Here is a 49,867-nt window from a genome sequence, read left to right on the forward strand (position 1 = left end):
CGGGCGTCGGAGAGCAGCGCGGCGTCGCCGAGGATCTCCGCGGCCGGGCCGCGCCGTACCCGCCCGCGCGCGACGACGGCGACGTCGTCGGCCCAGCGGTGGGCGAGGTCGACGTCGTGTGTGGACAGCACGACCGCGGTCCCGGCGCGCTGCAGGTCCGCCAGCACGACGACGAGCTCCTCCACCCCGGCCGGGTCCAGACCCGCGGTCGGCTCGTCGAGCACCAGCACCCGGGGCCGGACGGCGAGCGCCCCGGCGATCGCGACCCGCTTGCGCTGCCCGAACGACAGCCGGTGCGTCGGCCGGTCGGCGAGGTCGGCGATGCCGACGGCGGACAGCGCGTCGTGCACCCGGGCGTCGACCTCGGTCTCGTCGAGACCGAGGTTCAGCGGGCCGAACGACACGTCCTGCGCGACGTCGGCGGAGAACAGCTGGTCGTCGGGGTCCTGCAGGACGAGCTGGGCGGACTCGCGCAGCCGCAGCAGCCCGCGGCGGGTGCGGCGGACCGGCTCGCCGTCGAGCAGGACCTGCCCGGCCGACGGTGCGAGCAGCCCGAGCAGCAGCCGGAACAGGGTGGTCTTTCCGCCACCGTTGGGGCCGAGCACCGCGAGCCTGCGCCCCGGGTCGACGACGAGGTCCGCCCCGTCGAGCACGACCGGCCCGTCCGGGTAGGCGAAGACCAGCCCGCGGGCCTCCAGGACCGCGGTCACGGGACGACCACCAGGGCCAGTACGGGCACGGCGACGAGCAGCACCGTGCTCGCCGCGACGAAGGCGGGCGAGACGGTGCGGGCGGGTACCCGGACGCGCAGCGAGCCGTCGTAGCCGCGGGAGGCGAGGCCGGCCTCGAGGCGGCGGGCACGGTCGAAGGCGCGGACGAACACGGCCCCGCCCTGCCCGGCCAGCGACCGGAAGGTGGTCCGCCGCGTCCGGAATCCCATCCGGAGGGACTGGGCCTCCCGGACCGCGGTCAGCGAGTCCAGCAACAGGAACAGCATGCGGTAGACGAGCAGGGTGATCTCCAGGACGGCCGGCGGCACCCACCGCAGCCGGGGCAGGGTGTCGGCGAGCGGCGTCGTCGCGGCGAAGAGGATCAGGCAGGTCACCGCCGCCAGCGAGCGTCCGACGAGCGCGGCCGCCCGGGCCGGCCCGCCCGGCGCGAACGCGAGCCACGGGTCCCCGCCGACGGTCACCAGCAGGGGCAGCGCCCCCACGATCACGAACCCGAGGGGCAGCGCGAGCAGCCGCAGCGCGGTCCGCCACGGCACCCGGGCACCGCCCAGCAGCAGCGCCAGCGCCGCGGTACCGGTCAGCACGGCCCCCGGCCACGGTGGGAGCGCGACGGCGAGCAGCAGCAGCCCCAGGGCGAGGAACGCCTTCTCCCCGGGGTGCCGGGACCGCCAGCGGTTGGCGTAGGCCGTCTCGTCGATCAGCAGCATCAGCTCTGCCGCGCGGCCTTCTCCCGGCTACGGGTGCGGGCGACGCCGAGGCAGTAACCGAGCACGCCCGCGCCGGCCGCGGCCTGCATCGCGAAGATACCGGACTCGATCTCGCCCGACGGCGGCTCCCACACCGGGCTGAACCACGGCCGGTAGCCGGTGGCCTCGATGGCCTCGCCCGCCTGGCCGTCGGACCCGGCGTACTCGCCGGGCACGAACAGCACCGGCACCGCGAACAACGCGACGACGGCGACGACCAGCAGGATGTTCACGACGGTCGAGCGGCTCACGCCGACGCCTCCTTCTCCGGGCCCTGTGCGGTCGCGGCCGGGGCGGGGCCGCCGGTGTCGGTTCCCGCGGCCGGGCGCAGCACGCCGAGGCGGCGCAGCTCGTCCGGGGTGATGCGCACGAGCAGCCGCACGACGAGCACGGTCAGCAGCCCCTCGGCCACGGCCAGCGGGATCTGCGTGATCGAGAAGATCGATGCGAAGGTGACGAACGCTCCGCCGAACCCGGAGGTGGGGTCGGGGAACGCGAGCGCGAGCTGCGCGCTGGTGATCGTGTAGGTACCGAGGTCACCGAGGAAGGCCGCGGCGAACACCGCGGGCCCCAGCGAGCCCCCGATCCTGCGGACCACGACGTAGGCGCCGTAGGCGATCCACGGCCCGGCGATCGCCATCGAGAAGGCGTTGGCGCCGAGCGTGGTGAGCCCGCCATGGGCGAGCAGGACGGCCTGGAAGAACAGCACCACCGTCCCGAGCAGGGCCATCACCGGTGGTCGGAACAGCACCGCGCCCAGCCCGGTTCCGGTCGGGTGCGACGACGACCCGGTCACCGACGGGATCTTGAGCGCCGAGAGGACGAAGGTGAACGCGCCCGCCGCGGCGAGCAGCAGCGTGGTGTCCGGGTCCTCCCGCACGCGGCGCACCACGGCGCGGGCGCCGTGCACGACGAACGGCGCGGCGACGACGGTCCAGGCCGCCGCGTGCAGCGGCGGCAGATAGCCCTCGGCGATGTGCACGGGCGAACGCTACGGCCACATCGTTCGCTCGTGCAAGCCTGAACATCCGGTCAGGTGTGCAGGCCCTGACGCACGGGACGCCCGGACCCGGCCGGGTCCGGGCGTCGCCGGTGGCTGCGGCGTGCCGTCAGAGTCGCAGGCCGTTGGTGTGATGCACCTCGGCGGGGCGCTCGGCGGTCGCCTTGTGCTCGGCCGCGGCGGCCAGCCGGCCCGCCTCCTGCTCGGCCTCGCGACGTCGGTTCTCCCGCTCGGCGGGCGTGGTCTCGGGCGTACCGACCCCGCTGCCCGGCCGGCCGGCGACGACCTGCTCCTCCGCCAGCCTGCGGGCCTTCTTGTCCGCCTTCGCGGCGGCGTCGCGCTTGGCGACCTTCTCCAGCCGCGCGGCCTTGGCCGTCCTGGCGGCCTTCTTCTCCTCGGCCGCGGCCTTCTCCTGCTCGGCACGCTCGGCCTTCGCCTGCTTACGGGCCTTCTTCTCGGCCTTCTCGGCGGCGCGGACGGCCTTCTCGGCGTCCTTCTCCTCCTTGCGGCGAGCCTTCTTCGTGTCGGCCTTCGCCGCCTCGACGGCCTTCCGGCCGCCCTTCTTGTCCTTCTTGCCCTTCTTCGCGTCGGCCTTCTTCCCGGCCTTCGCATCCTTCGCCGACGGGCCCGACATCCCGGCCTCCTGGGCCGGGCCGGCGGCACCGGCCGCGATCAGCGCGGCCTGCTGCGCCTTCGCGGCGGCCCGCTCCGCCCTGGCGGCCGCCACCTCGGCGCGCCCGGCGGCCGCGGCCGACGAGCGCTCCGCCTGCTTTCGGTCACGCTCGGTGGCGAACGTCTTCTCCTGCACGGCCATACCCGGTTCCTCTCCTGTCGTCGCGACCGGCGGCACGGCACGGAACCGGTCGGTGGGGCACCGACCGGCCGCGGACGTGCGGGTGACGGGTCGCGGGACGACGGTCTCGCTGATGTCTCGGTATGCGCGGCACCGTGGCCCGGTGGGCGGACGACGGCGTGCGCGGAACACGACAGGGTGCCCCGGGAGGCCGGTGGGGAAACGCACAGGTGACGGCGAGGTGATCAGGACCGGTCCGGTTGCCCCGGTCGGACCACCACGGCTACCCGGTCGTCGTAGCCGGCAGGCGTCAGCCGGCCTCGGGGACCCCGTCGTGGTGGGTCTGCTCGTCGGCGAGGTGTCCGCGCAGGGTCACCAGGGTCCGGGCGAGCAGCCGCGACACGTGCATCTGCGACAACCCGACCTGGGCGGCGATCTGGGTCTGGGTCTGGTTGCCGAAGAACCGCAGCATGAGGATGGTCCGCTCCCGCTCGGGGAGCTTGCGCAGGGCGGGACGCAGCGACTCGCGGGCCTCGACCGCGTCCATCCCGGCGTCGATGCCCCCGACGATCTCGCCGAGCGGGTTGTCGGTGTCACCGACGAGCTGGTCGAGCGAGTCCGACCGGTAGGAGTCCTGGGCCTGCAGCCCCTCGATGACCTCCTCGCGGCTGATGCCGAGGTGCTCGGCGAGCTCGGAGACCCTGGGGGCACGGCCGTGCCGCGAGGCCAGTTCCTCCTGGGCGCGGGTCATGCGGCTCTGGATGTCCTTGAGCCGCCGCGGCACGCGCATCGACCAGGTGCGGTCGCGGAAGTACCGGCGGATCTCCCCGGTGATCGTGGGGACGGCGTAGGCCAGGAACGGGGTGCCCTGGCCCGGGTCGAACCGGTCCAGCGCGTTGATCAGCCCGATCGTGCCGACCTGCTCCAGGTCCTCGACGGGCTCGCCGCGGTGCCGGTAGCGCCCGGCGATGTGCCGGACCACCGGGTGGAAGCCCCTCGCCAGCTCCGAGCGCAGCCGCTCCCGCTCCGGGTCGTCGGGTCCGGCGGCGGCGAAGGCGTGCAGGGGCGCGAGGAGGTGGGCGTACTCGTCGGGACGGGCGTCCACGGTCTCGTGGGCGTTCCCGGCGGCCTCGTCCACGGGGTGCCCGGGACCGGTGTGCACGGTCCCGACGTGCCCGCTCGTGCCGTCCACCGGGTCCCCCACCGTGTCGTCGGCCCGCGACGCCTCGGCTCCCTCGGCGTCCGTGCTCGGCTCAGCCATGCCGTCTCCGCGGCCGGCGATGATCGACTGTCATCACCGACCGACGGTAGGCCGGGTGGCGCGGGCCCGCATGTCGAACGTCGCGTGACCTGGTCGACTGTCGATCGACGGTCACTCCGATGAGTTGCACGGCGACCTGGTGGGTACTGCTCTCCCATGTCCCCGACTCTGCGTGTCGAGCTGCCCGTCGAACCCGGGTCGGCAGGCCGCTCCCGCCGGGAGACCGGGAGGTGGCTCGCGTCGCTGTGCGGGACCGACGAACAGTGCCCGACCGTGCAGGATCTCGTCCTCGCGGTGAACGAGGCCGTCTCCAACAGCATCGAGCACGCCTACGGGGCCACGGGCTCGGGCGGGGCCGCGACGGTTCTGCTGCGCGGGGACGCCGAGGGGTACCTGGTGCGGATGGAGGTCAGCGACCGCGGGCGCTGGCGCGACCCGCCCACCGACCCAGGCCACCGCGGACGGGGTATCGGGATGATCGAGGCGGTCGCGGAGGACGTACGGGTGGAGCCGGGTCCCGACGGGACCACCGTCTCGTTCCAGGGCCGGATCGGCCGCTGTCCGGGGCTCTGCATCCCGGCGTCCTGACCCGTCCCCACGCTCGGGGACCCCTGCAACGACAGGGTCGCCGCACCCCACGCCCGAGGGCGGGTGACGGCGACCGGTTCTCATCGGGCCCGATCCGGCTGCGGACCGGGCGTGGTGGTGCGGTGGTCAGTCCCGCATGGAGGTGGACGGGTCGTCGGACCGGTGTCCGCGGTGCCCGGCACGGGCGACCGGGGTGTAGCGCCCGTCGTGGCGGGCCTGCTCGCTCTCGGGGTGGGGCCAGGTCGTGTTCGCGTGCTGCGTGCTGCTCTCACTCATGGACACAGAGTGCCCACCGGACGTTCCGGGCAAGCGGAGCGCAGGAGTCGGCTCGGTAACACCTGCGCCCCGCCCGGGTGAAGTCGCCCGCCGGTCAGCCCGTCTTCGTGAGGCTCTTGATCGAGGACAGGATGTCCTGCACGCGCTCCTTGGCGTCGCCGAACAGCATCTGGGTGTTGTCCCGGAAGAACAGCGGGTTCTGCACGCCCGCGTAGCCGGTGGCCATCGACCGCTTGAACACGATCACGTCCTTGGCGTCCCACACCCGCAGCACCGGCATCCCGGCGATCGGCGAGCCCGGGTCCTCCGACGCGGCCGGGTTGACCGTGTCGTTGGCGCCGATGACCAGCACGACGTCGGTCTCGGCGAGATCGTCGTTGATCTCGTCCATCTCCAGGACGATGTCGTAGGGCACCTGGGCCTCGGCGAGGAGCACGTTCATGTGCCCGGGGAGCCGCCCCGCGACCGGGTGGACGCCGAAGCGCACGTTCACGCCGGCGTCGCGCAGTGAGCGGGTCAGCTCCGCGACCGGGTACTGCGCCTGGGCGACGGCCATGCCGTAGCCGGGGGTGATGACGACGCTGTCGGCGTTCGCGAGCAGCTCGGCGACCCCCTCGGCGTCGACCTCGCGGTGCTCGCCCTCGACGGCGGCGGCCGCCGAGGAGGTGGCACCGAACCCGCCCGCGATGACCGAGACGAACGAGCGGTTCATCGCCTTGCACATGATGTAGGACAGGTAGGCACCGGAGGAGCCGACCAGCGCACCGGTGATGATCAGCAGGTCGTTGCCGAGCAGGAAGCCTGCCGCCGCGGCGGCCCAGCCGGAGTACGAGTTCAGCATCGACACCACGACCGGCATGTCACCGCCGCCGATCGAGGCGACCAGGTGCAGGCCGAGCAGCAGCGCCAGCACCGTGAGCACGGCCAGGATCCACATCTGCGGCGAGATGACGAAGACGACCGTCAGCACCGCGAACGCCACGAGCGCGCCGAGGTTGAGGAGGTTCTTGCCGGGCAGCATCAGCGGCGCCGACTTGATCTTCGCCGACAGCTTCAGGTAGGCGACCACCGAACCGGTGAAGGTCACCGCGCCGATGAAGACGCCGACGGCGACCTCGGCGTGGTGGATGCCCAGCAGCGAGCCCTCGAGCTGCAGGTGACCGGACTCGACCTCCAGGAAGCCGTTCCAGCCGACCAGCACCGCGGCGAGGCCGACGAAGCTGTGCATGAGCGCGATGAGCTCGGGCATCCCCGTCATCTCGACGACGCGGGCCCGCCAGAGCCCGATCGCCCCGCCGACGACGACGGCGACCAGCAGCAGGGCGACGCCCAGCCCGGACGCCTGGCCGAGCGCGACGACGGCCGTGGCGACCAGCGCGATCGTCATGCCGGCGATGCCGAACAGCACACCGGAGCGCGATGTCTCGTGCCTCGACAGCCCCGCGAGGCTGATCACGAACAGGATCGCGGCGATCAGGTACGCCGCAGTGGTCCACGTCTGCACGGCTCAGCTCCTCGTGAACATCTGCAGCATGCGGCGGGTCACCGCGAAGCCACCGACGATGTTGATGGCGGCGAGCAGCACCGCGACCGCGGCGAGCCCGATGACCAGGGCGTCGCCGCCGGTGCCGATCTGCAGGATCGCGCCGACGACGATGATGCCGGAGATCGCGTTCGTGACCGACATCAGCGGCGTGTGCAGCGCGTGGTGCACGTTGCCGATGACGTAGAAGCCGATGACGATCGCCAGCACGAACACAGTGAGGTGCCCGGCGAGCTCGGCCGGGGCCAGAGCCGTGACCGCGAACAGCGCCAGCGCGCCGACGATCCCGGCGGCGAGACCCGCGTACGGGGAACGCGGCTTCTCCGGCTCCTTCTCCTTCGGCTCCTCGGCCGGCTGGGCGGCGGGCGCCGCGCTCACCGTGACCTCGGGCGGCGGCCAGAGCGTCTCCCCCGCGTGCGCGGTGGTGATGCCGCGGACCACGGTGTCGTCGAGGTCGAGCGCGAGCCGCCCGTCCTTCTCCGGGGTCATGAGCTTGAGCAGGTTGAGCACGTTCGTGCCGTAGAGCTGCGATGCCTGCGCGGGCAGCCGGGCGGCCAGGTCGGTGTAGCCGACGACCGTCACGCCGTGGTCGGTCACGACGACCTCGCCGGCCACCGAGCCCTCGACGTTGCCGCCCTGCGAGGCCGCCATGTCGACGACCACGCTGCCCGGGCGCATGGACGCCACGTCCGCGGCGGTGATCAGCTTCGGCGCGGGGCGCCCCGGGATCAGCGCGGTGGTGATGATGATGTCGCAGTCCGCGGCCTGCTCGGAGTAGATCTCGGCCGCGCGCTTGTCGTAGTCCGCCGAGGTGGCCTTGGCGTAGCCGTCGGTGGAGGCCTCCTGCTCGACCTCGACCGCCAGGTACTCGCCGCCGAGCGACCGCACCTGGTCGGCGACCTCGGAGCGCGGGTCGGTGGCCCGCACGACCGCGCCGAGGCTGTTGGCCGCGGCGATGGCGGCGAGCCCGGCGACGCCCGCCCCGGCCACGAGCACCTTCGCCGGCGGGACCTTGCCCGCCGCGGTGACCTGACCGGTGAAGAACCGGCCGAACACGTGGGCCGCCTCGATCACCGCCCGGTAGCCCGCGATGTTGGCCATCGACGACAGCACGTCCATCGACTGGGCCCGCGAGATCCGCGGCACCGCGTCCATCGACAGGGCGGTGACGCCCTGGGCGGTGAGCGCCTCGGTCCGCTCGGCCTCGAAGCGCGGCGCGAGCATGGCGATCAGCACGGCCCCCTCGCGCAGCTTGCCGATCTCGTCGGGCTCCGGGGCGTTGATCCGCACCACGATGTCGGTGTCCCAGACGGGACCGTCGACGACGTCGGCACCGGCCTCGGTGTACGCCTCGTCGGTGAACCCGGCACGGGCACCCGCCCCGGACTCGACCGTGACGGCGTAGCCGAGGCCGACGACCTTCGCGACGGTCTCGGGGCTCATCGCCACGCGGGTCTCGGGGTCCGCCTCCGCGGCCACGCCGATCCGCATCGCCGGTCCCGACGGGTCAGGGCTGTCGCTCATGCACTCTCCTCGATCTCGCGCGCGCTTCGTCGCTCACGCTGGTCGCGGGCCTTTCGGAAGGTAATGCCGGAACCGGGCGTGTGCAGTCACGACTGCGTCACAGGCCGGGATCCGACCCCTTCGTACGGGCAGGCGCGGCGGTATGAGCCCGACGCGGCGGCACCGTCGGCGGTTCCGCCCACGAGGAGGTGGGCCGGTTCGCCGACGGGCGCAGCGCCGGTGCGACCGACAGCAGGAGTGATCTATATCATATCGATGGCGGTCAGGGCCGGTCCGGGTCCTGCCGGACGTTCCCGGAGACCGGCTCGGAGTAGAACTGCCGGGCCCACCGCCGGTAGCGGCCGACGGGCCCATCACCCGGCGCCAGCTTCGGATGCTCGACGTAGATCTGGTGGTTCCACACCGGGAAGTCCGGAGCGGCGTCCCGGAGGGTGATGTGGTGCGCCAGGCGGCTGAACAGCTGCGAGAGCGGGTCGGTGATCAGCCGGCCCAGGACGTCGGGCACGAACGGGACCTTCTCCAGCGCCACGGTGGCGCCCAGGCGCAGGTGGAGCCTGCCCGGCGCCGTGGGGGTCGCGTGCAGCAGGACGTACATGTCACCGAGCGGGCCGAGCCGCGCCACGGCCGCCAACGTCGAGAGCCCGACGACGGTCAGCTCGTAGGACGCGCTGGGGACCAACGCCCGCCCTCCCGCGGTCACCGGGATCGTGCAGGTGGGCTCCCCGATCACCGGATCGGCGTCGATGGTGAGCCCGCTCAGGCCGTGCAGCTGGGTGAGGTGCCCGAAGTCGAACGCGTTCTCGACGATCATCTGCGGATGGCCCGCGAGGTCGACCGTGGTGTGCCGGAAGACGCCGGGCCGCGGGCCGTGCAGGGCGGGCACCTCCCAGGTCGGCGGCTCTCCCAGCGCATGCCGCCACACGTAGACGGAGCTGTTCACCTCGCACACGTCGTACCGGGTCAGCGCGGCCTTCGGCGGCTGCAGCCCGTAGCCGGTCGCCACGCAGGTCCCGCTCGGGTCGAAGGCGAACCGGTGGAACGGACAGACGATGTTCTCGCCCTCGACCGCGCCGCCCGCCCCCAGATGTGCTCCCAGGTGCGGGCAGTAGGGCCGCACGGCCCGCAGCACTCCCCCGCGGGTGCGGTAGAGCACCACCTCCTCCCCCATCAGCGTGCGGGTGAGGACGCCACCGGGCGGGAGCTCGTCGGAGAAGGCGAGGCAGAACCAGCCGTCGGGATAGGGCAGCGCGGTCGCGGTCAGCGCATCCGCGCGGGCGGGACCGGAGTCGTCGTGGACGTAGCGGGTGACACCGGACATCGCAGGTCCTCCGTGGTGGTGGGGGTGCTCACGGGCGGGGCCGCCGGCCCCAGGCGGAGATCAGCAGGAACGGCAGGTCGGCATGCCCGGGGTCGTCGAGCAGGGCGAGGCAGTCGGAGATGTCGTCGTCGGAGACGAGATCGTGCTCGCGCAGCAGCGGGCCGAACTGCTCCAGCGAGACACGGACGAGGCCGGTGGCATTGCCGGTCGACCCCACGACGCCCGGGGTGCAGAGCACGCCGACCTCCACCAGCCCGGCTTCGGCGAGCATCAGCGGCAGGCCGGTGGCCCACCCGATGTCGGCGCCCATCCGGCCGGACGCGAGCCGGGAGAGCCCCTCCAGGCAGCGGTGGAAGGCGGTACGGCTGCCGCCGGGCGGGGTGATGCGGAGCGTGGCGTCGACGCAGACCCACCCGCCCGGCGCGGTCCACCCCACCATCCTGGCCAGCGCGGCGGCCCGGTCGGGCAGGTGCTCCAGCAGGGCGCGGGCGTGCACGAGGTCGAACGAGGCGGCCGGGAAGTCGTCGTACAGGACGTCGTGCCGCAACGGCGTCAGGTTCGCGACGTCGGTCGGGAGCAGGGTGGTGTCGAGATCGGTGACCACCACCTCACCCGGCGCACAGCGCTGGGCCAGCCAGCGCCCGACCGACCCGGTTCCCCCGCCGAGCTCCAGGCACCGCCAGCCGGGCACCGGGTCCAGTCCGTCGAGGGCCCGTCGGGAACCTGCGTCGGCGAACTCCTCGTGGGCCCGGAGTCTGCGCAGCTCCAGCGGCTCGTCGTGGTCGAGGTGACCCGCTCCGTAGCCCGCCTTCATGCCGGGCACCCGGCCCCTGCCGAGGGCTCGCCGACCGCCGGTGCGGCGTCCCGTGCCACGACCCGCAGGGTCAGGCCGCGTGCGGTGATGGTGGCCTCCACCGCGGGCCGGAACGGCTCCGGTGAGAGCGGCTCGACGCGCCAGCGCCGGAGGACCGCGTGCAGCGCGGTGACCATCTCGGTCAGTGCGAAGCGGTCGCCGATGCACTTGCGGGCGCCGGCGCCGAAGGGGAGGTAGGCGCTGCGGTCGGGAGCCCGGTCGACCCACCGGCCGGGATCGAACCGATCGGGGTCGCGGTAGAGGTCGCCGCGGTGCTGGATCAGGTACGGGCTGACGGCCACCACGGTCCCGCGCGGCAGCTCGACCCCGCCGAGCTCGGTGTCCGCGGTCAGGGTGCGGGTGAACAGCCACGCGGGCGGGAACAGCCGCAGGGTCTCGGTGAGGACCCGGCCGGTGACGCCGTCGAGCGGCGGCGATCCCGCCCCTCCTGCCGCGCACGCCTCCGCCGCGACCTGGTCCTGCACCTCGGGGTGGGTGGCCAGCAGGTAGAGCGCCCAGGCGAGGGTGTTGGCGGCGGTCTCGGTACCGCCGATGAAGAACGTGAGCACCTGATCCGCCAGCTCGGCGTCGGTGAGGGTCGCGCCGTCGTCCACCGCCCCCAGCAGCGACGACATGAGGTCGCCGTGATCGGTGGGGTCGGCGCGGCGGTTCGCCACGATCGTCGCGACGACGTCGAGGAGCCGCGCGCGGGCCTCGTCGAACCGGCGGTTGAACGGGATGGGCAGCCGGCTCAGCAGCGGCGGCGTGAGCATCCGCCGGAACACACCCCGCACGAGCGTCGTCGTGTCGTCGATGCTCCGGTCGACCACATCCGCGGGCAGCTCACCGCTGAAGATCGTCTCCATGGTCGCGCGGGCGGTGAGTGTCATCATCTCGCGAGTGACGTCGAGGTGCTGCCCGGTGTGCCACGCGATGCTGCTCGCCTCGGCCGTCGCGGCGAACACCTCGGCGTAGGCGGGGAACCGGTCGCCCTGGAACGAGGGCTGGCACAACCGCCGCTGCCGGCGGTGGCTGCTGTGCGGGCAGGTCGACAGGCCGTTGCCGGCGACCTCGCGGATCCGCTCGATCACCGGGCCCTCCTTGTCGTAGGTGCGGTCGTCGAGCAGGACCTGACGGGTCACGTCCGGGTCGCAGGCCATGACGACCGAGAAGGGGCCCAGCCGGATCCGCGCCAGCGGCCCGAGCGCGGGCAGCGACGAGGTGAACGCGAGCGCGTCCCGCAGCAGCGGTACCGCGTGGCCCAGCACCGGCAGCGCGCCGGGTGCGAGCGGGATCGACGGGGGGCGGGGCATGGTCACCTCGTTGTCTCGGAGGGTCCGGTCACCACGTGACGGGCAGGTCGTGGACGCCGTAGATCAGGCCGTCGTGCTTGAACCGCACCTCGGACGACTCGACGGCGAGGCGCAGGGTGGGGATGCGGCGGTAGAGCGTGCCGTAGACGACCTGCAGCTCGACCCGCACGAGCGGCTGCCCCAGGCACTGGTGCGGGCCGAAACCGAACGCCACGTGGTGCCGGGCGTCGCGGCGGATGTCGAGCCGCTCGGCGTCGGGGAAGGCCTCGGGGTCGCGGTTGCCGACGTCGTTGGGCAGCACGATGCCGTCGCCGGCGCGGATCGTGGTCCCGTCGGGGAGCGCGATGTCGGCCAGTGCCACCCGGCGCCGCGCGGAGTGCACGATGGGCAGGTACCGCAGGAGCTCCTCGGTCGCGCCCACCACCAGCGCCGGGTCCCCGGTCGTGCGCAACGCCGCGAGCTGCTCGGGGTGGCCGAGCAGCGCGAGCGTGCCCAGCGCGATCATGTTGGCCGTGGTCTCGTGACCGGCGACGAGGATCAGCAGGAGCATCGACGCCAGCTCGGACGAGGTCAGCTCCCCGGTGGCGACGTGCCGGGCCGCCATCCGCGACAGGATGTCCTCGGCCGGGTCGGTGAGCCGCCGCGCGATCAGGTCCTCCAGGTACCCGACCAGCCCGCGCTGCGCGGCGAGCACCTGCTCCACCGTCGAGTACCGGTGGATGAGCACGTGGCTCGACCGCTGGAAGAACTCGTGGTCGGCGTAGGGCACCCCGAGCAGCTCGCAGATCACCATCGTCGGCACGGGCAGTGCGAAGGCCGCGACGAGGTCGACGGGACGCGGTCCGTCGAGGATCGCGTCGATCCGCTCGTCGACGATCCGCCGGATCGTGGGCCGGAGGGCCTCGACCCGCCGTACGGCGAACGGACTGGTCAGCATCCGGCGCAGCCGCCGGTGCTCCGGATCGTCCATGGTGATGAAGGAGCGCGCGTCGGCGTGGCGTGCCTTGATCCCGGCCGTGACGTGCGGATAGCCGTCGTTGGTGGGGTCGGCGCTGACCCGCGGGTCGCTGAGCAGCTCACGCTGCAGCGCATGTCCGGTCACGAACCACGGTGTGCTGCCGTCCCAGATGCGGACCCGGCCGACCGGCCCGCGCACGTGCAGTCCGAGCAGTTCCGGCGGCGGGTCGAACGGGCAGCCGGCCGCACGCGGCAGGGGGAACTCGGGGATCGGGGCGGTCATGCCGGGGTCCGTCCGGGGACGGGCGTGGTGATCTCCAGGACCGCGGCGGTCCAGCGGAAGCCGAGACCGAAGCTCACCACGAGCACACGGTCGCCGGGCACGACCGTCCCGCCGCGGAGCAGCCGGTCGACGGCCAGGAGCAGGTCGCACGGTCCGGCGTGGGCGACGTGGCGTCCGAACGTCCAGCTCGTGTCGGCCGCACGGGCGTGCAGCGGTGGCCCCGACAGCAGGACGTCGAGCACCGCCGACCCGATCGCGACGACGGCGGTGTGCGCGACGTCCGCCGGTCCGAGACCGGCCTCCTCCAGTACCTGCTCGACGCAGGAGCGCGTGGCCTCCTGCAGGGAGGTGACGTGCGGGGCGAGGCCCGTCTGCTCGACCGCCATGCGCCGGCCCGTCGCCCCGCCCGCGACGCCGGCCGCGGCCCTGCTCATCTCCTCCAGACGGGGCACCGCGGCGTGTGCGGTCGCCACCAGCCGGGCCCGGCCCGGCGCACGGGTGAGCACCGCGGCCCCGCCCGCGTCACCGGCGAGGTAGCCGATCTCGTGGACGAAGTCCCAGCGTTCGGCGGGGAAGCGGGACCCCGCGGTGACCATCGCCGCCCGTGCGTCCGGACGTGCGGTGAGGTGCTCGGCCGCCGTGACCAGCGCGGCCGCACCGCCGTCACTAGCGGCGCCGATCTCCATCCCCGTCGCCACCGTGGTGCCCAGGGCGCGCAGCAGGTAGGGCGAGGGGGTGTAGTGGTCGACGTCCTGGAAGCTCGCGTGCACGAGCAGGCTCAGGTCGGAGCCGGCGGCACCGGCGTGCCGCAGGGCCTTCAGCGCCGCGCGTGCCGCCATCCCGACGGCCGTGTCGCCCGTGGCCACGGCGGCGGAGCCGAACCCGTTGGCGTCGGCCGCCGAGGGGGTGTCCGGCCGGGCACCTGCCCGCGGCCGGATGGGCGGGATCCACGACCCGCTGCCCGCGATGTTCACGTCGGACCAGAGCACCAGTGCCTCCTCAGGCGGGGACGGGCCGGTGGTCGTCGGCCCCCGGACGGACCAGACGCCCCGGTTCGCTGCTCGAGAAGGCGGTGACGCCGCGGACCCGGACCAGCACCCGGCCGTCGGCGGCCGCGGTGAGCACTCCGGACGCGGTGTCGTGGCCGAGCCGGACGACCGGGTGGCGAGCGGCGAGGTCGCAGTCGTTGCCGGCGCACCCCAGATCGACCTCGGCGATACCGGCGAGGGGGCCCGGCACCGGTGGTCCGCCCTCGGCCCCGTCCCGCGGCACGAGCAGCAGGTGGGCGAGCGCGTCGATCAGGATCGAGGGCACCGTCGTCCCGCCGAGCTCGGCCGAGAACCCCGCGTGGTCGAACGAGAACAGTGCACTCGTCCCGTCCGGCCCGTGGGCGTGGGCCGAGGTCCCGGCGAACGGCCCGCTCAGCGCCAGTACGGGATGTCGGTCGTAGATCGGCATCCGGAACCCCGGGACGGGGGTGTGCGCCCGCAGGTCCGGCGCCGGGCCGAGGTGGGGGCGGACCGGGGCGAGCAGGACGTCCGCCTCGTAGCAGAGGTCGCCGAACCGGAGCACCTTCCCGGTCGCGCTGACCCGGTTCGTCGTGACCCGGACCGAGACCCGGGCCCCGGCGGGATCCTCGGTGGTCACCCGTGCGGAGACCGTGACGGTGCGGGGAGGACCGTCGGGCCGCACCGTCACCGAGGCGTGGCAGGCGAGGTCACGGAAACCGGTGACGGCCATCTCCGGCCGCAGCCGGGTCGCGGCGGCCGCGGCGGCCTCGAGCGCGAACGTGCCGGGGAGCACGACGGCGCCGTTGACCCGGTGGTGGCGCATCCACCGCCCGTCCCGCTCGTCGAGCGTGCGGGGGTCCCACGTCTTCGTCGCGACCACCCAGGACCGGCCCTCCATCGTGATGCCGTCGAGGAGCGGCGAGGCCGGTTCCGGACCCGGGACGGCGGGGTCCGGGACGTCGGGGGGCGGCATCGGCGGGGCGTCCGGTCCGATGCCCCGGCGGGCGAGCATGGCCCGTTCCGGCCCGCGCAGGAAGAACGTCAGCCCGTTCGCCGGCGGGTGGGCCAGCGACGAGAGGAACTGCGCGCACCCCTGGGCCGGCGTGATGTAGGCGTCCATGTTGTTGCGCCGCAGCGTCTCCTCCATGGCGACGCTGCTGGCCACGCCGACGTCCTTCCAGCCGCTCCAGAGGATCGCGATCTCCCGGTGCCCGGTGGGCAGGTCCCGGTCGGCGGCGGCCGTGGCGTACTCGAGGTAGGAGTTCACTGCGCAGTAGTCGACGTCGCCGGGCGCCGGCGCGACCGTGGCGAGGGTGCTGAAGGTGGCGAGGATCGTCGGTGGTCGTCCGGCGAGGGCGTGCTTCAGGTTGCGGTAGCCGGTGGCCTTCGTGGCCCGCACGGCCCGGAAGTCGGCGAGTGCCTTGGCGTGCAGCGCGCGGGGGCGCAGGTCGAGCACGGCGTTCACCACGAGGTCGACGCGGCCGTGCCGGTCGTGGATCTCGTCGAGGACGGCGGTGGTGGCCTCGCCGTCGAGCACGTCGCAGACGCGGTGGTGCACGCGGTCGGGACCGCAGACCTCGGCGAGCCGCCGCAGCGTCGCCCGAACCTCCCGGGCGGCGTCGAGACGGTCGTACCGCGCCTTGAGCTCGCGCAGGCTCAGCTCGGGATGCAGGCGTCGCTGCTCGGCGATGAACTCCGCCTGGGGTACCGGCTCGGTGGGCGGGCCGGCCGGGACCGGGGTGCGGCCGATCAGGTAGACGTGCGGTCGCTCGACGCGGACGGCGAGCGCGTGCAGCAGCTCCGGCGTGATCCCGCGTGCGCCGCCGAACGCGACGACGACCGAGCCCGGCCCCAGCGGGATCCCGCCCGGGCCGGCGGGCACGCCGTCCGGGCAGACGTCCATCCGGGCCCAGCTCCCGTCCCGGCGGGCCGCGACCGTGTGCAGCGGACCGGCGTCGCCGCTCGCGCGGGCCAGCTGGTGCAGTGCGGTCAGCGCGTCGGGCGCCGCGGTGAGCAGCGCGGCTCCCCCGCACTGGGTGATCTCGGCGCGGACCGAGCGGACGAACCCGGTGAACAGGCCGGCGAGCGGGTGCGGACGGTCACCGGGCAGGGCGTCGAGCAGCGCGGCGCCGACGGTTCCGCCGTTGCGCAGCGCCGGGAGCAGTGCCTGGGTCGTGGTCAGGAGCAGGTCCTGCAGAATCTCGGCACGCTCGACGTCGGCGGGGGCGTCACCACGGTCGGTGAACCGCGTCAGCACCCGCACGTGGGCCGGGACGAACGGGAGGTCCGCGAGAGCGCCGGCCGCGTCCTGCGCGGCGACGCCGTCGGTCGTCCACACGGCGACGTCGACGCAGCCCTCCAGCGCGGCCGCGAGGTCGGCGGAGTCGGCGGAGTCGGCGGAGTCGGTGACGACGACGGTGCCCGGCGGCACCGGGTGCGGCAGGGTCCTCCCGGGCGGAGCGGGCATGTCGACGAGGTCCACCGTGCCCCGGGTACCGATGTCCGGTTCCGGTGCGTCGGCGGGCCGCACCCCGGTGAAGCGCAGGCCCGGTGTGGCCGGGTCGCTCGCACCGACGAGCGTCTCGCGGCCGGTGACGACACCGTGCAGCAGCGCGAACAGCGCATCGACGGCGAGGTAGGTGCGATCGGGCGCGGGCGGCGCGGGCGGCGCCGCCCCCGGACCGGCCGACGCGACCGTTCCCAGGATCGGCAGACCGTGGCGCTCGGCGGTCGAGCGCCGGGCCAGTGCCACGACGGCGGCGCCCTCCGCGATCGTCGCCCCGTCCGGTACGAGCGGACCGAGATGTCCGTCCCAGCCCCGGACCGGTGCCACACTCACGGCCCCCACCAGCGCCAGCGCGCAGGCCCCGTGGCGGAGCTGACGCATCGCGAGGTCGAGTGCGGCGGTGCCCGAGTCCCGGTGGTCGTAGACGGCCACGCCGAACCCCTGCAGGTCGTCGTAGTTGGTCACCCGGCCGGCTGCGATGCAGGAGACGGCACCGGTGAAGTCGTCCTCGCTGATGTCGGGAGCGAACGCGTCGACGGCGGCGGTGAGCCGCTCACGCAGCGTCGCGACCATGCCGGGGTCGGGCAGCAACCCGAGCGCGTCGGCGCACTCGGCGGCGTGCACCCGGACGGCCATCCGGGTGGCGTGCCTGCTGGGCAGCGCCGACCCGATCAGCAGCGCGGTGTCGGGACGCAGGTCCCCGGCCGCGGCGCCCAGCTGCGCCAGCAGCGGGTCCACCGCCTGCAGCATCATCAGGTGGCTCGGGTCCATGTGCGCGGTGGTGCGTGGCGGGATCCGCACCTCGCGCGGCGACGGGACGGGGTACGGGTCGCCGAATCCTGCCGAGGGACCGGGCCCGGTACCCGCCAGCCAGGCAGCGGTCGCGTCGCGGTCGGAGCCGGGCAGGTGCGTGTTCCAGCCGACGACGACGAGGTCCTCGGGGGGCACCCTGGCGGGCCGCCGGTTCGGGACGCGGTCGGCCAGCACGGCGTGTGCGTCGGCTCCGCCGAGCCCGAACGACGAGACGCCGACGATGCGTGGGCGGTCCGAGGGCCGCCAGCCGACGTCGGCGACGGGCACCCTGAGCCGTTCCTCCCCCTCCAGCAGCGCGTGCGGGGCGATCCGGTCCGTATGGGCCGGGATCGCCCCGTGCTCGATCGCGGTGAGCGCGTGCGCGACCGAGACGAGCCCGGCGAGCACACCGGTGTGTCCGAAGACCTGCTTGTTGGAGGTGAGCAGGCAGGTGCGCCGCCTCTCGCCGAGCCGCGCCAGCAAGGCCCGGGCCTCGACCTCGTCCCCGGTCGGCGTTCCGGTGCCGTGGGCCACGATCCAGTCGAGGTCGTCGGGTCCGACACCGGCGTCGGCCCAGGCGCGGGAGATCGCCAACTCCTGACCGCGTTCGGCCGGGGCGTGGATGCCCTTGCCCCGGCCGTCGGCGGACAGGCCGGTGCCGAGCACCAGCCCCAGGATCTCGTCACCGTCCGCGACGGCCTTGGCGTGGGTCTTGAGGACGAGCGCCACGGCACCCTCGGCGAGCAACGTGCCGTCAGCGTCCCGGTCGAACGGACGTACCCGGCCGCTGGGGGTGATGCCCTGGGCCTTGCAGAACAGGGTCAGCAGGGTCGGCTCGGCCACCGAGGTGCCGCCGGCGAGCGCGACGTCGCACGTGCCCTCCCGGAGGGCCTTCACGGCGGCGTCGAGCACGTAGAGGCCGCTGGCGCAGGCGGCGTCGAGCGTGAGGTGCCGGGCGTCGTCGGGCACGAGCCCGCCGAGTGCCACCCGTGAGACGGACGCGGGCTGGTGCATGAGCGGGTCGGCACCGCTGCCGGAGTAGTGGGCGAGCACGGCGTGCTCGGCCATCTCACCGAGCCAGTCCCCGCCCGAGTCGGCTGCGGTGGTCCCGCGGAGCATGCTCGCGTATTGCGCCCCCAGGACCGGGGCCCGGTCGCCGAGCCCGATGTGATCATGCGCTCCCGTGGTGACGGCGAGCCACCGGTCACCCGCTCCGCGGCGCACACCGTCGAGTGCCTGTACGGCGCAGTGCCGCAACCAGCGCGCGGTCGGTGCCACCCCGGGGTGGTCGCGCAGTCCGTGCGGCTCGCTGAGCGAGCGCGGATCCGGGACGAAGCCGGTGAGGTAGCCGGCCCGGCGGGCGTGGAAGCGGTCGGGCACCGTGGGGTCGGAGGCGTGGAAGTGCTCGAGCGCGAAGCCGGTCGGTTCGCTCGCCTGCAGCGTGGCCTCGCGCAGCCGGTCCCACAGCTCGCGCCGGTCGTTCGCGCCGGGCAGCGCCACCCCGATCCCGACGACGGCGACGGCGTCGTCGTCGGCAGCGACGGCCTCGGCGCGGGGCTCCTCGGAGGGGGTCCCGGCCACGGTCCCCGCCGGCTGGGGGCCCCCGCTCGGCGGTCCGGCGGGCGCGGGCGACGCCGACCCCCGCGCGGGAGCGGCGTGCGCGGCGAGGTTGCTGTGCAGCTGGAGCGTCTGCATCCCGGTGAGACCGATGCCGCCGTCGGCGACGAGGGTCTGCCCGGTGACGAACCCGGCGTGCGGGTGCAGGAAGTGACAGATCAGGTCGGCCGCGTCCGGCGTCGAGATCGTGCGCCGGAGCAGCCGCTCGTCGTCGGAGCGGTCACCGATCGTGTCCGGGTCGGCGAGCGACCTCACGATGTCGCTCGCCACCGAGCCCAGCAGGACCGTGTTCACCCGGATCCCCCGCGGGGCCAGCTCCAGCGCCAGGTAGCGGACCAGCGACTCGGCGGCCGCCTTCGTCACGCCCCCGGGCCCGTAGCCGGGCACCGGAAGGTGGGACCCCACGGCGGACAGGCACAGCACCGCCGCGCCCGAGCGGCCGTCCATCAACTCCGCCGCCCGCCGCGAGCAGTGGTAGGGCCCCATCACGTTGGTGCGCCAGGCCCGTTCCCAGTAGACGTCGTCGACGTCGAGCAGCGGGAGGAAAGCGCCGGCCGCGGCGTTGTTCACCAGGATGTCGAGACCACCGTGCCGCTCCCGGACGAGGTCGAACATCCGGTCGACCTCGGCGGTCTTGGCCACCGAGGCGCGGATGAACTCGCAGGATCGGCCTGCGGCACGCAGCTCCGCCTCCAGTTCCCGGGCCGCCTCGACCGAGTGGAAATAGTTGACGATCACGTGCGCGCCCCGGCGGGCCAGGCTCCGCACGATGTCGGCACCCAGACTGCGTGCCGCGCCGGTGACCAGCGCGATCCGCCCCGTCAGGTCGTCCGGGGAGCCCTCGTGCCCGTTCACGCGGCCTCGCCGACCGCTCCGCCGGCCACGACGGCGTCCGCGATGCGCCGCAGTGAGCCGAAGCCCAGCAACGAGGCGTTCGAGCGCAGGTCGGGCAGGTCGAACAGGTCCGCGACCTGCCCCAGCAGTGCGACCTGCTTGAGGGACTCGACGCCGAGGTCGGCCTCCAGACTGTCGTCCTCGCCGAGGAGGTCCGGCGGGTAGCCGAGGTAGCCGCCGTAGAGGTCACGCAGCTGCGCCAGGACGGCGTCGTAGTCGCGGGTTCCGCTGGAGGGTGCCGCGGCGGGTCCGCCAGGCTCGGGGCACGTCGCCGGCGTGACCTCCGCGGCCGGCGCCGGTGTCCGGACCGCGGCCGGCGGGTCCGCCGCGGGGGTGGGTGCAGAGACGGTCGGCTCGGAACGCACGACGACCGGGGCCCCCGGGCGCGTGCCGTTCGATGGCGGGGTGCCGGTCGTGGGCCGGGCCGGGACGGCGGGAGCGTCGCGCTCGGCCAGCGGCACGGCGCACCGCACGCCCGGAACGCTCGCCTGGATCATCTTCGCGACGACCGCACGTTCGCCGCACTCGACGAAGACGTCCGCGCCGGCGGCGTGCAGCTCGCGGATCGTGTCCAGAATGCGCACGCGGGCGGTGAGGGCCCCGGCCATGAGCTCCACGGGGTCGTCGTCGACGACGTCACGGCCCAGCCACGGCGAACACACCCGCATCCGGCCTCCGCCGTAGGGCACACGGGGCGCACCGGCGCGGAGTTCCCTGGCCGACCGGGCCAGTGCGGGCGAGTGCGTGGGATGGGGCACGTCGAGCCGGTTCGTGGGCCACCCCGCGGCCGCGGCCACCCGTTCGATGTCGGCGGTGAGCGCGGTCGGACCGCTCAGCACGCTCTGATGGGGCGCGTTCTCACATGCCAGCACCAGATCGGGGTGCCCGAACAGGCCGGCGAGGTGCTCCGCCCGGCGGCCGTCCACCCCGACGGCGATCATCCGGCCCTGCCAACCCTGTCTGGTGAGCGCCCGGGACCGGGCCACCGCGAGCCGGACGGTGTCCTCGATCGAGATGTACCCGGCCGCGGCGAGTGCCCACAGCTCTCCGACGCTCTGCCCGACGACGGCGACCGGGTCGACGCCCGTCTCGACCAGCGCGCGTTGGGTGGCGATGCTGACCGCGAAGATCTCCACGTACTGCAGGTCGGGGCCCCGCTCGGGAGCCACCTCGCCGCCCTCGACGAGTCGGGGTGACACCGCTGGAAGGTCCAGTTCGCGGGCGGCGTCGTCGACGCGGGCGAGCACCTCGCGTACGCCGTGGTGCCGGGCGTGCAGATCGTGCAGGATCCCGCCACGCGGCGCGGGCACCGTTCCCGGCATGACGAGGACAGAGGTCGTGTTCACGCGTCGTCCCTCTCGGTTGGACAGACCGAACAGGTCCGATCCTCGAGGTCCACGGCCAGGGATTTCCTTAGTGATCACAAGAATCCGCAGCAGGTGTGACTCTCGATTCGCACGTCCCCGTGACGTCCGGTCCCGCCGCCTGCGTCCGGTCGACGGCCGAGCAGGGACGCGGCGGTCTCGGCGGCTCGTCGGCGGGCCTCACCCTCGACTCGTGCCCGGATACGCCCGATGGGGTGTGTTCGTCGGCCACGACGTCGTCATCGTCGCGATGGGACGGGCAACAAGAAAGCCAGGACCGAAGTCCTGGCTTTTCGTACCGGGTGGAGCTGAGGGGATTCGAACCCCTGACCCCTTGACTGCCAGCGCAACTCGCACCACGCGCAGGGTTTCGCACCACGACTGGCTCCACGCGGACGTTTCTTGGCCAGAGCGTCGGCAACATCGCTTGGTCGGCGCTACGACCGTGGGGCGTTGCGTCGTCCGCCGGGGGCGATGGCCAGCCCGAAGCCATGGTCCGCCCGGTGGCCGATGGAGCTCGCCGACGCGATCGTCCGAGTCACCGACGGCGAGGTACGAGGCCTGTCGTACCTTGAAGCGACCACGTGCCCAGTCCCTGGCGAGATGGTCGAGGTCGTGGACAGCGCTGGTCTCGGCGCTCGTGCCACAAGGGCGTTACGGGGATTCGGCGCGACGTTCCTCGATCGTCACGTCCCCAGCAGCGAAATGCGTGCTCGGCACCTCGCGAAGGATGACCCTGACCGCCCGGAGCGGGGCGTCCACGGCGCGCTGGGCCGCCTCGGTGAGCTCGTGTATCAGGCTGCGCAGCTGCTGCGGGGTGCGCCCCTCCGCCAGCGTGACCTCAATGATCGGCATCGTCGCCTCCGGCGATCGTGATCGTTCCCAGCGAGGTGAAGTGTGCGGCGATGCGCGCGCCCGCCCGAACGGGCACGGCGTCGGCCATCCCACCGGTGAGCACCACCCACCCCGGCTCGAGCGCGTGACCGCGCTCGGCGACGGTGTTGGCGGCAAAGGCCAGCGCCTCGGCCGGGTTGCCCCAGACCGCCGCGCCGGTCGCGGAGTCGACGACCTCGCCATCGACCTCCAGCAGGCACGCCTCCAGCGACAGGTCCACTTCGGATGGCGGCCGGACCACCGGGCCGGTCACGTAGACACCGGAAGAGTTGTTGTCCGCGATAGCGTCCGCCATCGTGAACTGGTAGCCGGAGAAGCGGCTGTCGATCACTTCGATCGCCCCTACGACGTGGGACACGGCGGCGAGCGCCGCCGCCGCCGTCACGCCCGGTCCTTCGAGCCGGGAGCCGAGCACGAAGGCGATTTCCGGCTCGGCGCGCGGCTGCACCAGCCGGGACCGGGGCACGGCGACGTCCGCAGGCAGGACCATCGCGTCGGTCAGCCACGCCGTCGAGGGCCGGTCGACGCCGACCTGTCGCTGCTTGGCCCGCGACGTCACTCCCAGCTTCACCCCGATCAGCCGCTCGCCGCGGGCGAGCCTCCGCGCCAGACCGGCGTCCTGCGCGGCGTAACCGGTGGCGACGTCGATGGACCACGGCGCCTGCAGCGACCGGGGTGCGTCGGCGGCGGCGAGGAGCTCCTCGGCGATGGTGTCCACGGTCCAGGTCATGCTCGCTCCTCGTGCGCCAGCACCGCCGTGACGTCCCCGACGCCGGCGATGCGCGTACTGATCGTGTGTCCCGGCGCGATGGGGAACGCCCTGGTCATCGAGCCGGGCAGCACCACGTGCCCGGGCTCGAGGGTCACCCCGAGCGGTCCGACGGTGTTCGCGAGCCAGACCAGCGCGTTCAGTGGCGAGCCCAGCACCGCTCCCCCGGCACCCGTCGCGACCAGCGAACCGTTGACGTGCAGCGTGCAGCCCGCGAGCCGCAGGTCGACGTCGCCCAGCCGGACTGGGCGGCTGCCCAGCACCACCCCGCCCGACGACGCGTTGTCCGCCACCGTGTCGAAGATCCCGATCCGCCAGTCCTCGATCCGGGAATCCACGATCTCCAGCGCGGGCAGCACGTACTCGACCGCCCGGGCGGCCTCGGCGACGGTCACACCCGGCCCGGTCAGCGGCGCCCCGAGCACGAACGCGATCTCCGGCTCGATCCGCGGCTGCAGGAACCTGCCCGCGGCGATGGGCTGGTTCTCCAGGTGGAACATGCTCGCGGTGAGGTGCCCGAAGTCCGGCTGTGAGACGCCCATCTGGTGCTGCATCGCCCGTGACGCCAGCCCTACCTTGTGGCCCTTCACCACGTCGCCCGCGGCCTCCCACGCGGCGACCTGTCGCTGCTGGATGCGGTAGGCCAGGTCCAGCGGGCCCGGCTCGAACGGCGCGGTGGGTTTTCCGTCCCGGTAGACCTGGAGCAGCCGATCGGCCAGCTCCGTCTCGACACTCATGAAGCGTTCCTCTCGATCGGCACGACGGGGGCGGCGGGCTTCTCGGCGTCGACCAGGTCGCGGGACACGGCGCGGGCGGTCTCGACGACGGCGCGGCTCAGTTCGGCGCGCCGGACCCGGAACCGGCTGGCGGGCACGCTCACGCTCACCGCCGCGACGACCGAGCCCATGGCGTCGCGCACCGGCGCGGCGACGCAATGCACCTCGGGGATGGTCTCGCCGAGGTCCACGGCGTAGCCCGCCGCCGCGATCCCGCGCAGCGCCGCGCGCAGGGCGGCCGGGTCGGTCACCGTCGAGGCAGTGTGCCGCCGCAGCGGGGCCACGTCGATCATGCGGCTCAGCTCGGCTTGGTCGAGCTGGGCAAGCAGCACCTTCCCGACGGCGGTGCTGTGCGCCTCCAGCCGCCTACCGACGTTGGCGCCGCGCACCGAGATGTTGTGCGTGCCGAGCAGCTTGTCCACGTAAAGCACCCGACCGCGCTCGAGGACGGCGAGATGGCAGGTCTCGCCGTGCGACTCGACGAGCCGGTCGAGGTGCGGGGCCGCGCATGACCGCACGTCGACCGTCCCGCGGAGGGCCTCGGACAGCTCCACGACCCGCCAGCCGATCCGGTAGCGCCCGCGGGTACGGCACTGCAGCAACCCGGTCTCCACCAGGCTCGCCATCACCGAGTGCGCAGTGGACCGCGGAATGCCGATGGTCGCTGCGACCTCCCGGACGCCCCATTCCGGGCATTCCGTGGTGAACAGATCCAGAATCGGGCCGATCTTCTGGATCGTCTGGAGATTCGCCATTTTCACTCCTCTCGAGCGTCCCTGCTCGTGAGCGGCCCTTTGGTCGGCGGGGCCGTATAGAATCGCCGCTGATCGGACGGTAGGGATCGGAGTGGATCCGCGACATGGCTGCAGGCGCACCGAAACCTGGCGTGACACGCACCGGGGGCTCCGTGGCGCTCGTGTCGACCACCGGGATGGACCCGCGCGAGGGCCGAGCGCTGTGGAGCGAGACGATCAGCTCCCAGTACTGCGAGCTGGACCTGGTGGCGCCGAAGGGCCGGTTCGACAGCAGCCTGTTCTCCCGCCCGGTGGGCGAGCTGGACTTCACGTGGATGATGTCGGCGCCGCATACCGTCGTCCGCAGCCCGGCGATGATCGCGTCGGACGGTAAGGCGGACTTCCTGCTCTGCCTGGTCACCCAGGGTTTCGCGGAGGTTACGCAGGACGGGCGGACCTCCCTGCTGCAGGACGGCGCGGTGACCCTGATGGACTGCGACCGGCCGTTCCGGTTCGGCCTGCCCGCGGACTTCGAGCAGGTGGTGGTGCGGGTGCCGCGCGCGCAGCTGCTCGCCCGACTGCCCGAGTCGGTGCTTGCGGAGAGCACGGCGTGCGCGTTGCCGGGCCGCGCCGGGATCGGCGGGATGCTCAGCCAGTTCGTGCAACAGGTGCCGCGGCTGGACCCGGTGAGCGTGCAGCGCTCCCACGCGGTGCTCGTCGGATCCACGTTGGACCTGCTGGTGGAGGCGCTGACGGCGGGGCCCGCGCTGACCGGCGGGGCCGAGCGGGCACGCCGGGAGGACCTGCGGCGGGCGCAGGCGCTGCTGCGGAAGGGCCTGCACGACGCGGAGCGCACCATGCCCGAGGTCTGCCGTGCCCTCGGCGTCTCGCAGCGCCGGTTGCAGACGCTGTTCGCCGAGGCAGGGACCTCCCCGAGCGCGTGGCTGCAGGAGGAGCGGATCGCGCGCGCTCGACAGCTGCTGCGTACCACGGAGCTGACCGCCGAGGAGATCGCCCACCAGTGCGGTTTCCGCGATTACTCGCATTTCCACCGCACATTCCGCAAGCACGTGGGTACGGCCCCGGGCGCGTTCCGCCGACAGCCGTGAGCGGCGGTGGTCGCTCTCGCGACCGCCGCCACCCACGGGTCTCAGAACCCCCAGGGCTCGTCCCGACCGACGATCTCGAGGGCCCGAAAGCTGCCGGTGTAGAAGACGAGCGGGCGCCCGTCGTCGTACCAGAGCTCCTGCACGCGCCCGATGTGGAGCGTGTGGTCACCCGCCGGGTGGCTGACCTCCAGGGAACAGGCCAGGTGGACCAGGGCGCCGTCGAGCAGCGGGACGTCTCCACGCCAGGTGAACCGGACGATGTCCGGGTCCTTCTGCGGCGCGCCTGCGAAGTGCAGCCCGAGCGGCTCCTGGTCGCACGCCAGGACCGAGACGCCGTAGCGCCCGGTCTCAGAGATCCGGGCGTTCATCTTCGCCCGGTTGGAGATCGACACGAGCACGAGCGGTGGGTCCAGCGAGACCGAGGTGAACGCGTTCGCGGTCATCCCGTGCACGGAGGTCTCGTTTCGGTCCTCGGCGGTGGTGACGATGGTGACGCCGCTCGCGAAGCGCCCCAACGCCTTCCGCATGTCCAGCGGGCTCGGCGGCGTCACCACGCTCACCGCGCGAACTTCCGCACGACCTCGAGATCGTCGCCGGAGAACATGTCCGGCCGGGTCCAGCCATCGACGTCGTACTCGGACATGCACTGCTCGGCGAACCCCTTGAGTGCCCGGTCCTGTCCGCTCGCCTGGTAGGCGAACAGGGTCTGGAACCGGACGGCCTCGTGATCGCCGCCGTAGTTGCGCTCGTAGAGCTCGTGGCGCCCGCCGAACTCGGTGCCCACCGCGTCCCACAGCAGCTTGAGCAGCTTGACCCGGTCGATCGCCTCGATGCCGTTGGAGCCCCGGACGTACTGGTCCAGGTACGGCCGGACCTCGGGGTTCTTCCAGTCGCTGGCGTGGCTGTTCAGGTAGATCAGCCCGCTGCCGAGCGTCTGCTCGATGATCTCCTTGATCCGCGGGTAGCCGACGCCCATGAACGTCCGGTACGCGAGCCCGTAATTCACGTTGGGCTGCACCGCGCCGCCGACCCACTCCTGCGGGGACTTGGCCATCGCGTCGGACAGGCCCCAGAAGAGGTCGCGCCAGTTGAGGATCTCTCCGATCTGCATCTGGACGCCGCGGAAGCTCGACGTGCCGGTCATCTCGACAGCCTTCATGGCGCAGCCCGCGATGAAGTCCAGCTTGACCGCTAGCCGCGCGCAGCCGTGAAAGGTGAAGCGCGGCAGGAAGCCTGAGGCCATGACGAAGTTGTTGGCCGCGTCGGCGTCGTAGAGGAAGACGTTCTCCCACGGCACCAGAACCCGATCCATGATCATGATCGAGTCGTTCTCGTCGAAGCGGGACGAGAGCGGGTTGTCGAACGGGCTGCCGGTCACGGCGGCGTTGTACTCGTAGGACGTGCGGCAGATCAGCTTCAGGCCGGGCGAGCTCATCGGCACCGTGAAGACGACGCCGAACTCCTTCTTGCGCACCGGGAGCCCGTAGTGCGCGATGAAGTTGGCATTGGTCAGCGCGGAGCCGGTCGCGACGACCTTGGCGCCGGAGACGATCAGCCCGGCGTCGGTCTCCTCGACGACGTGCACGCAGACGTCCGCGGTCTCGTCGGCCGGCTTGTCGCGGTCGATCGGCGGGTGGACGATCGCGTGGTTGAGGTAGGAGACGTTCTCCTGCGTCTGCTTGTACCAGCGCAGCGCGTTGTCCTTGAACGGCCCGTAGAAGTCCGAGTTCGCACCCAGCGTGCCGAGGAAGCTCGCCTTGTAGTCTGGCGTGCGACCCATCCAACCGTAGGTCATCCGCTGCCACGCGACGATCGCGTCACGGCCTGCGATGAGGTCGTCGGCGGTGTGCGCGGTCTTGAAGAACGGGTGCGTCACGCCCCCGTTGCCGGTGTCCGTGGGGACGGTCAGGACGCCCGCGGCCTCGGGCTCGTGCAGCGCGTCGTACAGGCGGGCGACGGAGCGCGCGGAGTTGCGGAACGCCGGGTGGGTGGTGACGTCCTCGACTCGCTCGCCGCGGAAGTAGACCTCACGGCCGTCGCGCAGGGACTCCAGGTACTCGTCACCCGTCATCGGGCGGGTGGCGGTGTTCGCCTCGATCGTGGTCATCTCTTCCTCTCCTCCTCCTCCTCGAGGATCAGGCCAGGGCGCCGGACGTGGCGCGGGAGTCCTCGATCGCGTCGGGGATCAACTCCGCGGCCTGCTCGGCTTCGGGGGTCGGCCCGGAGAACTGAGCCTCGTGTTCCTCCAGGGACAGCGGGCTTGGGGTGCCGTAGGTGAAGTAGGTCTCCAGCGGCAGCTTCGCCCCGCCGATCGCGAGCGCGGTGTCGAAGTCCTCCATCAGCCAGGTCTTGGTCTCCGCGTCCGGCTGCAGATGCAGGAAGCCGGGCTCGCCGAACAGCTCGATACGGTTGCCGCCGGGCTCGAAGACGTAGAGGAACTGGCCCTGGGTGATGCCGTGCCGGTCGGGGCCGGACTCGATGCGGATGTCGTACTCGCGGAACATCTCCGCAGCGTCGGCGTTGTGGCCCTGGTTGCCGTAGTAGAAGGCGACGTGGTGCAGCTTGCCGCGCCCGCCGGTCGCGTCGCGCATGCAGGCGACCTCGTGGCCGAGGACGTTGGCGGTCATCCAGGCACCGATCTCGGTGCCGGCGTCGACGACCCGCTCGGTGGTCTTGAAGCCCAGGTGGCGCTCGAAGGACTCCTTGACGGCCGTCACGTCTGACGCCATCAGATTCAGGTGGTCGATCCGCTTGACCGGGATGCCCTGCAGCGGCTTCTTCGAGGCGCGCGTGAGGATCTTGCTGCGCAGCTCTTGGGGGGCCTGGTAGGTCTCGGCCTCCCAGAGCAGGGCGAGGTCGTGGCCGTCCGGGGACTTGTAGGCGAAGGTCTTCCCGTAGCCGAAATCGTCCTCACCCCACGAGCCCTCGACGTCGGCGGCCTTCAGCGAGCCCGCGCGGCGCTCCAGCGCCTCCGCCGACGAGGTGCGCAACGCGGCGTGGCCCATCCCCGCAGTCGGGGACTCGGTGACCTTGAGGCTCCACGGGTACGGGTCCTCGTAGCCGCGCAGGTAGACCGACTGGCCCTCCTGACGCGTGACGTACATGCCGAGGAACTTCGTGAAGAAGTCGAGGGTCTCCTGGGGCTTCGGGCTCAGCAGCTCGATGCGCGCGAGGTGGCTGATCTCGTGCCGGGGACTGGGGTCGGTCATCGGTGCTCCTGTGGATCGACTTCCGTGACGGCGCCCACTTTCGAGACCTCGCCCTCGGCGGGACCAGTGCTGTCCGGGCTTCCCGGACGGGTGCCCGGCCGCCGTCCGGGAGCTGTCCGCAGGAGCCGGACGGTGCCGGTCCGGGCGGCGCCGGGCTCCTAGCGTCGGCCGCAACGCGACGAGGGAGGACAGATGAGTCGGCTCAAGGCCGCGATCGTCGGGTCCGGGAACATCGGGACCGACCTCATGTACAAGCTGCTCCGCGCGGAGCACGTCGAGCCGGTTGCGATGATCGGCATCGACCCGGCCAGCGAGGGCCTGGCCCGCGCTCGGTCGGCCGGGCTCGACGTCTCCGCCGAGGGGGTGGACTGGCTGCTCGCGCGGCCGGAGCTGCCCGACCTGGTGTTCGAGGCGACCTCGGCGAGAGTGCACGCGGCCGCCGCGCCTCGCTACGCCGAGGCGGGCATCACCGCCATCGACCTGACCCCGGCCTCGGTGGGCCCGTACGTGGTGCCCGCGGTGAACCTGCACGAGCACCTCGGCGCCCCGAACCTCAACATGGTCAGCTGCGCGGGCCAGGCGACCATCCCGATCCTCGCCGCGATCAACTGCGTCGCCGACGCGTCCTATGGCGAGATCGTCGCGGCCATCGCGTCGAAGAGCGCGGGCCCGGGGACCCGGCAGAACCTGTCGGAGTTCAGCGAGAAGACCGGCCGCGCGCTGGCCCGGGTCGCCGGCGCCGACCGCGCCAAGGCGATCTCAGTGATCAACCCGGCCGAGCCGCCGATGAACATGCGGGACACCGTGTACGCGCGTGTTCGCCGTCCGGACGCGGCGGCCATCGAGCAGGCCGTCACCGACATGGTGGCGAAGGTCCAGGAGTACGTGCCGGGCTACACGCTCCGGCTGGTCGACGTCGACGGCGACCTGGTCACCGTGATGCTCGAGGTCGTCGGGGCCGGGGACTACCTGCCCACCTACGCCGGGAACCTCGACATCATCACCGCCGCGGCGGTGCAGGTGGCCGAGGTGCTCGCCACGCAGAAGATCGGGGCCCTCGGATGAGCAAGCGCATCACTCTGGTCGACACCACGCTGCGCGACGGCATGTCGAGCGTGAAGCACCAGTTCACCGCGGACAACGTCGCGGACATCGCACGCGGCCTGGACCGCGCTGGCGTCCGGACGATCGAGGTGGCGCACGGCATCGGGATCGGCGCCTCGTCCATCCAGTACGGCGTCGCCGCGGAGACGGACCCGGACTACGTGCGCGCCGCGGTGAAGGCCGTGGACGACGCCGACATCGCCGTCCTCTACGTGCCCGGGATCGCCACGCTGACCGACCTGGACGGTGCCGCCGAGGCGGGCGCGAAGACGGTCCGGGTCGCGGTGCACTGCACCGAGGCCGACTGCGCCCAGCAGCCCGTCCGGTACGCCAAGGCCGAGGGCCTCTCCGTCATGACGTTCCTGATGATGAGCCACAAGCTCGAGCCGGAGCCGCTCGCCGAGCAGGCGCGCAAGCTGGCCTCCTACGGCGCGGACGTGATCTACGTCGTCGACTCGGCCGGGGCGATGGTCCCGACGCAGGCGGGCGCCCGCGTCGCCGCGCTGCGGTCCGCGGTGTCCACCGGCATCGGGTTCCACGCGCACAACAACCTGGGCGTCGGGATCGGCAATGCTCTGGTGGCCGCCGAGGAGGGCGCGCAGTACATCGACGGGTCGCTGCGCGGGCTCGGTGCGAGCGCGGGCAACGCGCAGACCGAGGTGCTCGTCGCCGCCTTCGAGCGCGCGGGCTGGGAGACCGGCGTCGACCTGTTCGGGCTGGCCTCGACCACGGAGAACGTCCTCGCGCCGCTGATGACCGAGCCGCAGATCATCGACGAGACCGCCCTGATCCTCGGCTACGCCGGGGTCTACTCGACCTTCTTCCACCCGACCAAGCGCGCGGCGGCGAAGTTCGGCGTCCCGGCCCGGGACATACTCATGGAGCTGGGCCGCCGCGGCGTGATCGGCGGCCAGGAAGACATGATCATCGACGTCGCGCACGAGCTGGCGGGTGCCCGATGATCCGGCATCTGATCGGCAAGGAGTGGGTGGACGCCTCCGACGGCGCCACCTTCGAGACCCGGGACCCGCACGACGGGTCGCTGCTCGGCACCGTCGCCCGCGGGACCGCCGCAGACGGGGACGCCGCCCTGACGGCCGCGCGGGAGGCGTTCGACGACGGCCCCTGGCCCCGGATGACCCCCAAGGAGCGCGCGAAGATCCTCCACGCGGTCGCCGACGCCGTCGACGCCCACCGGGATGAGCTCGCCCTGACCGAGACCCGCGACGGCGGCAAGACGATCACGCAGTCCGGTCACGCGGAGATCCCGCGCGTGGCGCTGAACCTGCGGTTCTTCGCTGACTACGCGGCGATGGCACCCAACGAGGCCTACCCGGACGGCGGGCTGCTGTCCTACACGCTCTACCCGCCGGCGGGCGTCGTGTCGGCGATCAGCCCGTGGAACGCGCCGCTGATGCTGGCGACGTGGAAGATCGCACCCGCCCTCGCGTTCGGCAACACCGTGGTGCTCAAGCCTGCGCCGCAGACGCCGCTGACCGCGGCGCGCTTCGCGGAGATCGCCCTCGAGGCGGGGCTCCCCGAAGGTGTGCTGAACGTGGTGCAGGGCTTCGGCGGGGACGAGGTCGCGGGCCCGCTGACCGGTGACCCCCGCGTCGACCGGATCACGTTCACCGGCTCCAGCGCCACCGGCGCCGCGGTGCTGAAGGCCGCGGCGCCCAACCACACTCCGGTGTCGGCGGAGCTGGGCGGAAAGTCGGCCAACATCGTGTTCGCCGACGCCGACCTCGAGGTCGCCGTGCCGCAGTCGATCCGGGCGATCTTCGCCGGGAACGGGCAGGTGTGCCTGGCGGGCTCCCGCTTGCTCGTGCAGAAATCGGTCATGGACGAGTTCCTGGCCCGGTTCACCGAGGCGGCGGAGGCGCTCGTCGTCGGGGATCCCAAGGAGCACAGCACCTTCCTCGGGCCGCTGATCGAGCAGCGGCACCTGGACAAGGTGGCAGGCTACGTCGACCTCGCGCGCACTGAGGGCGCCACCGTGCTGACCGGTGGCACGCCGCTGGGCGGGCTCTACTACCCGCCGACCGTCCTCACCGGCCTCACGAATGCCGCCCGCTGCGCCCGCGAGGAGATCTTCGGCCCGGTCGTCACCGTCCTCGGCTTCGACACCGAGGAGGACGCGCTCGCCATCGCCAACGACTCGGACTACGGGCTGGCCGGGATGCTGTTCACCCAGAACCTCGACCGAGCGCACCGGATGGCCGCGCGCTGGAAGGCCGGGACGGTGTGGATCAACACCTTCTTCGAGCGCGACCTGCGCCTGCCCTTCGGCGGCGAGGGGATCTCCGGCGTCGGGCGTGAGGGCGGGCAGTACTCCCGGGAGTTCTTCACCGAGCCCCGCGCCGTCATGCTCCGTCTTCGGGACCAGGGACCGCGATGACCCGCATCGGAACGTGCGTCGTCGTCGGCGCGTCGGGCGCCCTGGGCTCCGCGATCACCGCCCGGCTCACCGCGCGCGGCCACAAGGTCGTGGCGGTGGGCCGGGACGGCGGAGCCCTCGCGAAGCTCGCGGCGAACAACCCCGGCGTGCGGCCGTGCGTGGCGGATATCGCGGACGACGGCTCGGTCGAGGCCATCGCCGCCGAGCTCGACGGACCTGTGCAGATGGCTGTGTTCGCCGCCGGGCTGCCGGTGCGCGGGTCCGCCGACACGATCGCGCCGTCCGCGCTCGGCGCCGCGGTGAACCTCAAGGCCGGCGGCGTGCTCCGGCTGCTCCACGCGGTGCGCGACCGCCTCGAGCCGGGTTCGCGGTTCGTGGCGGTCGGCGGGTCGCTGGGCCTCGAGCCCGGCCCGCTCGACGCCGGACCCGGCACCGCGAACGCCGCCGTGTTCAACCTGATGCGCCAGATCAGCGCTCTGTACGGGCCCCGCGGGATCACCACCCACACGATCGCGCCCGGCCCGCTCGACACCCCGCGACTCGCGTCGATCATTGCGTCGCAGGCGGCGGAACAGGGCGTGGACGCGGACCAGATCCGGGAGCGCTACCGCGCCAAGACCACGCTCGGCAGGCTCCCGACGCTGGATGAAGTCGCCTGGACCGTCGAGACCCTGCTCGCCCCGGAGGCGGCCGCTCTGCACGCCGGCGTGATCACCGTGGACGGCGGGACGCGGCACGGGGTGCAGTGATGCCGGTCGCGCACCTCTACGCCACGGTGCCCGCGGAGCACCGCGCCGAGCTGCTGGAGCGGCTCAGCGCGGTGTACGCGGAGGTCCTGGGCTCACCCGTCGAGCGCATCCGGGTCTACCTGGTCGAGCCGCAGGCCGCGGCCGTGGGTGGAAAGGTCGGGCCGGTCGCGCCCTACTTCACGGCCGTCGTGCTCGCGGATCGGCCGGCCGCTCAGCGGGCAGAGCTGCTGAGGCGCTTCACCGACGTCCTGACCGAGGTCCTCCGCGTGCCCCGTCCGACGGTGCGCGGCATGGTGCTGGAGGCACCCCCGGAGAACTGGGGCATCGGCGGCACACCGGCGGCCACCACCCGCGCCGCCGAGATCTCCACGCGATCGGGCTGACCGCGGCGTCAGCGAACCCGGTACCCGGCGATGCGGGACCCAGCTCGACAGCGACCGAGCCGGGCTCGGTTCGGTTGTCGGCTTCGGGTCGAGAACGCGGGCCGACGCCGGCGCAGAAGGGTGACACGAGGCGATGCCACCGACCGGCCGGCGCCGAACCCGACCGCGAACACGACCAGGGTGGACAGCAGCGCCGAGGTCGGGTCGGTGCGGTCGAAGATGTTCGCGGCGGTCCAGGGAGTGAGATCCGCGGGAATCCCTGCACTCCTGCACCCACACGAGCACTACCAGGACGCCCACCGCGGCCGCGCGGCGGAGCTGCGGCCAGGTCGTCGAGGCTCGATTCACGCCAGCCGAGCCCAGCGGCGGATCGAGCGAGACCACGGCGGTCCGGCGCCGCACTACTGCGTACGGTCCGCGGCCTCGGCGACGGCCGGGTCACCGTGGTCCGGTGCGGGCGCCGCGGCGTCATCCAACCATTACGCCTCATCCTTCACCGACGGTATCGCGAGGACAAGTTCCCGGGCCCGCAGATCAATCGTCGCGTGCATGCGCGTGAATGAAGAGCGCTTGTCGGGTGCGTCGGATGCATCCGACGTCGAGGACGGACCCATGGAGCCGTGAAGAGGGCACGCTCAACAAGAGGTCGACAACGGCGGCGACCATGGTACTGGAAGTCGATCTGGGTGAATTCCCTCGGCCGTCCGAACGACTCGCGATCTCGGGTGCGGGACAGGCGAGTCGACGGCAGAACGCGCTAGTCAGATGACATCGATCGAGGAGCTGACATGACACTGTCCCCGCCTTCCAGGCCGCGTCATGACCGCTCGGAGGAGCCGCGGAGAGGGCGGGCTGCACTAGGACGAGTTCCGCCAGCGCTGGATCGCCACCGCCACACTCGGGTTTGACGGGCGGGGCAAGCGGATCACGCGCAAAGCCAGCGGCACCACCAGGACCGCCGCCAAGGCGAAGCTGCGCGAGATTCTGCGTGACCAGGAGAACGGCACTGTTGTCCCCGCGGGCAAGTACACCGTGGCCGACGCCGTACGCGACTGGATCGCCTACGGGCTCACAGGTCGCTCCCCCGCGACCCTCTCGAACTACACGACGATCGCGAACAAGCATGTCGTGGGCCAGCTCGGCGCCCGCAAGCTGCGCGATCTGACGGCTGATGACGTCGATCGTTGGCTTCGTGCCGAATCGCGGGTCGTCAGCACTCGGACCCTCCGGCTGATGCACTCGTTGCTGAACCGGGCCGTCCGTCACGCGATGGCTCGGGACAAGGTCATGCGCAACGTCGTCGAGCTGTGCTCGGTCCCAACCGGGCGCGAGGGACGGCGGTCCAAGTCACTGACCTTCACCCAAGCCGAGAAGCTGCTCAGGGCCGCGGAGGCCAGCTCAATGCGCGCCTATGTCGTGCTGTCGCTGCTCACCGGAGCACGCACGGAGGAGCTGCGCGCGCTGCGTTGGGAGGATGTCGACCTGGCCGGGTCACCTGACGAGGATCCACCGGTGCCGCCGTCGATCTCCGTTCTGCGCTCAGTACGCATGGACGGCGACACCAAGACCCGCAGGTCCCGACGGCGTCTGGCGCTGCCGTCCCGGGCAGTCCGCGCGCTCGCTGCACACGCCGAAAGGCCTGAGGTCTCCACGGGGCGGGCCGATCTCGTGTTCGCCTCCCGCAACGGCACGGAGTTGGACGCGCACAACGTCCGCCGGTCGTTCCGACGCGTCGCCGCTGACGCAGGCCTCGATGCGGCCGAGTGGACGCCACGCGAGCTACGCCACAGCTTCGTCTCGCTGCTCTCCGATTCCGGAGTGCCGCTGGAGCACATCTCTCGGCTGGTCGGCCACAGCGGCACGGCCGTGACCGAGGCTGTCCACCGACAGCAGCTTCGCCCGGTACTGGAACACGGCGCCATCGCCATGGACGGGATCTTCCCTTCCGACGATCACGCGGACGACCGCCGAACACCCCTGTAGATGAGAACGCCGGGATAAGCGCTCATTAGGAGCGCGATCATGATGCTCAGGCCGATCCGGCCGGCGTTGAGCGGTGCATCGCCCCACAGCAGCGCCGGGCCGACCTGAGCCACGAGAAGCAACAACATCGCGAACACCTGGCCCCACAGCGACACGGTCGGGAACTGCTGCCGCGCCTTCCGCTCCATCTGGCGCACTGCCCGGTCGTCCGCGGTCCCGACGAGGATCGCCGTCACCAGCGGAGCCACCTGCCTACCGTGATTAACGCCGACCCTCAGCAGGTCCGCGCGCCCCTGCGCCTCGATGCACAGCACGCGATAGCTGCCCCACGTCGTCGGTCTACGCGCGCTCCGGCGCTCGACCGTCACCGACCGGACGTCGCATGCCGGGACCGAGAAGACGTCGGCGTGAAGCCGCTTCTCGGCCGCGTTCGGCTCGAAGGCAACTTCATCCGGGGTCACCGTCAGGACACCACTGCGCGGCCATCGACCGACGTAGCTTGTCGCCGGAACCCGCACCCTCTGCACCTCCAGCAGACCAGGGACCCTGTCCGCCTTTCGGTGCACCATGATCTCGTCGGGTGCGGCACGAGTCAGCCGCCGATCGGACCGCCCGACATAGACACTCAGCTAGTCACTCACCACGACTGCATCCGGGCAAGAAAAAGGCCAGGACCGAAGTCCTGGCCTGGTGAAGAAGGGTGGAGCTGAGGGGATTCGAACCCCTGACCCCTTGACTGCCAGTCAAGTGCGCTACCAGCTGCGCCACAGCCCCTTGCGACATGAAGAACACTACACGGGCCGGTTTCCGGTTCGGAAAGGGGGGTGCCCCGGGCGGCACCGGCACCTACCTTCGGCCCCGTGCAGCCCTCTGACATCGGACGACTGGTCACCCTCGGCGTCCCCGCGGTGTCCCCGGACGGCACGGTCGTCGCCGTCGCGGTCCGCCGCGTCGACCTCGGCGCCAACCGGTACCGCACTGCGATCTGGCTCACCCCGACCGACGGGAGCGGTCCGCCGCGCCGGCTGACCGGCTCCGAGCACGGCGACTCCTCCCCCGCCTGGTCGCCGGACGGGACGCGGCTGGCCGTCGTCACCGGGCGGGAGGGCGGCGGCGCGCAGCTGCGGGTGCTGCCGATCGGCGTCCCGGGTGAGCCGGTGGTGGCCTGCGAGCGTCCCGAGCCGGTGTCCGAGCCGGTGTGGTCGCCGGACGGCACGCGGATCGCGTTCGTGTCCCGGGAGCGGGCGGCCCGCTGGGCCACCGGCGACGACGACCGGGCCCGCGAACCGCGCCGGATCGACCGGCTGTTCAGCCGGCTGGACGGGGAGGGCTGGATCATCGACCGGCCGTCGACGGTGTTCGTCGTCGATGCCGGGGGTGGCGACCCGGTTGCCGTCGCCGGCGGGCCCTACGAGCACTCGTCGCCCGCCTGGTCGCCGGACGGGCGGACGCTGGCCGTCGTCGCGGACCGCGAGCCGGACTGGGACCTGGACGAGACCGCGCGGATCTACCTGGTCGACGCCACGGGTGGCGGGGGCGGGCCGCGGCGGCTCACCCGCACCGGCCGCCATCACACGCACCCGTCCTGGTCGCCGGACGGCACCCGGCTGGCCACCCTGGCCTCCGACGACCACCTGGCGTCCCCGGCACACGCGTCGCCGGCAGTGGTCGACGTCGCGACCGGACGGGAGGACGTCCTCGCGACCGGTGTCGACCGCACCTGGCGGCCGTTTCCCGGCGCCCGCGCCCCGATCTGGGACGACGGGCACCTGCTCGTGTCCTGCGAGGACCGTGGCGGGATCCACCTGTACCGGGTCGCGGCCGACGGCGCGGGAGCGGGCACCGCGCGGGCGCTGCTGACCGGCGAGCGGGCGGTGACCGCCTACGACCGCGCGGGCGGGACCACCGTCGTCCTGGTCACCGACCACGACCACCTCGGCGAGCTGCACGTCATCGACGACGGGTCGCTGCGCCGGCTCACCTCGCTCACCGAGCCCTTCCACGACGCCGTGCCGCGCGGGCGCACCCCGGTGCGGCTGGCCGTGCCGTCCCCGGCCGGGGACGGCGACGTCGACACCTGGGTGCTGCTGCCGGACGAGCCCGCCACCGGCGACGGCGGGCTGATCCCGGTGCTGCTGTCGATCCACGGCGGGCCGATGACCCAGTACGCCGACGCCTGGTTCGACGAGTTCCGGCTGTGGGCGGGCGCCGGCTACGCGGTCGTCTGGTGCAACCCGCACGGCTCGACCGGCTACACCCAGGACCGGGTCCGGGCGATCCGCAGCCCGCTGGCGGAGACCGCGCCCGGGACCGGGTGGGGCGGGATCGACGCCGACGACGTGCTCGCCGCGCTCGACGGCGCCCTCGCGACCTTCGACCAGCTCGACCGGGGCCGGGTGGGCGTCCTCGGCGGGTCCTACGGCGGCTACCTCACGTCGTGGCTGGCCGCCCACCACTCCGCCCGGTTCGCCGCCGCGTGCAGCGAGCGGGCGGTGAACAACCTGGAGTCGATGGAGTGGAGTTCCGACGTCGCAGGCGCGTTCCGCCACGACATCGGGGTCTCGGTGCTGGACGCGCCGGAGGAGTTCCGGCGGATGTCCCCGCTGCACCACGTCCGCGGCATCGACGTGCCGATGCTGATCCTGCACTCCGAGGACGACCTGCGGTGCCACGTCGAGCAGGCCGACGCGCTGTACCTCGCGCTGCGGCTGCTCGGGCGGCCGGTGGAGTACTGGCGGTTCCCGGAGGAGAGCCACGGGATGTCGCGCGACGGGTCGCCGCGCCACCGCGTCCAGCGGGCGCAGATCATCCTCGACTTCTTCGGCCGGCACCTGGGCGGGCGCAGGCCGGAGCAGGTCCCCGCCGGCTGATCTGCGACGTTCAGCCTGCCCGGCTGCGCCCGTCCTCGTCGTCGCCCAGGTCCTCGATGTCGGCGCCCAGGTCGTCGGTCTCCGGGCCGACGGACCGCGGCGCGCCGTCGACGGCCCGGACCGGCTCGCCGACGGGCTCGCGCATCCGGCGCAGGGCGGGGTCGCCGGCCCAGAACTCGTCGAAGCCGTGGTCGGCGAACCGGTCGGCGACGCGGTGCATCGCGATGTCGTGGCACACGTAGTGGTACGCGAGCAGCACCGCGGCCGGGTCGTCGGTGTAGAGGCCCCAGGTGCGGTCGGTGGCGAGGCCCCCGATCACGGTCTGGTCCCGGTCCGCGACGACGACGAGCATCCGCCGGCCGAGGATGCCCTCGACCGCCGACGGGGCCGAGTAGCGGTGCTCGGTGTGCCAGCCGACCGGGTCGTCGTCGGCGCCGAAGACGACCGTGGCCACGTCGACGCCGTGCTCCTCGGCCCGGCGGATCGTGGGCTTGAGCGCCTCGACGTCCTCCGGCCAGCCGAGCACGTACAGCTCGGAGCGGGCCGCGGCGGCGACGTCCTCGGCCCGTTCGAGCAGCATCCGGCGCTCGGTCAGCGAGTGCACCAGCCGCACCTGCGGTGGCGCGGTCAGCCGCGGGATCTCGTTCTGCAGGATGCCCAGCGTGCGGTCGAAGTCGCGGCGCATCCGCTCCAGCAGCGTCGCGGGCGGCAACGGGACGTAGCCGGTGCCGTCGGCGGCCCGCACCTCGAACGCCGCGCCGCGGCCGACGAGCTTGCCCAGCGTCTCGTAGACGGTGCTGCGCGGCACCCCCGACCGCTTCGCCACCTCGTAGCCGTTCACCGCCTCGCCGGCACCGACCAGGGCGACATAGGCCTTCGCCTCGTACCCCGACATGCCCAGCCGTTGCAGTTCTTCCGTCACCCGCCGCACGGACATTGCGAGATCATCTCACTCATTCGGCACCGTCCCGCGACGTGGTGCCGCGGCCCCGTCGCACACGACGGTCTCCCTATGATCGGTTGCGGACGACGAATTGATACGTCCGGATCCGCACCATCATCACAATCGAGGACCCGGAGCGCGCGCCACACCGGCCCGCATCGCCGCGTCCGCCTCACGCAGGATCTCGCGCATCGCCGCTCCGGCACCCGCCGGGTCACCGGACCGGACGGCGTCGGCGACGTCGCGGTGCAGACGGATCGCGTCGGGCTCCGGCCGGCTGGGCATCAGGTGGTGCCGGGTGCGCCCGGCCAGCACCTCGGCGACGATGTCGCCCAGCGCGGCCACCATCTCGTTGCCCGAGGCCGCGAGCAGCGTGCGGTGGAACACGACATCGGCCTCCAGGTAGGCCAGCAGGTCTCCGGACCGTCCGTGCACGGCCATGTCCATCACCGCGCCGACGAGCACACCGCACTGCTCGGGAGTGGCCCGGTCGGCGGCCAGCTCCGCGGCCAGCGGCTCCACCCCGCAGCGCAGCTCGGACAGTGACCGCAGCTGCTCGTCGCGGCCGGGACCGTCCAGCCGCCAGCGGATCACCCGCGGGTCGTGCACGTTCCACTGCTCCCGCGGGGCGACCGTCGTGCCGACCCGGCGCCTGCTGCGCACCAGGCCCATCGACTCCAGTACGCGCACGGCCTCCCGGACGACGGTGCGTGACACGCCGTAGCGCGCGACCAGCTCCTCGGCCCGCAGAACCTCGCCCGCCCCGATGGTCCCCGCGGCGATCGCAGTACCGAGCCGGTCCAGGACGTCCCCGTGCAGACCCTCCGGTGCGCCACCCACGCCCCGAATCGTGCCACTGCATGGGCCCGGCGACGCGATACGACATATCTGAACCGATTCGGTGTTGAAAAAGTACTACTAATAGCCGACGCTGGTCCCACCACGGTCCGGGTAGTCCCGGTCCGCGTGCCGATGCCGCCACACCCGTGAGGAGCCGATGCAGTGACGCACCAGCCGGCGACACAGCAGCCACCACCCCACCCGCTCGTCGTCGTGATGGGGGTGTCCGGCTCCGGGAAGTCCACCGTCGGCGCCGCCCTCGCCGACGCCCTCGGTGTCCCCTTCACCGACTCCGACGGCCTGCACCCGGCCGCGAACGTCGCGAAGATGGCCCAGGGGATCCCGCTCACCGACGCCGACCGCGAGCCCTGGCTCGACGCCGTCGGCGCCCGGCTGGCCGAGCACACCGGCACCGGGCTCGTCGTCGCCTGCTCTGCGCTGCGCCGCGCCTACCGCGACCGGCTGCGCTCGCACGCGCCGTCGACGGTGTTCGTGCACCTGTCCGGTGACGCCGCCGTGCTCGCCGAGCGCATGGGCGGGCGCTCCGGGCACTTCATGCCGACCGCGCTGCTCGACTCCCAGCTGGCCACCCTGGAGCCGCCGGCCGCCGACGAAGCCGCGACGACGCTGGACATCCGCCGGCCGGTCGACGAGATCGTCGCGGGCGCCGTCGCCGTCACCGGGCCGGAGGTGGCCCCGCGATGACACTGCACCCCGCACTCGTCCTGGCCGCGGAGCAGGCCCAGCCGGTCGCCTCCGCCGGTCGCCTGGTGACCGCCGCGCTGGTGGGCATCGTCGCGCTGGTCCTGCTGATCACGCAGTTCTCGCTGCACCCGTTCCTCGCACTGACCATCGGCTCGCTGCTCGTCGCGGGCGTGGCGGGTATGTCGATGGGCGACGCCGTGGAGGCCTTCTCCGACGGCTTCGGCTCCACCGCCGCGAGCGTCGGCACGCTGATCGCGCTGGGCGCGATGTTCGGCAAGCTGCTCGCCGACTCCGGCGGCGCCGACCGGCTGGTCGACACGATCGTCTCCCGCTCCGGCCCGCGGACGCTGCCGTGGTCGATGGCCGCCGTCGGCGCACTGATCGGCCTGCCGATGTTCTTCGAGATCGGCCTGGTCATCCTGATGCCGGTCATCTTCCTGGTCGCGCGCCGCGCCCAGGTCTCGCTGATCGCCGTCGGCATCCCGGCACTGGCCGGGCTCTCCGCCATGCACGGCCTGGTCCCGCCGCACCCCGGCCCGCTCGCCGCGATCGGCATCCTCGACGCCGACCTGGGCATCACCCTGGCCCTCGGCGTGCTCGTGTCGATCCCGGTCGTCGTCCTGGCCGGACCGCTGTTCGCGAAGGTCGCGGCCCGCTGGGTCGACGTGTCCCCGCCGGCGCTCTTCGAATCCCGGGTCGCGGCCGGGACCAGCACCCCGTCCGGCGGATCGGCCGGTGCCACCACCGGCACCGACCCGGACACCGGCTCCGGCAGCGGCTCGGGCGGCGACGCCGTCGTCGATCGCGACGCCCCGGACGGCGGGCCCACCCGGCGCCCCGGGTTCGCCGCCACCCTGCTCACCGTGCTGCTGCCGGTCGTGCTGATGATGGGCAAGGCCGTCGGCGACATCGCCGCACCCGAGGGCAACCCGGTACGCGCCGCGCTGGACTTCGTCGGTACCCCGCTGGTCGCGCTGCTGCTCTCGGTGCTGGTCGCGATGGTCACCCTCGGCACCGGATCCGGCATGAACCGCGCCGGGATCATGGGCTCGCTGGAGCGGTCGCTGCCCGCCATCGCCGGGATCGTGCTGATCGTCGCCGCGGGCGGCGGGTTCAAGCAGACCCTGGTCGACACCGGGATCGGCGCGATGATCGCCGGCTGGGCCACCGGCGCCGGCATCTCCGCGCTGCTGCTGGGCTGGCTGGTCGCGGTGGCGATCCGGCTCGCGACCGGGTCGGCGACGGTGGCGACGGTGACCGCCGCGGGCATCCTCGTCCCGCTGCTGCCGACGCTCGACCCGACCCAGACCTCGCTGCTGGTACTGGCGATCGGCGCGGGCTCGCTGTTCTTCTCCCACGTCAACGACGCCGGGTTCTGGCTGGTCAAGGAGTACTTCGGGCTCACCGTCGGCCAGAACATCAGGACCTGGTCGATCATGGAGACCGTCATCTCGGTCTCCGGCCTGGTCCTGGTGCTGGTGATCGACCTGGTGATCTGACCCCGTTCGGCGTCGCCGGCGACGCCGGCGGGCGCGCACGACCCCGGTGCACTCCGCGGCGGCCCGGCCGGGTCCGGCGGCGGAGTGCACCGGTGACACCCGGCGTCGCCGCGGTCAGGTCCGCGCGAACGTGTAGGGACCGGCGGCGCCGAGGGCGCCGAGCAGTGCGTCCACCAACGGTGTCCGGTCCTCGGTCCGCCACACGACGTGCAGGGTCAGGGTCGGCGAGGGATCGGTCAGCAGCACGGCGGCGAGGCCCTGGGACCGGGCCCGGGCCGCCCGTGACGCCGAGGCGAACCCGATCACCTGCCGCGCGGTGACGAACACACTGGTCGCGACGGGATCGTCCACCTCGGCGGTGACCGTCAGTTTGATGCCCGCGCGGTCGACGGCGCCCATGATCGCGTCGTACATCGCGGGACTCTGCTCGCGCCGGAACAGCAGGCAGGGCTGGCGGTCCAGCATGCGGATCGGCACGCTCTCGCGACCCGCCCACGGATGCCGTTCCCCGACCACCGCGACGACCGGGACCGTCATCAGCTCGGTGGAGGACAGCTGCGGGCTGGTCGGTCTGCCGTAGACGAACCCGACGTCCAGTTCGCCGGCCAGCAGCCCCTCCACCTGGGGCCCGGTCCGCCGTTCCCACAGCTGGGTCTGCACGTGGGGGTGCTCGGCGTTGAGCGCGGCCAACGCCGCGGGCAGCACGTCCTGCCCGGCGGGGAAGTTGAAGCCGATGGTGAGCGTCCCCGCCCGGCCCGACGCGACCGCATGGGCCGCCGCCACGGCGCGGTCGGCCTGGTCCAGGAGCCTGCGGGCCTCCCCCCGGAAGACCTCGCCCGCCGGGGTCAGCCGTACCTCGTGGGAGCTCCGGCGCACCAGCTCCACCCCGACGTCGCGCTCGAGGCGCTGCAGCTGCTGCGAGAGCGACGGCTGGGCGAGGTGCAGTCTCCGGGCGGCCCGGCCGAAGTGGAGTTCGTCCGCGATCGCCAGGAAGGCCCGCAGGTGACGGAGCTCCATGGGCCTGCCCTCCTCTCCACGGGTGCCCGCGACGGTAGGCCGCGCCGGTCGCCGCCGGACGACGGCCGGGCGAACGTCGCGTGACCACGGGCGGACGAGGTCCCGGGTCGGCGCGCGGAGGCGGCCCGGGCTCGTGCCCGACCTCGTATCGAGCGACCGGGGATTCCGATCGTCGCTGGTCAGCGACACCTCGCCACGCCCCACCGAGGCCGTCGCGCCCCTCACGGGCGCCGCTGTTCACCGCGACGCCATCCCGCGCTGGTGACATCCGCGGCAACCCACCACCCGAAGGAGACCCGCGGTGAGCCGCATCCAGATCGACGGCCTGACCCGCCGCTTCGGTGACGTCACGGCGGTCGACGGCATCTCGCTCGACATCGCCGACGGCGAGTTCCTCGTCCTGCTCGGCCCGTCGGGCTGCGGGAAGTCGACCCTGCTGCGCATGGTCGCCGGGCTGACCCCGCCGACCGGCGGCCGGGTCCTGCTCGACGGCCGCGACATCACCACCGCCGCCCCGCGCGAACGCGACCTGGCCATGGTCTTCCAGAGCTACGCGCTCTACCCGCACCTGACCGTCGCGAAGAACATCGGCTTCCCGCTGCGCACCCGCCGACGCCGGGACGTCGGCGCGCGGGTCGCCGAGGTCGCCTCGGTCCTCGGCCTGGAGGAGTTGCTGGACCGGCGCCCGAGGGAGCTGTCCGGGGGACAGCGTCAGCGGGTCGCGCTGGGACGGGCACTGGTGAGGGAACCGGGTGCGTTCCTGCTCGACGAGCCGCTGTCCAACCTGGACGCCACCCTGCGCACCGCGACCCGCGCCGAGCTGACCCACCTGCACCGCAGGCTGCGCTCCACGTTCGTCCACGTCACCCACGACCAGGTCGAGGCGATGACGATGGCGACCCGGATCGCCGTGCTGAACGGCGGGCGGCTGGAGCAGGTCGGGACGCCGGAGGAGGTCTACGACACCCCGGCCTCGACCTTCGTCGCGGGGTTCGTCGGCTCCCCCGCGATCGGTCTGCTGCCCGCCCGGCTGCAGAGCACCGACGGCCTGCTGCGGGCGGTCGGCGACGGCGTGGACGTCCCGCTCGGCCCCGGCGACGACGAGGACCGGGACGTGCTCGTCGGCGTCCGGCCCGAGCACCTGCGGGTCGGCGAGGGAGCCGCCACCTGGCGGGGCACCGTCCGGCTCGTCGAGAACCTGGGCGGCGAGGAGGTCGCGCACCTCGACGTGGGGTCCGGCCGGCTCGCCCTGCGCGGCCCCCGCCCGCTCGGTCTCGCCGTCGACGACCACGTCCGGCTCACCGCCGATCCCGACCGCGTGCACCTGTTCTCCGCCACCGGCGGACGCCGGCTGGTGCGTACCCCCGAGCCGACCCGCGCCCCCGTCGCGGTCTGACACCGAGGAGTCGACATGCGTCACCTCCGTCTCGTCGCGGCCGCGCTGGCCGCGGTCGCGCTGCTCGCCGGATGCGGGGTCGGCGGTTCCGCCGGCACCGCGCCCGGCACCGTCGCGCGTGCCCCCGAGCTCGCCCCCGGCCACCAGGTCACGATCACGTTCGAGTCCTACAACCTCGGCCAGGCCGGACCGTGGACCGACACGTTCACCGATCTGCTGGAGACCTTCCACGCCCGGCACCCGGACATCACCGTCGTCGCGCAGAGGCCGCAGGGCACCAGTCCTAACCCCGCCGCCGACACCATCTCGAGCATCCGGACCCAGGCCGCGACCGGGAAGGCCCCCGACCTCGTCCAGGTCGGGTTCTCCGACATGGGGTTCCTCGTGGACCAGCTCGGCGCCAAGCCGCTCGACGACCTGGTCGGGGCGGACGCCGTCGCCCGGAACTTCGGCGGACCGCACCCGTTCGCCCCGGCCACGACCGGCCTCGGGACGCTGCACGGCAGGACCTACGGCGTGCCGTTCGTGCTGTCCACCCCGGTGCTCTACTACAACGCCTCGCTCTTCCGCGCCGCCGGGCTCGACCCGGCGGAGCCCCCCGCCACCTGGGCCGGGGTCGCCGACGCCGCCGCCAGGATCCGGGCGGCGACCGGCGAGGAGGGCGCCTACGCCGACTGCGTGACCACGGTCGCGAAGGACTGGTGCCTGCAGAGCCTCGTCCGGTCCAACGGCGGCCGGGTGCTCTCCGAGGACCGGACCACCCTGCGGTACGCCGATCCGGAGGCCGTGGAGGCCGTGGCGACGTTCGCCGACATGGTGCGCTCCGGCGCCACCCCGAAGTTCACCCAGCAGCAGGCCGTCGAGGCGTTCGCTCGCGGTGACCTGGGCATGATCCTCGAGTCCTCCTCCCTGCAGGGCACGTTCGGCAAGGGCGCGGCGGGCGCCGGCTGGGAGCTGCGCGGGGCCGCGATGCCGTCCTTCGGCAGCGCCCCGGCCGTCCCGACGAACTCCGGGGCCACGCTCTACGTGCTCGCCGACGGCGGGCCGGAGCAGCGTGCGGCCTGGGAGCTGCTGACGTTCCTGACCAGCGACGAGGCGTTCACCCGGATCGCGCAGAACATCGGCTACCTGCCGCTGCGGACCGGGCTGGTGCAGTCCACGCTCAAGGACTGGGCGGCGGCGAACCCGACCGCCGGGATCAACATCGAGCAGCTCGGCCGGATGGAGCCGTGGGTGTCCTTCCCCGGCAACGACTACCTGCAGATCCGCGACGGGATGATGGGCGCCGTCGAGCAGGTCGTGCTGCAGGGCGCCGACCCGCGGTCCACGCTGCTCGCCGCCCAGCAGCGCGGCCAGGCCCTGCTGGGGGCCCGGTGAGCCGGCTCGCGATCGTCTCCGACACCCATCTGAACGACGACCCCGCCTCCGCCGTGACGCTGCGGGCGGCCCTGGCCCGGGTCACCGCGGGCCCGCCGCCGGACGCCCTGCTCCTGCCCGGCGACCTCGCCGCGGACGGCGAGCCGGCCGCCTACGCGCTGCTCACCGAGCTCCTGGAGCCGCTGGACGTGCCCGTCGTCCCGGTGATGGGCAACCACGACGAGCTCGATGCCTTCACCGCCGTCTTCGGCAGCCCGGACCGCGTGGTGTGGGCCGGGGACACCCGGATCGTGGCGGTGGACAGCACCATCGCGGGCCACCACCACGGGCGGATCGGCCCCGAGCAGCTCGACCGGCTCGCCACCGAGCTCGCGGTGCCGGCCCCCGGGGGGACGGTGCTCGTCCTGCACCATCCGCCGCTCCCGTCGCCCGTTCCCTCGGTCGACCTGCTGCGGCTGCGGGAGCCGGAGCGGCTCGCCGCTGTGCTGGCGGGTTCGGACGTGCGGATGATCGTCTGCGGTCACGCCCACCACGCCGGGGCGGGTGTGCTCGCCGGGATCCCGGTGTGGGTGGCACCCGCGCTGGTCTACCAGGTGGACGTGTTCCCGCCTGCCGGGCGCCTGCGCGGGGTGTCCGGCGCGGCGCTGAGCCGGATCGACCTGTTCGACGAGGCCGCGGTCGCCTCGGCGGTGCCCCTCGACGGCGCCCCCGTGTACGACGTCGACGCCGCCGAGCGGATCGCCTGGATGGCAGAGCGGGTCCCCCGGTGAGCACGCTCGTCGAGGTCCCGGCGCCGGAGCGCACCGACGCTCCGGCGCCGGTGCGGCTGCCGTGGACGACCCGGGCCGCCCGGGCCGCGCCGCCCTACCTGTTCCTCCTGCCGGGGCTCGCGCTGCTGGTGGTGTGGGTCTACCGGCCGCTGGCCACGACGGTGCAGCTGTCGTTCCTCTCCTGGAACCTCCTGCCGACCAGCCCGGCGACCTGGGTCGGGTTCGCCAACTACGAGCGGTTGTTCGCGCTGCCGGACTTCTCGTCATCGGTCGGCCGCACCGCGGTGCTGATCCTCGGGCTGCTGCCGTTCACGCTGGTGGTGCCCACGGTCGTCGGCCTGCTGGCGCGGCAGGTGCACGGCCGGGCCGCCACCGTGTACCAGGCGCTGGTGTTCGCGCCGATGCTCGTCGCACCGGTCGCCGGCGCGGCGGTCTGGCAGTGGATGCTCGACCCCCGCGACGGTCTGGTGAACCGGTTGCTCGGCACGCCGGTCAACTGGCTGCAGGAGCCCGGGCCCGCCCAGGCCGCCGTCATCGTGATCACCGGCTGGCACGTGCTGGGCTTCGCGACGCTCGTCGTGGCGGCCGGACTGGCCGGGATCGACTCCGAGTACTCGGCCGCCGCCTCGCTCGACGGCGCCACCCGGTGGCAGACCACCCGCTGGATCACGGTGCCGCTGCTGTCACCGACGTTGTCGTTCCTGCTGCTCATGACGCTGCTGCTGGCCGCCCAGTGGAGCTTCCCCCTGGTCGACACCCTCACCCGGGGCGGGCCGTCCGGCGCCACGACGAACGTCTACTACCTGCTGTGGGACTACGCCTTCGGCTCGTTCGACGCCGGGCTGGGCGCGGCCGCGGGGATGATCTTCTTCCTCGGGTTCGGGGCACTCGCCCTGGTGCTGGTGCGTCTCACCGAACGGTTGTCGTTCCATGACTCGTGAGATCGTCGGAGCGGCGGTGCCACGGTCCCGCGGGATCGTCGGACACCTCGTCCTCGGGCTGCTGGGGCTGGCCGCGATCGTGCCGGTGTACTGGCTCTACGCCACCTCGCTGCGCGCCCCCGAGGACGTCCACTCGCTCAGCCCGTTCCCCTGGCCGCTGTCCGGTGCGAGCTACGCCGAGGCCTGGGGCGCCGTCGACATGCCGCGGCTGTTGCTGAACACCACCGTGATGGCGGTGATGATCGCGCTGGGCCAGCTCCTCACCGGGCTGCTGGCCGGGTACGCGTTCGCGGCCTGGCGGTTCCGCTTCCGGAACGTGCTGTACCTGCTGTTCGTGGCGACCTGGTTGGTGCCGTTCCAGGTGACGATGGTGCCGAACTACGTGCTGCTCAACCAGCTCGGCACGCTGAACTCCGTCGCCGGGGTCGTCATCCCGAACCTGTGCTCCGCGCTGGCCGTGATCATGCTGCGCGCGCACGTCCGCTCGGTGCCGTTCGAGCTCCTCGAGGCCGCCCGGATGGACGGGCGCAACGCCTGGTCGACGCTGTGGACCGTCGTGGTACCGAATCTCGGCCCGGCCCTCGCCGCGCTCGGCGTGCTGCTGTTCATCAACGCCTGGAACGAGTACTTCTGGCCGGCCCTGGTGCTGCAGCGCACGAATGCGGTCCTGCAGCTGGGTCTGCGCAGTTTCATGGGCACCGAGGGAAACGACTGGGGGCCGATGATGGCGACCGCCGGAATGGCCTGCCTCCCGGTGCTGCTGCTCTATCTGGTGCTGCAACGCCGGATCGTCGACGGCTTCGTCCGATCCGGCCTGAAGTAGGCGTCGGAGACCGCCACCGGCCCGCCTCAGACGACGACGCCGGCCCGGGTCGCCGGGTCGGCGCCGGTCGTCCGGCCCGGCCCGGCGACGTCACGGGCGGTGCGGGCCAGGCGCCGTACCGCCTCGGCCGCCACCGGACCGGGGTGGGTGAAGGGCACCCGCAACCGGTCGGTGAACGCGTGCCCGGCCCCGAACCGCGGGCCGGGCGCCAGCACCAGGCCGTGTCGCGGGGCGGCAGCGGTCAGCGCCGTCGAGACGTGCGCACCGAGGTCGCACCACAGCGCCAGCCCGCCGTCGGGGACGGTGAAGCGCCAGTCCGGCAGGGCCGCGGCGAGCTCGGCGACCAGCAGGTCGCGCCGGGTGCGCAGCACCCCGACCCGTTCGGCCCGCAGCACGTCGAGCCGCTCCAGCACCTCGACGGCGACGAGCTGCTCCAGTACCGGCAGCGCCAGCTGGGCGCGGGCCAGCCGTCGTCGCATCCGGGCGGCCCGCTCGCGGCCGGCCCGGATCCAGCCGATCCGCAGCCCGCCCCAGGCGATCTTGCTCAGCCCTCCGACGGTGACGACGTCGTCCGGACCGGCGGCGTGCGCGGCGCACGGCAGCGGCCCCGTGGCGCCCTCGCGCAGGTCCAGCTCGGCGAAGGTCTCGTCGACCAGGGCGACCGTGCCCTGGCGGGCGAGGCGCTGCACGAGCCGGGCGCGGGCGCCGTCGTCGAGGAGGCGGCCGGTGGGGTTCTGGAAGTCCGCCATCAGGTACGCGACCCGCGCCGCGGTCTGCCGGGCGGCCCGCGGCAGCACGGTCTGCGGGGTCGCGTCGGCGCCGTCCCCCGACACCGAGACGGCGACCGCCCCCGCGTCGGAGACGACGTCGAGCGCCGACGGGTAGGTGGGGTGCTCGACGAGCACCCGGTCGCCGGGCCCGGCCAGCTCGGCGACGACGATCCCGATCGCCTGCAGCGCCCCGCCCGTCACGACGACCTGCTCCGGCCCGGTCGGGAGCCCCCGGGCGGTGAACCGGTCGGCGATCGCGGCCCGCAGCGCGGGCAGGCCGTCCGGGCCGTAACCGTGTCCGGCCAGCTCCGCGGCGCCCCGTTCGACGGCGCGGGCGACCAGGTCGGGCAGCACCGCGGGCGCGGCGGGCGCGGCGTGGGCGAGGTCGATCGTGCCGCAGTCCACCGGCCCGGGCGCCCAGACCCCGTCGACGCCCCCG

Annotated in this window: 44 protein-coding genes and 1 tRNA gene; 16 read left to right on the forward strand and 29 right to left on the reverse strand. The window is 73.1% G+C overall.

Going from position 1 to position 49,867, the window contains the following annotated elements; genetic code table 11:
- The 6 genes from NH602_RS02790 to NH602_RS02815 all read right to left on the reverse strand — a co-directional run.
- Nucleotides 1-710, reverse strand: a 710-nt coding sequence (locus NH602_RS02790; RefSeq protein ID WP_253066904.1) for an energy-coupling factor ABC transporter ATP-binding protein, incomplete at its 3' end; no start/stop codon positions are given.
- Nucleotides 707-1,438 (reverse strand): cobalt ECF transporter T component CbiQ, encoded by a 732-nt coding sequence (gene cbiQ, locus NH602_RS02795; RefSeq protein ID WP_253066905.1) that lies wholly within the window; start codon nucleotides 1,436-1,438, stop codon nucleotides 707-709. The genes NH602_RS02790 and cbiQ, both read right to left, overlap by 4 nt.
- Nucleotides 1,438-1,728 carry an energy-coupling factor ABC transporter substrate-binding protein gene (locus tag NH602_RS02800; protein WP_253066906.1) on the reverse strand — a complete coding sequence of 97 codons (291 nt, stop codon included), beginning with the start codon at nucleotides 1,726-1,728 and terminating at the stop codon, nucleotides 1,438-1,440. The genes cbiQ and NH602_RS02800 overlap by 1 nt, the downstream gene beginning before the upstream one ends.
- Nucleotides 1,725-2,459: an energy-coupling factor ABC transporter permease gene (locus NH602_RS02805; protein ID WP_100879784.1), complete on the reverse strand. Its 735-nt coding sequence runs from the start codon at nucleotides 2,457-2,459 to the stop codon at nucleotides 1,725-1,727. Before NH602_RS02805 ends, NH602_RS02800 begins: the two co-directional genes overlap by 4 nt.
- 127 nt (nucleotides 2,460-2,586) lie before the next feature.
- A complete protein-coding gene (locus NH602_RS02810) occupies nucleotides 2,587-3,291 on the reverse strand; it encodes a hypothetical protein (RefSeq protein WP_179760934.1) in 705 nt (234 codons plus the stop codon).
- A gap of 289 nt (nucleotides 3,292-3,580) precedes the next feature.
- A complete protein-coding gene (locus NH602_RS02815; RefSeq protein WP_161151899.1) occupies nucleotides 3,581-4,531 on the reverse strand; it encodes an RNA polymerase sigma factor SigF in 951 nt (316 codons plus the stop codon).
- A 156-nt stretch (nucleotides 4,532-4,687) separates the two neighbouring features.
- On the opposite strand from NH602_RS02815, the gene NH602_RS02820 reads away from it, so the two are divergent.
- Nucleotides 4,688-5,119: an ATP-binding protein gene (locus NH602_RS02820; RefSeq protein ID WP_253066907.1), complete on the forward strand. Its 432-nt coding sequence runs from the start codon at nucleotides 4,688-4,690 to the stop codon at nucleotides 5,117-5,119.
- 126 nt (nucleotides 5,120-5,245) lie between these two features.
- Here NH602_RS02820 and NH602_RS02825 read toward each other — a convergent pair whose 3' ends face one another.
- From NH602_RS02825 to NH602_RS02890, 14 genes are all read right to left on the reverse strand, one after another.
- Nucleotides 5,246-5,395 carry a hypothetical protein gene (locus tag NH602_RS02825; protein ID WP_157818481.1) on the reverse strand — a complete coding sequence of 50 codons (150 nt, stop codon included), beginning with the start codon at nucleotides 5,393-5,395 and terminating at the stop codon, nucleotides 5,246-5,248.
- A gap of 94 nt (nucleotides 5,396-5,489) precedes the next feature.
- The gene (gene pntB / locus NH602_RS02830) at nucleotides 5,490-6,899 is read right to left on the reverse strand and encodes a Re/Si-specific NAD(P)(+) transhydrogenase subunit beta (protein WP_174565881.1); all 1,410 of its coding nucleotides are present in this window, start codon (nucleotides 6,897-6,899) and stop codon (nucleotides 5,490-5,492) included.
- Between the two features lie 3 nt (nucleotides 6,900-6,902).
- The gene (locus tag NH602_RS02835; protein ID WP_179762909.1) at nucleotides 6,903-8,429 is read right to left on the reverse strand and encodes a Re/Si-specific NAD(P)(+) transhydrogenase subunit alpha; all 1,527 of its coding nucleotides are present in this window, start codon (nucleotides 8,427-8,429) and stop codon (nucleotides 6,903-6,905) included.
- A gap of 295 nt (nucleotides 8,430-8,724) precedes the next feature.
- Entirely contained in the window at nucleotides 8,725-9,780 is a 1,056-nt protein-coding gene (locus NH602_RS02840) for an aromatic ring-hydroxylating dioxygenase subunit alpha (protein WP_179760936.1), read from the reverse strand.
- A gap of 28 nt (nucleotides 9,781-9,808) precedes the next feature.
- Nucleotides 9,809-10,594, reverse strand: coding sequence for a class I SAM-dependent methyltransferase (locus tag NH602_RS02845; protein WP_179760937.1), 786 nt, complete (start codon nucleotides 10,592-10,594; stop codon nucleotides 9,809-9,811).
- Complete coding sequence (locus NH602_RS02850) at nucleotides 10,591-11,946, reverse strand: cytochrome P450 (RefSeq protein WP_073576234.1); 1,356 nt, start codon at nucleotides 11,944-11,946, stop codon at nucleotides 10,591-10,593. Before NH602_RS02850 ends, NH602_RS02845 begins: the two co-directional genes overlap by 4 nt.
- A gap of 28 nt (nucleotides 11,947-11,974) precedes the next feature.
- A complete protein-coding gene (locus NH602_RS02855) occupies nucleotides 11,975-13,186 on the reverse strand; it encodes a cytochrome P450 (protein WP_253066909.1) in 1,212 nt (403 codons plus the stop codon).
- Nucleotides 13,183-14,175, reverse strand: a complete 993-nt coding sequence (locus NH602_RS31765) for a 3-oxoacyl-[acyl-carrier-protein] synthase III C-terminal domain-containing protein (RefSeq protein WP_253066910.1) — start codon at nucleotides 14,173-14,175, stop codon at nucleotides 13,183-13,185. The genes NH602_RS02855 and NH602_RS31765 overlap by 4 nt, the downstream gene beginning before the upstream one ends.
- A gap of 10 nt (nucleotides 14,176-14,185) precedes the next feature.
- Nucleotides 14,186-19,966, reverse strand: coding sequence for an SDR family oxidoreductase (locus tag NH602_RS02865; protein WP_253066911.1), 5,781 nt, complete (start codon nucleotides 19,964-19,966; stop codon nucleotides 14,186-14,188).
- Nucleotides 19,963-21,351 carry an acyltransferase domain-containing protein gene (locus NH602_RS31600; RefSeq protein WP_308292802.1) on the reverse strand — a complete coding sequence of 463 codons (1,389 nt, stop codon included), beginning with the start codon at nucleotides 21,349-21,351 and terminating at the stop codon, nucleotides 19,963-19,965. Before NH602_RS31600 ends, NH602_RS02865 begins: the two co-directional genes overlap by 4 nt.
- 672 nt (nucleotides 21,352-22,023) lie before the next feature.
- On the reverse strand, nucleotides 22,024-22,224 hold the full coding sequence (locus NH602_RS02875; RefSeq protein WP_253066912.1) for a tautomerase family protein: 201 nt from the start codon (nucleotides 22,222-22,224) through the stop codon (nucleotides 22,024-22,026).
- Nucleotides 22,211-22,993, reverse strand: a complete 783-nt coding sequence (locus NH602_RS02880; protein WP_253066913.1) for a 2-keto-4-pentenoate hydratase — start codon at nucleotides 22,991-22,993, stop codon at nucleotides 22,211-22,213. Before NH602_RS02880 ends, NH602_RS02875 begins: the two co-directional genes overlap by 14 nt.
- The gene (locus NH602_RS02885) at nucleotides 22,990-23,769 is read right to left on the reverse strand and encodes a 2-keto-4-pentenoate hydratase (RefSeq protein ID WP_253066914.1); all 780 of its coding nucleotides are present in this window, start codon (nucleotides 23,767-23,769) and stop codon (nucleotides 22,990-22,992) included. The genes NH602_RS02880 and NH602_RS02885 overlap by 4 nt, the downstream gene beginning before the upstream one ends.
- Nucleotides 23,766-24,563 carry an IclR family transcriptional regulator gene (locus NH602_RS02890; RefSeq protein ID WP_253066915.1) on the reverse strand — a complete coding sequence of 266 codons (798 nt, stop codon included), beginning with the start codon at nucleotides 24,561-24,563 and terminating at the stop codon, nucleotides 23,766-23,768. The genes NH602_RS02885 and NH602_RS02890 overlap by 4 nt, the downstream gene beginning before the upstream one ends.
- Nucleotides 24,564-24,715: 152 nt before the next feature.
- On the opposite strand from NH602_RS02890, the gene NH602_RS02895 reads away from it, so the two are divergent.
- The gene (locus NH602_RS02895; protein ID WP_253066916.1) at nucleotides 24,716-25,651 is read left to right on the forward strand and encodes an AraC family transcriptional regulator; all 936 of its coding nucleotides are present in this window, start codon (nucleotides 24,716-24,718) and stop codon (nucleotides 25,649-25,651) included.
- A 41-nt stretch (nucleotides 25,652-25,692) separates the two neighbouring features.
- Here NH602_RS02895 and NH602_RS02900 read toward each other — a convergent pair whose 3' ends face one another.
- Genes NH602_RS02900 through NH602_RS02910 form a run of 3 tightly spaced genes read right to left on the reverse strand, consistent with a single transcriptional unit; the run spans nucleotide 25,693 to nucleotide 28,860 of the window.
- Nucleotides 25,693-26,178: a flavin reductase family protein gene (locus NH602_RS02900; RefSeq protein ID WP_253066937.1), complete on the reverse strand. Its 486-nt coding sequence runs from the start codon at nucleotides 26,176-26,178 to the stop codon at nucleotides 25,693-25,695.
- Nucleotides 26,179-26,207: 29 nt separating this feature from the next.
- Entirely contained in the window at nucleotides 26,208-27,758 is a 1,551-nt protein-coding gene (locus tag NH602_RS02905; RefSeq protein ID WP_253066917.1) for a 4-hydroxyphenylacetate 3-hydroxylase family protein, read from the reverse strand.
- A gap of 28 nt (nucleotides 27,759-27,786) precedes the next feature.
- Nucleotides 27,787-28,860 (reverse strand): VOC family protein, encoded by a 1,074-nt coding sequence (locus tag NH602_RS02910; RefSeq protein WP_253066918.1) that lies wholly within the window; start codon nucleotides 28,858-28,860, stop codon nucleotides 27,787-27,789.
- Between the two features lie 192 nt (nucleotides 28,861-29,052).
- On the opposite strand from NH602_RS02910, the gene NH602_RS02915 reads away from it, so the two are divergent.
- The 6 genes from NH602_RS02915 to xerC all read left to right on the forward strand — a co-directional run bounded on the left by NH602_RS02915 (nucleotide 29,053) and on the right by xerC (nucleotide 35,477).
- Nucleotides 29,053-29,925: an acetaldehyde dehydrogenase (acetylating) gene (locus tag NH602_RS02915; protein WP_253066919.1), complete on the forward strand. Its 873-nt coding sequence runs from the start codon at nucleotides 29,053-29,055 to the stop codon at nucleotides 29,923-29,925.
- Nucleotides 29,922-30,926: a 4-hydroxy-2-oxovalerate aldolase gene (dmpG, locus tag NH602_RS02920; protein ID WP_253066920.1), complete on the forward strand. Its 1,005-nt coding sequence runs from the start codon at nucleotides 29,922-29,924 to the stop codon at nucleotides 30,924-30,926. The genes NH602_RS02915 and dmpG overlap by 4 nt, the downstream gene beginning before the upstream one ends.
- A complete protein-coding gene (locus NH602_RS02925) occupies nucleotides 30,923-32,362 on the forward strand; it encodes an aldehyde dehydrogenase (protein ID WP_253066921.1) in 1,440 nt (479 codons plus the stop codon). The genes dmpG and NH602_RS02925 overlap by 4 nt, the downstream gene beginning before the upstream one ends.
- On the forward strand, nucleotides 32,359-33,111 hold the full coding sequence (locus NH602_RS02930) for an SDR family NAD(P)-dependent oxidoreductase (RefSeq protein WP_253066922.1): 753 nt from the start codon (nucleotides 32,359-32,361) through the stop codon (nucleotides 33,109-33,111). The genes NH602_RS02925 and NH602_RS02930 overlap by 4 nt, the downstream gene beginning before the upstream one ends.
- A complete protein-coding gene (locus NH602_RS02935; RefSeq protein WP_253066923.1) occupies nucleotides 33,111-33,494 on the forward strand; it encodes a phenylpyruvate tautomerase MIF-related protein in 384 nt (127 codons plus the stop codon). Before NH602_RS02930 ends, NH602_RS02935 begins: the two co-directional genes overlap by 1 nt.
- A gap of 1,032 nt (nucleotides 33,495-34,526) precedes the next feature.
- Nucleotides 34,527-35,477 carry a tyrosine-type recombinase/integrase gene (xerC, locus tag NH602_RS02940; protein ID WP_253066924.1) on the forward strand — a complete coding sequence of 317 codons (951 nt, stop codon included), beginning with the start codon at nucleotides 34,527-34,529 and terminating at the stop codon, nucleotides 35,475-35,477.
- On the opposite strand, the gene NH602_RS02945 is transcribed toward xerC, so the two are convergent.
- Together NH602_RS02945 and NH602_RS02950 are read right to left on the reverse strand one after the other, a co-directional pair.
- The gene (locus NH602_RS02945) at nucleotides 35,447-35,938 is read right to left on the reverse strand and encodes a hypothetical protein (RefSeq protein ID WP_253066925.1); all 492 of its coding nucleotides are present in this window, start codon (nucleotides 35,936-35,938) and stop codon (nucleotides 35,447-35,449) included. The two genes, xerC and NH602_RS02945, sit on opposite strands and share 31 nt — an antisense overlap.
- 240 nt (nucleotides 35,939-36,178) lie before the next feature.
- Nucleotides 36,179-36,251, reverse strand: a tRNA-Ala gene (locus NH602_RS02950).
- 86 nt (nucleotides 36,252-36,337) lie between these two features.
- On the opposite strand from NH602_RS02950, the gene NH602_RS02955 reads away from it, so the two are divergent.
- Nucleotides 36,338-38,347: a S9 family peptidase gene (locus NH602_RS02955; protein WP_253066926.1), complete on the forward strand. Its 2,010-nt coding sequence runs from the start codon at nucleotides 36,338-36,340 to the stop codon at nucleotides 38,345-38,347.
- Between the two features lie 10 nt (nucleotides 38,348-38,357).
- Here NH602_RS02955 and NH602_RS02960 read toward each other — a convergent pair whose 3' ends face one another.
- Both NH602_RS02960 and NH602_RS02965 read right to left on the reverse strand, forming a co-directional pair.
- Nucleotides 38,358-39,269: a TrmB family transcriptional regulator gene (locus NH602_RS02960; RefSeq protein ID WP_253066927.1), complete on the reverse strand. Its 912-nt coding sequence runs from the start codon at nucleotides 39,267-39,269 to the stop codon at nucleotides 38,358-38,360.
- A 138-nt stretch (nucleotides 39,270-39,407) separates the two neighbouring features.
- Nucleotides 39,408-40,130, reverse strand: coding sequence for a FadR/GntR family transcriptional regulator (locus NH602_RS02965; RefSeq protein WP_253066928.1), 723 nt, complete (start codon nucleotides 40,128-40,130; stop codon nucleotides 39,408-39,410).
- A 162-nt stretch (nucleotides 40,131-40,292) separates the two neighbouring features.
- Here NH602_RS02965 and NH602_RS02970 point away from each other — a divergent pair, with 162 nt between their 5' ends.
- The gene (locus NH602_RS02970; protein WP_253066929.1) at nucleotides 40,293-40,835 is read left to right on the forward strand and encodes a gluconokinase; all 543 of its coding nucleotides are present in this window, start codon (nucleotides 40,293-40,295) and stop codon (nucleotides 40,833-40,835) included.
- Nucleotides 40,832-42,334, forward strand: a complete 1,503-nt coding sequence (locus NH602_RS02975; RefSeq protein WP_161151906.1) for an SLC13 family permease — start codon at nucleotides 40,832-40,834, stop codon at nucleotides 42,332-42,334. The genes NH602_RS02970 and NH602_RS02975 overlap by 4 nt, the downstream gene beginning before the upstream one ends.
- 114 nt (nucleotides 42,335-42,448) lie before the next feature.
- Here NH602_RS02975 and NH602_RS02980 read toward each other — a convergent pair whose 3' ends face one another.
- Nucleotides 42,449-43,351, reverse strand: a complete 903-nt coding sequence (locus NH602_RS02980; protein ID WP_253066930.1) for a LysR substrate-binding domain-containing protein — start codon at nucleotides 43,349-43,351, stop codon at nucleotides 42,449-42,451.
- A 301-nt stretch (nucleotides 43,352-43,652) separates the two neighbouring features.
- Between NH602_RS02980 and NH602_RS02985 the strand changes: the two genes are divergently transcribed.
- Genes NH602_RS02985 through NH602_RS03005 form a run of 5 tightly spaced genes read left to right on the forward strand, consistent with a single transcriptional unit; the run spans nucleotide 43,653 to nucleotide 48,658 of the window.
- Nucleotides 43,653-44,747 carry an ABC transporter ATP-binding protein gene (locus NH602_RS02985; protein WP_253066931.1) on the forward strand — a complete coding sequence of 365 codons (1,095 nt, stop codon included), beginning with the start codon at nucleotides 43,653-43,655 and terminating at the stop codon, nucleotides 44,745-44,747.
- Nucleotides 44,748-44,762: 15 nt separating this feature from the next.
- Nucleotides 44,763-46,124, forward strand: coding sequence for an ABC transporter substrate-binding protein (locus tag NH602_RS02990; protein ID WP_253066932.1), 1,362 nt, complete (start codon nucleotides 44,763-44,765; stop codon nucleotides 46,122-46,124).
- Nucleotides 46,121-46,894: a metallophosphoesterase gene (locus NH602_RS02995; protein WP_253066933.1), complete on the forward strand. Its 774-nt coding sequence runs from the start codon at nucleotides 46,121-46,123 to the stop codon at nucleotides 46,892-46,894. The genes NH602_RS02990 and NH602_RS02995 overlap by 4 nt, the downstream gene beginning before the upstream one ends.
- Nucleotides 46,891-47,835: a carbohydrate ABC transporter permease gene (locus tag NH602_RS03000; protein ID WP_253066934.1), complete on the forward strand. Its 945-nt coding sequence runs from the start codon at nucleotides 46,891-46,893 to the stop codon at nucleotides 47,833-47,835. Before NH602_RS02995 ends, NH602_RS03000 begins: the two co-directional genes overlap by 4 nt.
- Nucleotides 47,825-48,658, forward strand: coding sequence for a carbohydrate ABC transporter permease (locus NH602_RS03005; RefSeq protein ID WP_253066935.1), 834 nt, complete (start codon nucleotides 47,825-47,827; stop codon nucleotides 48,656-48,658). The genes NH602_RS03000 and NH602_RS03005 overlap by 11 nt, the downstream gene beginning before the upstream one ends.
- A 26-nt stretch (nucleotides 48,659-48,684) precedes the next feature.
- Here the strand turns inward: NH602_RS03005 and NH602_RS03010 are convergent.
- On the reverse strand, nucleotides 48,685-49,867 hold a 1,183-nt coding region (locus NH602_RS03010; RefSeq protein WP_253066936.1), incomplete at its 5' end, for a PLP-dependent aminotransferase family protein.

Source organism: Pseudonocardia sp. McavD-2-B, from assembly GCF_024124365.1.
GTDB classification, from domain to species: domain Bacteria; phylum Actinomycetota; class Actinomycetes; order Mycobacteriales; family Pseudonocardiaceae; genus Pseudonocardia; species Pseudonocardia alni.

Bases quoted from the DNA above. Each gene is read 5' to 3' on its own strand.
- NH602_RS02845 (WP_179760937.1), bottom strand. From the start codon at position 10,594: ATGAAGGCGGGCTACGGAGCGGGTCACCTCGACCACGACGAGCCGCTG.
- NH602_RS02810 (WP_179760934.1), bottom strand. From the start codon at position 3,291: ATGGCCGTGCAGGAGAAGACGTTCGCCACCGAGCGTGACCGAAAGCAG.
- NH602_RS02880 (WP_253066913.1), bottom strand. From the start codon at position 22,993: ATGACCTGGACCGTGGACACCATCGCCGAGGAGCTCCTCGCCGCCGCC.
- NH602_RS02900 (WP_253066937.1), bottom strand. From the start codon at position 26,178: ATGCGGAAGGCGTTGGGGCGCTTCGCGAGCGGCGTCACCATCGTCACC.
- dmpG (WP_253066920.1), top strand. From the start codon at position 29,922: ATGAGCAAGCGCATCACTCTGGTCGACACCACGCTGCGCGACGGCATG.
- NH602_RS02910 (WP_253066918.1), bottom strand. From the start codon at position 28,860: ATGACCGACCCCAGTCCCCGGCACGAGATCAGCCACCTCGCGCGCATC.
- NH602_RS02930 (WP_253066922.1), top strand. From the start codon at position 32,359: ATGACCCGCATCGGAACGTGCGTCGTCGTCGGCGCGTCGGGCGCCCTG.
- NH602_RS02875 (WP_253066912.1), bottom strand. From the start codon at position 22,224: ATGCCGATCATTGAGGTCACGCTGGCGGAGGGGCGCACCCCGCAGCAG.
- NH602_RS02815 (WP_161151899.1), bottom strand. From the start codon at position 4,531: ATGGCTGAGCCGAGCACGGACGCCGAGGGAGCCGAGGCGTCGCGGGCC.
- NH602_RS02855 (WP_253066909.1), bottom strand. From the start codon at position 13,186: ATGACCGCCCCGATCCCCGAGTTCCCCCTGCCGCGTGCGGCCGGCTGC.
- NH602_RS02890 (WP_253066915.1), bottom strand. From the start codon at position 24,563: ATGGCGAATCTCCAGACGATCCAGAAGATCGGCCCGATTCTGGATCTG.
- NH602_RS02885 (WP_253066914.1), bottom strand. From the start codon at position 23,769: ATGAGTGTCGAGACGGAGCTGGCCGATCGGCTGCTCCAGGTCTACCGG.
- NH602_RS02990 (WP_253066932.1), top strand. From the start codon at position 44,763: ATGCGTCACCTCCGTCTCGTCGCGGCCGCGCTGGCCGCGGTCGCGCTG.
- NH602_RS02850 (WP_073576234.1), bottom strand. From the start codon at position 11,946: ATGCCCCGCCCCCCGTCGATCCCGCTCGCACCCGGCGCGCTGCCGGTG.
- NH602_RS02820 (WP_253066907.1), top strand. From the start codon at position 4,688: ATGTCCCCGACTCTGCGTGTCGAGCTGCCCGTCGAACCCGGGTCGGCA.
- NH602_RS02840 (WP_179760936.1), bottom strand. From the start codon at position 9,780: ATGTCCGGTGTCACCCGCTACGTCCACGACGACTCCGGTCCCGCCCGC.
- cbiQ (WP_253066905.1), bottom strand. From the start codon at position 1,438: ATGCTGCTGATCGACGAGACGGCCTACGCCAACCGCTGGCGGTCCCGG.
- NH602_RS02825 (WP_157818481.1), bottom strand. From the start codon at position 5,395: ATGAGTGAGAGCAGCACGCAGCACGCGAACACGACCTGGCCCCACCCC.
- NH602_RS02915 (WP_253066919.1), top strand. From the start codon at position 29,053: ATGAGTCGGCTCAAGGCCGCGATCGTCGGGTCCGGGAACATCGGGACC.
- NH602_RS02980 (WP_253066930.1), bottom strand. From the start codon at position 43,351: ATGGAGCTCCGTCACCTGCGGGCCTTCCTGGCGATCGCGGACGAACTC.
- NH602_RS02835 (WP_179762909.1), bottom strand. From the start codon at position 8,429: ATGCGGATCGGCGTGGCCGCGGAGGCGGACCCCGAGACCCGCGTGGCG.
- NH602_RS02975 (WP_161151906.1), top strand. From the start codon at position 40,832: ATGACACTGCACCCCGCACTCGTCCTGGCCGCGGAGCAGGCCCAGCCG.
- NH602_RS02935 (WP_253066923.1), top strand. From the start codon at position 33,111: ATGCCGGTCGCGCACCTCTACGCCACGGTGCCCGCGGAGCACCGCGCC.
- NH602_RS02925 (WP_253066921.1), top strand. From the start codon at position 30,923: ATGATCCGGCATCTGATCGGCAAGGAGTGGGTGGACGCCTCCGACGGC.
- NH602_RS02905 (WP_253066917.1), bottom strand. From the start codon at position 27,758: ATGACCACGATCGAGGCGAACACCGCCACCCGCCCGATGACGGGTGAC.
- NH602_RS03005 (WP_253066935.1), top strand. From the start codon at position 47,825: ATGACTCGTGAGATCGTCGGAGCGGCGGTGCCACGGTCCCGCGGGATC.